Annotated in this window: 46 protein-coding genes (2 of these 46 only partly in view); 24 read left to right on the top strand and 22 right to left on the bottom strand. The window is 67.0% G+C overall.

Going from position 1 to position 57,671, the window contains the following annotated elements; genetic code table 11:
- Positions 1-569, top strand: the 3' portion of a protein-coding gene (locus MJ605_RS11400; protein ID WP_243041634.1) for a YggS family pyridoxal phosphate-dependent enzyme. It extends 127 nt beyond the left edge of the window; only the last 569 of its 696 coding nucleotides appear in the window; the start codon falls outside the window, past its left edge; it ends in the stop codon at positions 567-569.
- Positions 570-819: 250 nt separating this feature from the next.
- Here the strand turns inward: MJ605_RS11400 and MJ605_RS11395 are convergent, their stop codons facing one another.
- Both MJ605_RS11395 and MJ605_RS11390 read right to left on the bottom strand, forming a co-directional pair.
- Entirely contained in the window at positions 820-3,117 is a 2,298-nt protein-coding gene (locus tag MJ605_RS11395) for a transferrin receptor-like dimerization domain-containing protein (RefSeq protein WP_243041633.1), read from the bottom strand.
- Between the two features lie 18 nt (positions 3,118-3,135).
- Positions 3,136-5,736 carry a TonB-dependent receptor gene (locus MJ605_RS11390; protein ID WP_243041632.1) on the bottom strand — a complete coding sequence of 867 codons (2,601 nt, stop codon included), beginning with the start codon at positions 5,734-5,736 and terminating at the stop codon, positions 3,136-3,138.
- A gap of 678 nt (positions 5,737-6,414) precedes the next feature.
- On the opposite strand from MJ605_RS11390, the gene MJ605_RS11385 reads away from it, so the two are divergent.
- Positions 6,415-7,098, top strand: coding sequence for a C40 family peptidase (locus tag MJ605_RS11385; protein WP_243041631.1), 684 nt, complete (start codon positions 6,415-6,417; stop codon positions 7,096-7,098).
- 18 nt (positions 7,099-7,116) lie between these two features.
- Here the strand turns inward: MJ605_RS11385 and MJ605_RS11380 are convergent, their stop codons facing one another.
- Positions 7,117-7,797: a Rossmann-fold NAD(P)-binding domain-containing protein gene (locus MJ605_RS11380; RefSeq protein ID WP_243041630.1), complete on the bottom strand. Its 681-nt coding sequence runs from the start codon at positions 7,795-7,797 to the stop codon at positions 7,117-7,119.
- Positions 7,798-7,895: 98 nt separating this feature from the next.
- On the opposite strand from MJ605_RS11380, the gene gloA reads away from it, so the two are divergent.
- A complete protein-coding gene (gene gloA / locus MJ605_RS11375; protein WP_243041629.1) occupies positions 7,896-8,423 on the top strand; it encodes a lactoylglutathione lyase in 528 nt (175 codons plus the stop codon).
- Between the two features lie 49 nt (positions 8,424-8,472).
- Here gloA and MJ605_RS11370 read toward each other — a convergent pair whose 3' ends face one another.
- Positions 8,473-10,116, bottom strand: a complete 1,644-nt coding sequence (locus MJ605_RS11370) for a M28 family peptidase (RefSeq protein ID WP_243041628.1) — start codon at positions 10,114-10,116, stop codon at positions 8,473-8,475.
- A 318-nt stretch (positions 10,117-10,434) separates the two neighbouring features.
- On the opposite strand from MJ605_RS11370, the gene MJ605_RS11365 reads away from it, so the two are divergent.
- Together MJ605_RS11365 and MJ605_RS11360 are read left to right on the top strand one after the other, a co-directional pair.
- The gene (locus MJ605_RS11365; RefSeq protein ID WP_243041627.1) at positions 10,435-11,085 is read left to right on the top strand and encodes a rhomboid family intramembrane serine protease; all 651 of its coding nucleotides are present in this window, start codon (positions 10,435-10,437) and stop codon (positions 11,083-11,085) included.
- Positions 11,086-11,116: 31 nt separating this feature from the next.
- Positions 11,117-12,484 (top strand): amino acid permease, encoded by a 1,368-nt coding sequence (locus MJ605_RS11360; RefSeq protein WP_243041626.1) that lies wholly within the window; start codon positions 11,117-11,119, stop codon positions 12,482-12,484.
- Between the two features lie 63 nt (positions 12,485-12,547).
- On the opposite strand, the gene rapA is transcribed toward MJ605_RS11360, so the two are convergent.
- The 9 genes from rapA to MJ605_RS11310 form a co-directional block, all read right to left on the bottom strand.
- Entirely contained in the window at positions 12,548-15,388 is a 2,841-nt protein-coding gene (gene rapA / locus MJ605_RS11355; protein WP_243041625.1) for an RNA polymerase-associated protein RapA, read from the bottom strand.
- 123 nt (positions 15,389-15,511) lie between these two features.
- Positions 15,512-16,111 carry a GspH/FimT family pseudopilin gene (locus MJ605_RS11350; protein ID WP_243041624.1) on the bottom strand — a complete coding sequence of 200 codons (600 nt, stop codon included), beginning with the start codon at positions 16,109-16,111 and terminating at the stop codon, positions 15,512-15,514.
- Positions 16,112-16,115: 4 nt separating this feature from the next.
- On the bottom strand, positions 16,116-16,532 hold the full coding sequence (locus tag MJ605_RS11345; protein ID WP_279237538.1) for a type IV pilin protein: 417 nt from the start codon (positions 16,530-16,532) through the stop codon (positions 16,116-16,118).
- Positions 16,533-16,552: 20 nt separating this feature from the next.
- Positions 16,553-20,692, bottom strand: a complete 4,140-nt coding sequence (locus tag MJ605_RS11335) for a pilus assembly protein (protein ID WP_243041623.1) — start codon at positions 20,690-20,692, stop codon at positions 16,553-16,555.
- 17 nt (positions 20,693-20,709) lie between these two features.
- Positions 20,710-21,378, bottom strand: coding sequence for a pilus assembly PilX family protein (locus MJ605_RS11330; protein WP_243041622.1), 669 nt, complete (start codon positions 21,376-21,378; stop codon positions 20,710-20,712).
- 94 nt (positions 21,379-21,472) lie between these two features.
- Positions 21,473-22,837, bottom strand: coding sequence for a PilW family protein (locus MJ605_RS11325; RefSeq protein WP_243041621.1), 1,365 nt, complete (start codon positions 22,835-22,837; stop codon positions 21,473-21,475).
- The gene (gene pilV, locus MJ605_RS11320; protein WP_243041620.1) at positions 22,834-23,364 is read right to left on the bottom strand and encodes a type IV pilus modification protein PilV; all 531 of its coding nucleotides are present in this window, start codon (positions 23,362-23,364) and stop codon (positions 22,834-22,836) included. Before pilV ends, MJ605_RS11325 begins: the two co-directional genes overlap by 4 nt.
- A 279-nt stretch (positions 23,365-23,643) precedes the next feature.
- A complete protein-coding gene (locus MJ605_RS11315; RefSeq protein WP_243041619.1) occupies positions 23,644-24,321 on the bottom strand; it encodes a Fe2+-dependent dioxygenase in 678 nt (225 codons plus the stop codon).
- A gap of 85 nt (positions 24,322-24,406) precedes the next feature.
- Entirely contained in the window at positions 24,407-26,716 is a 2,310-nt protein-coding gene (locus MJ605_RS11310) for a catecholate siderophore receptor Fiu (protein ID WP_243041618.1), read from the bottom strand.
- A 256-nt stretch (positions 26,717-26,972) separates the two neighbouring features.
- On the opposite strand from MJ605_RS11310, the gene panE reads away from it, so the two are divergent.
- Positions 26,973-27,902 (top strand): 2-dehydropantoate 2-reductase, encoded by a 930-nt coding sequence (gene panE / locus MJ605_RS11305; RefSeq protein WP_243041617.1) that lies wholly within the window; start codon positions 26,973-26,975, stop codon positions 27,900-27,902.
- 6 nt (positions 27,903-27,908) lie between these two features.
- Here panE and MJ605_RS11300 read toward each other — a convergent pair whose 3' ends face one another.
- The 3 genes from MJ605_RS11300 to MJ605_RS11290 all read right to left on the bottom strand — a co-directional run bounded on the left by MJ605_RS11300 (position 27,909) and on the right by MJ605_RS11290 (position 32,422).
- On the bottom strand, positions 27,909-29,150 hold the full coding sequence (locus tag MJ605_RS11300) for a patatin-like phospholipase family protein (RefSeq protein ID WP_243041616.1): 1,242 nt from the start codon (positions 29,148-29,150) through the stop codon (positions 27,909-27,911).
- Between the two features lie 144 nt (positions 29,151-29,294).
- Positions 29,295-31,406 (bottom strand): M13 family metallopeptidase, encoded by a 2,112-nt coding sequence (locus MJ605_RS11295; protein WP_243041615.1) that lies wholly within the window; start codon positions 31,404-31,406, stop codon positions 29,295-29,297.
- Between the two features lie 131 nt (positions 31,407-31,537).
- A complete protein-coding gene (locus MJ605_RS11290; protein WP_243041614.1) occupies positions 31,538-32,422 on the bottom strand; it encodes a LysR family transcriptional regulator in 885 nt (294 codons plus the stop codon).
- 77 nt (positions 32,423-32,499) lie between these two features.
- Between MJ605_RS11290 and MJ605_RS11285 the strand changes: the two genes are divergently transcribed.
- The 4 genes from MJ605_RS11285 (at position 32,500) to MJ605_RS11270 (ending at position 37,112) form a co-directional block, all read left to right on the top strand.
- A complete protein-coding gene (locus MJ605_RS11285; RefSeq protein ID WP_243041613.1) occupies positions 32,500-32,910 on the top strand; it encodes a CidA/LrgA family protein in 411 nt (136 codons plus the stop codon).
- Entirely contained in the window at positions 32,900-33,589 is a 690-nt protein-coding gene (locus tag MJ605_RS11280; protein WP_243041612.1) for an LrgB family protein, read from the top strand. Before MJ605_RS11285 ends, MJ605_RS11280 begins: the two co-directional genes overlap by 11 nt.
- A gap of 200 nt (positions 33,590-33,789) precedes the next feature.
- On the top strand, positions 33,790-35,412 hold the full coding sequence (locus MJ605_RS11275) for a phospholipase C (RefSeq protein ID WP_425601005.1): 1,623 nt from the start codon (positions 33,790-33,792) through the stop codon (positions 35,410-35,412).
- Positions 35,413-35,510: 98 nt separating this feature from the next.
- Positions 35,511-37,112 (top strand): multicopper oxidase family protein, encoded by a 1,602-nt coding sequence (locus MJ605_RS11270; RefSeq protein WP_243041610.1) that lies wholly within the window; start codon positions 35,511-35,513, stop codon positions 37,110-37,112.
- A gap of 10 nt (positions 37,113-37,122) precedes the next feature.
- On the opposite strand, the gene MJ605_RS11265 is transcribed toward MJ605_RS11270, so the two are convergent.
- From MJ605_RS11265 to MJ605_RS11255, 3 genes are all read right to left on the bottom strand, one after another.
- Positions 37,123-38,910, bottom strand: a complete 1,788-nt coding sequence (locus MJ605_RS11265) for a M14 family metallopeptidase (RefSeq protein WP_243041609.1) — start codon at positions 38,908-38,910, stop codon at positions 37,123-37,125.
- Positions 38,907-39,581 carry a DUF502 domain-containing protein gene (locus MJ605_RS11260; RefSeq protein ID WP_243041608.1) on the bottom strand — a complete coding sequence of 225 codons (675 nt, stop codon included), beginning with the start codon at positions 39,579-39,581 and terminating at the stop codon, positions 38,907-38,909. Before MJ605_RS11260 ends, MJ605_RS11265 begins: the two co-directional genes overlap by 4 nt.
- 75 nt (positions 39,582-39,656) lie before the next feature.
- Positions 39,657-40,109, bottom strand: coding sequence for a DUF4442 domain-containing protein (locus MJ605_RS11255; RefSeq protein ID WP_243041607.1), 453 nt, complete (start codon positions 40,107-40,109; stop codon positions 39,657-39,659).
- A gap of 232 nt (positions 40,110-40,341) precedes the next feature.
- Between MJ605_RS11255 and MJ605_RS11250 the strand changes: the two genes are divergently transcribed.
- Complete coding sequence (locus MJ605_RS11250) at positions 40,342-42,273, top strand: alpha/beta hydrolase family protein (protein WP_243041606.1); 1,932 nt, start codon at positions 40,342-40,344, stop codon at positions 42,271-42,273.
- A gap of 380 nt (positions 42,274-42,653) precedes the next feature.
- On the opposite strand, the gene trxA is transcribed toward MJ605_RS11250, so the two are convergent.
- Positions 42,654-43,517, bottom strand: a complete 864-nt coding sequence (trxA, locus tag MJ605_RS11245) for a thioredoxin (RefSeq protein ID WP_243041605.1) — start codon at positions 43,515-43,517, stop codon at positions 42,654-42,656.
- A gap of 149 nt (positions 43,518-43,666) precedes the next feature.
- Between trxA and MJ605_RS11240 the strand changes: the two genes are divergently transcribed.
- The 8 genes from MJ605_RS11240 to nadD all read left to right on the top strand — a co-directional run bounded on the left by MJ605_RS11240 (position 43,667) and on the right by nadD (position 52,410).
- Positions 43,667-44,308 (top strand): paraquat-inducible protein A, encoded by a 642-nt coding sequence (locus tag MJ605_RS11240; protein WP_243041604.1) that lies wholly within the window; start codon positions 43,667-43,669, stop codon positions 44,306-44,308.
- Positions 44,305-44,928 (top strand): paraquat-inducible protein A, encoded by a 624-nt coding sequence (locus MJ605_RS11235; protein WP_243041603.1) that lies wholly within the window; start codon positions 44,305-44,307, stop codon positions 44,926-44,928. Before MJ605_RS11240 ends, MJ605_RS11235 begins: the two co-directional genes overlap by 4 nt.
- Positions 44,921-46,585: a PqiB family protein gene (locus tag MJ605_RS11230; RefSeq protein ID WP_243041602.1), complete on the top strand. Its 1,665-nt coding sequence runs from the start codon at positions 44,921-44,923 to the stop codon at positions 46,583-46,585. Before MJ605_RS11235 ends, MJ605_RS11230 begins: the two co-directional genes overlap by 8 nt.
- Positions 46,582-47,190, top strand: a complete 609-nt coding sequence (locus MJ605_RS11225; protein WP_243041601.1) for a PqiC family protein — start codon at positions 46,582-46,584, stop codon at positions 47,188-47,190. Before MJ605_RS11230 ends, MJ605_RS11225 begins: the two co-directional genes overlap by 4 nt.
- Before the next feature lie 180 nt (positions 47,191-47,370).
- Positions 47,371-50,127, top strand: coding sequence for a leucine--tRNA ligase (leuS, locus tag MJ605_RS11220; RefSeq protein ID WP_243041600.1), 2,757 nt, complete (start codon positions 47,371-47,373; stop codon positions 50,125-50,127).
- 5 nt (positions 50,128-50,132) lie between these two features.
- Positions 50,133-50,702, top strand: coding sequence for an LPS-assembly lipoprotein LptE (locus MJ605_RS11215; protein ID WP_243041599.1), 570 nt, complete (start codon positions 50,133-50,135; stop codon positions 50,700-50,702).
- A gap of 6 nt (positions 50,703-50,708) precedes the next feature.
- A complete protein-coding gene (gene holA, locus MJ605_RS11210) occupies positions 50,709-51,719 on the top strand; it encodes a DNA polymerase III subunit delta (RefSeq protein WP_243041598.1) in 1,011 nt (336 codons plus the stop codon).
- Positions 51,720-51,774: 55 nt separating this feature from the next.
- Positions 51,775-52,410, top strand: coding sequence for a nicotinate-nucleotide adenylyltransferase (nadD, locus tag MJ605_RS11205; protein WP_243041714.1), 636 nt, complete (start codon positions 51,775-51,777; stop codon positions 52,408-52,410).
- Between the two features lie 105 nt (positions 52,411-52,515).
- Here the strand turns inward: nadD and msrB are convergent, their stop codons facing one another.
- Together msrB and MJ605_RS11195 are read right to left on the bottom strand one after the other, a co-directional pair.
- Entirely contained in the window at positions 52,516-53,136 is a 621-nt protein-coding gene (msrB, locus tag MJ605_RS11200; RefSeq protein ID WP_243041597.1) for a peptide-methionine (R)-S-oxide reductase MsrB, read from the bottom strand.
- A 29-nt stretch (positions 53,137-53,165) separates the two neighbouring features.
- Complete coding sequence (locus MJ605_RS11195) at positions 53,166-54,890, bottom strand: cytochrome c biogenesis protein DipZ (RefSeq protein ID WP_243041596.1); 1,725 nt, start codon at positions 54,888-54,890, stop codon at positions 53,166-53,168.
- A gap of 272 nt (positions 54,891-55,162) precedes the next feature.
- Here MJ605_RS11195 and MJ605_RS11190 point away from each other — a divergent pair, with 272 nt between their 5' ends.
- From MJ605_RS11190 to MJ605_RS11170, 5 genes are all read left to right on the top strand, one after another.
- Positions 55,163-55,687: a sigma-70 family RNA polymerase sigma factor gene (locus tag MJ605_RS11190; RefSeq protein ID WP_243041713.1), complete on the top strand. Its 525-nt coding sequence runs from the start codon at positions 55,163-55,165 to the stop codon at positions 55,685-55,687.
- A 5-nt stretch (positions 55,688-55,692) separates the two neighbouring features.
- The gene (locus MJ605_RS11185; RefSeq protein WP_243041595.1) at positions 55,693-56,352 is read left to right on the top strand and encodes an NrsF family protein; all 660 of its coding nucleotides are present in this window, start codon (positions 55,693-55,695) and stop codon (positions 56,350-56,352) included.
- Positions 56,353-56,421: 69 nt separating this feature from the next.
- A complete protein-coding gene (locus MJ605_RS11180; RefSeq protein WP_243041594.1) occupies positions 56,422-56,703 on the top strand; it encodes a pentapeptide MXKDX repeat protein in 282 nt (93 codons plus the stop codon).
- A 370-nt stretch (positions 56,704-57,073) separates the two neighbouring features.
- Positions 57,074-57,352: a hypothetical protein gene (locus MJ605_RS11175; protein WP_243041593.1), complete on the top strand. Its 279-nt coding sequence runs from the start codon at positions 57,074-57,076 to the stop codon at positions 57,350-57,352.
- 93 nt (positions 57,353-57,445) lie between these two features.
- Positions 57,446-57,671, top strand: the 5' portion of a protein-coding gene (locus tag MJ605_RS11170; RefSeq protein WP_243041592.1) for an NAD(P)H-dependent flavin oxidoreductase. 842 nt of this gene lie beyond the right edge of the window; the window shows 226 of its 1,068 coding nt (coding positions 1-226); it begins with the start codon at positions 57,446-57,448; the stop codon falls past the right edge of the window.

The raw sequence follows: 57,671 nt of genomic DNA, 5'->3' as shown, positions 1-57,671 counted from the left end.
AGGTCGTGCGCGCGGCCATGGCCCTGGGGCTCAGGCGCTTCGGCGAGAACAAGGTGCAGGAAATCCGCGATAAGGCTGCCGTGCTGGCGGATAGCGGCATCGCGTGGGTGGTGATCGGCCACCTGCAGACCAACAAGGCCAAGGATGTGGCGCGGCTGGCCAGCGAGGTGCAGTCGCTGGACCGGCTCGAACTGGCCGAGGCGCTGGATCGCCGGCTCAGGCACGAGGGCCGGCAGTTGGACGTGCTCATCGAGGTCAAGACCTCGCCCGAGGAAAGCAAGCACGGCTTGCCGCCGGAACAACTGCCGGGTTTCCTGGATGCGCTGCGCGCGTATGACAGCCTGCGCGTGCGCGGACTGATGACGATGGCGGTGCATTCGGATGACGTCGGCGCGGTGCGGGCCTGCTTCCGCCGGCTGCGCGAACTGCGCGATGCGGCCCAGGCACGGGGCCACGCGCTGCCGCGGCTTTCCATGGGCATGAGCGGCGATTTTCCGCTAGCCGTCGCCGAGGGGGCGACCGAGGTGCGGATCGGCACCGCGATCTTCGGCAATCGGGCGCATTCCTAAGAGCCTGTTCACGATCTCCGCGTGCCTCCTAACCTCTCCCAGCCGACGCTAATCGTCCCCCCCGGATGCGTCGCTTGCCGGGGATGAGCTATGAGGCGAAAGGCGTCGCGCACAGGGTGCGCTCCTACAGGGGGGGCAAAACATGTGCGCTCTGCCCCCCTGCGCGTCCCGAAAAGGAACTCTCTACGGTCGCAGGGAGGGTGCTCTTATAGCCACGTGGAGAGCATGGACAGGTTCCAGGAAAGGCCCATCAAGATGCGAGTGCGAGCAGCTTCGTCGCCTTGTCGATCGCCTGTGCATACGCGCGGATGCGCTCGGCGGTGTAGCCGATGTAGCGGCGGGCTTCGTCCCAGCGTTCGCTCTCCACGGCTTCGGTAACGCCGGGCAGGGTCTTTACGCCATAGCCGGTGTAGAGTCCGTTGGCGTAGAACAGGTGCTTGTACCAGTCGCGGCCGTTGGGCAGGCCGGGCCGGTAGAGCGCGGTCTGTTCGATCGGTTGCAGCGCCTTGTTCAGGCGGGCGGCTTGCGCGTTGGGTAACGGTGTCTTGCGGGCGGCCAGGGCATCGTCATACGCCTTGGCTGATTGCTTCAGTTGATTCACCGCTTGCTGCAAGGGAGTGAAATCCAGTTCCGGCGCGGGCACGATGCGCTCGGGCAGGGCCAGTGGCTGGCGCGGATCGGCGACCAGGGCCAGCGAATGGTCGTCGAGCAGTTCGCTGCGCGTGGCGGCTTGCTTGCGTTGCGTTTCCAGAAGCTGGCGCAGGTCATCGACGTAGTCCTGCAGGGTGTCGGCAAGGTCGCCGTAGCGGTGGGGGAGCACGTCGGCGTTGGCGAAGCGCAGCACGCCATGGCCGTTGGTTTGCGCCAGCGTGACGCCGTACACCAGGCCAGGATCGGCGAAGCGGGTGTAGTGCGTGTAGCTGTCGTAGAGCGAGTGATAAACGCCACCTTCCCCTTCGCCGCCATAACTCAGCGCCAGCGTGGGCAGGCCGATGTGCTGGGTGAAGGCGGCGAAATCCGAGCCGGAGCCCAGGGCGTCGATGGGGAAGTCGTCGCCCTTGCGCAAGCGCCCGGCGGTGCGCTTGTCGGCCGGTTTGGCATTGGCCGCGCTGGCATCCACCAGGAGTTTCGCGCGGTGGCGTTGCGCCATGCTGGCCTGAGTCTCCGGATCGGTCACGTCAGCGGTCAATTGATTGACGAAGTGTTGCAGGCTGTGGCTGCCGCCTGCGCGCAGGAAACCACGGCTGTTGCCGTCTGAATTGAGGTACAGCACGGCTTTGCGCGAGAGTTCGTCGGCGTGGGCTTCCACCCATTCGGTGGAGCCGATCAGGTCGACCTCTTCCGAATCCCAGCTTGCATAAACCAGCGTGCGCCTGGGTTTCCAGCCGGTCTTTGCCAGTGCGCCAATGGCCTTGGCTTCAGCCAGCAGGGCCACCTGGCCAGATAGCGGGTCGGCCGCGCCAAATACCCAGCCATCGCGATGGTTGCCGCGCACCACCCATTCGTCCGGGTAGTCGCTGCCGCGCAGCGTGGCGATGACGTCGTACACGGGCTTGAGGCTCCAGTCCGATTTCACTCTCAAATGCACCTGCGCATCGCTGTCGCCCATGTGGTAAGTGATGGGCAGCGCACCGCGCCAACTAGCGGGGACCACCGGGCCATCCAGCGCCTTCAGCAACGGCGTGGCGTCGGCGTAGGAAATCGGGATCACCGGGATCTTCAGTTGCGGCGATGCCTGCTCGAACGGAATGCGCCGGGCCCCTTTGGTGGAGGCATAGCCGGGAGTCTGCGGATCGCCAGGGTAGTAGGCGAAAATGGCGCCGGTGCCACGCTGCACGGCGTCCTCCGGCCGATAGCCGCCCCTGGGGTATACATCGCCCCTGGCGTAGCCATCATCGGCGGGGTCGGAATAGATGATGGTGCCGATGGCCCCGTGGTCCTGCGCCAACTGGGGCTTGAGGCCGCGCCAGCCGCTACCGTAGCGGGCGATGACGATCTTGCCCTTCACGTCGATGCCGCGCCGAGCCAGTTCCTTGTAGTCATCCTGCAGGCCGTAATTGACATAGACCAGCGAGCCGCTCACGTCGCCATCGGCGCCGTAGGCGATGTAGGGCGCCAGTGCATCGGCATGCTGGCTGGAGTTGGGGTCCTCGGGAATCGCCGGTTCGTGCAGCCTGGCGATGTACGGGTGAGGGCCGAGCAATTGCAGCTGTACTTCCAGCGGCTGCGGAATGGCGGCCCAGAAAGTTTCGATATGGGCGTCCCAGCCCCAATCCTTGAATTGTCGCAGCACCCATTCGGCGTTGGCCTTGTTGTGCGGCGAACCGACGTGGTTGGGTTCGGACGATAGCTGCTTGAGCCATGCGTCCAGTTCCCTGGCATCGAGGCTGGCGTCGAAGCTTGCTTCCAACTGGCGCTGGGCGGTGCCGTGGTCGCCGAGAAAGCCGAGGATCGGCGGCTTGGCGGCATGCTGCTGGGCCAGGGCGACGGAGGAGGCCAGCAGGCCGGGTAACAGCAAGCCGAGGCGGCGGGGGAGTCGCGGAGTCATGTCGGGTTTCCTTAGCGCTTAGAAGTGGTAGTCGGCTTTGATCAGGGCCACGCGCCCGCGTGGATCCGCCAGGGAGGTGTCGTACCAGGTGGTGTTGGGGTTCCACGGCGGGCGGCGGTTTTGCAGGTTTTGCAGCGCCAGGGTCAGCGTGGTGTGGCCGATGCCGTGGTAGCCCACCGAAAGGTCGAACGTGGTCCAGCTTTTGACCTTGGCGGGAAAGGCCGGATTGCTCTGGATGTTGCTGGGGTTCTGCCGGTAGCCGCCGGTGTAGTACCAGGTGAGCGTGCTGTCGAAATCGCCGATGGCCCATTGCAGGTGAGTGGTGCCGCGCCAATGCGGCAGCGCGCCGAAGATGTTGCTGCCCGCGCCATTGACCTCGACCTGACCCGTCACCTGTTCGCGGGTGAATTCCAGCAGCCGGCTCCATGATCCATCGAGGGTGAGCCGGCCCCAGCCGTCGCCGTGCATGGTCTGGCGGAAATCCACGTCCACGCCGGAAACGGTACGGCCTTGCAGGTTCAGGTACTGGTTGTAGACGGTAATCAGCTGGCCGGCGCCGTTGCGCACGATGCGGTTACCGTAGATGTCCGGATGATTGATGATGTAGGTGACGTTGTCGGCGCCTATCAGGCCATCCTGCGTGATGTGGAAGTAATCCACGCCGAAGCTGGTGTCGGCGCTAGGCGACAGCACGAAGCCGGCGTTGTAGTTTTTCGAGCGTTCGGGCTTGAGCTTGGGATTGGCGGCGCCGATGCCGGTATAGCCGCGCGTGCCCGGGGTGATCGGGTCGTAGGGGTCGTATACCGAGCCGTAGCTGACCGAGGTGCTGTTGGTGATTTCCGGCAGCGAAGGGGCGCGGAAGCCACGCGAGAACGAGCCGCGCAGCAGCAGCCAATCCAGCGGTTGCCAGCGCAGGCTGGCCTTGGGCGCGAAGGCATTGCCGAAGTCGCTGTAGTGGTCGAGCCGCCCTGCCACGTTGGCTTCCAGGTGGGTAGCCAATGGCAGGTTGAACTCGGCATAGCCGGCGGCGACGTTGCGTGAGCCGTCGATGATGCCCAGTGCCGGCCGCAGCTCGGTACCCGACAGCACGGCCTCCGAGGTGTGCGAGTGCATTGTCTCATGGCGGAATTGCGCGCCTGCGGCAAACCCTGCCGTGCCGGCGGGCAAATCGAACACATCGCGGCTGGCGGTGACGTCTGCGACGGAGAGCGTGGATACTGCCGGTCGCAGGGTGGACAGGCGCAATGCGTCGACCAGCACGGCCGGGTTGTCGTTGGAAGCGAGGTTGTAGCTGCCATCGGCGAGCAGGCTTTCAAATGCATAGCGGTTGCCGAAGTTGGTGACCCGCTCGCTCAAGCGGCTTTGCGAATGCAGCAGCGACGCATCCCAGTCCCAGCTGGCCACCCGGCCGCGCGCTCCCAGCAGGATGCGATGGTAGATCTGGCGGTCGCGCTTGTTGCGCGCACCCAACTGCCACAGGGCGGTGTTGACCTGGGTCGCCTTGTTGTAGGGGTTGGCCGGGTTGCCGACAGGCAGGGCGGTGTCGATGTCGGTGAGCGACTGGGTGGCATCGTTCCATGCGCGCAGGCCCGATTCAATCGACAGTGGCCCGCCGAACAGGAAGCTGGTGACGCTGCGGCTGTTGATCCACTCGCCGTAAGCCTGCGTGTTGTCGCCTACCTGCACGGTGCCGCGCAGCACGCCGTGGTAGCGCTCCACGCGCGGCATCAGGGTGGTGAACTGCGCGGGGTTGTAGGCCCATACCTCGCCGGCCTTGCCGGGCTTGATCGCATCCCAGGGTTGCAGGTTCACCGGGCCCACCGCCTCGGCGAAGCGGTCGCTGGGATCGCCGTTGTAATAGTTGGTGGGCGTCCACTTGAGCAGGCCGCCGGGTTTGCCGCGGAAATCTGCCTCGCGCAGCCAGCTCACGTCGCCCTGGTCGATGCGGTCGCGCTGTTGTCCATCCAGTGCGAAATAGACGTTGTAGCGATCCTTGCGGATGTCGCCATAGCCGGCCTGGATGCGGAACGTGTGCTCGTGCTGCCCGGTGCCTTCGGTGCTTTGGCCGTAGCCCGTGCCCACATCGACGCCCTGGTAGTTCTGCTTGAGGATGATGTTGACCACGCCGGCGATGGCATCGGAGCCATACACTGCCGAGGCACCGTCCTTGAGCACCTCGATGCGTTCGATGGCCACCAGCGGCAGTGCGTTGAGATCGACGAAGGTATCCGTCAAGCCGTTGGCGGTGGCGTAGTTGGCGGTACGCTTGCCATCCACCAGCACCAGGGTGTTTTTCGCCCCCAGGCCGCGCAGCGAGACGCTGGCCGTGCCGGCGGAGAAGCTGCCGGTGGCCTGCTCGTTGAAGCTGTTGCCGCTGTTGGCCGAGATGGTGCGCAGCAGGTCGGGCAGATTGGTCTTGCCGCTGGCGTCGATGTCGGTCGCGCGGATCACCAGCACGGGGTTGGGGCCTTCGGTATCGGTGGTCTTGATGTTGGAGCCGGTCACGGTGACGGCTTCGAGCTGGATGGTTTTGCGCTTGCCGTCCGGCTCGTCGTCCTGTGCGTACAGGACGGGAGCGACGGTGGCGGCGGCGAGTGAAAGCAGGGACTTCCTCAACATGGTGGGGTTCCTTGACATGGATGCAGGGCAGCGCTCTGCCGGACTCCACGGGGAGTCGGCAAGGTGGTTTCAGCGAGGAGTGGCGCGGGGCGCCGGGGGATGCGTTAGCGCAGCGGCGCTGGCGGGGAGATCAGCAACGACAACAACAGCACGAATCCATACCCGGCAGGCATGCCATGCCGATGGAAGTCCGCAAAGGCTGTGGGTTGGCGTGGCGCATCGTCAGTCCTGGACGGTCATTGCGACGTCGGTAGGGCGAAACTCGCCGCGAACGGAGATGGTGTCAACCGCATTTCTACGGCTGCGCCGTATTCCTACATAAAAATAGCCTTGGCTTTCAATGAATTGGGGTTGTCGCCTACAAAATATGGCATCGGCGGTGCTGAGCCGGCGCACTGGATGGCGTTGGTGTCGGTCACAAAATTGCAAAACCGTATTTGATAAGAAGTTCATTAATTAAGTAGTGTCGTGGATGTTTTGTTGAAATTCTTTAATAAAAATAAATAGTTAAATATGAATTTGGGCGCGTGGTGCGAGCATGTGACATTTCAAAACGACAGGGTTCAGTTAACCTTGATCGAACAAACAATCCATGCGCCTTTGCTAAGTTCACGTCTCCATCACGGCCGCCAGCTCGAACGGCGGTGCAACTCACGAACTTCAGGGGACGTGCTCCACATGCCAACGAAGCGATTGATCGCCGCTGCTGCGCTTGCTGGTGCCTTGTTCCTCTCCGCTCCGCTTTTCGCCGAACCCCTCGCCGCCCAGGCCAACACTCCGGCCGTGGCCCCGAACCTGATGGGCCAGCTCGCGGTGTTCGCGCCGGCCGCTGGCCTGGCGCAGTCGGTGCTGCCGGCCCAGCTCGCCTCGGCCGCCAAGGGCGACGACGACGATGCGGACGCTGACGGCATGCCGAGCGCGGGTGTGGCCGATGTGGTCTCGCTGGCCAATGACACGTCCGACCTGCGCAAGACCCTGGTCAACCTCGCCATGCGCCTGCGCGACATCCGCTATGTGCGCGGCGGCCGCGATCCTTCCACCGGCTTCGATTGCAGCGGCTTCGTCCGCTACGTGTTCGCCCACGCCGTGGGCCTGGAACTGCCGACCAACTCGGCGTCGCAGTTCCTGGCCGGCCTGAAGGTCAACCGCGACGAGATGAAGCCCGGCGACCTGGTGTTCTTCCGCACCGCCGGCAAGCGTGGCCAGGGCCGCATTTCCCATGTGGGCATCTACATCGCCAACGGCCAGTTCATCCATTCGCCCTCGCGCGGCAAGACTGTGCGCGTGGACAGCCTGAACGAGTCGTACTGGGCCCAGCGCTTCGCCGGGGCCAAGCGCCCGGATGCGCTCGCCCGCAGCTGATCGAGGCGCTTTCGCCAGTCAAGGGCCGCCCTCGGGGCGGCTTTTTTTTGCCTGCGGCGCGGCGCCCCATTGCTGCAGTTCGCCCGATGCGACGATGCGCAGGCCGTCGCCCGGCGCCTCGGCCAGGCGCCACATGGCACGCGCCACCGTGGCCGCCTCGATGCCGCGCCAGCGTTCCGGCAGCAGCCGTGAGAAGGGTGCGGCCAGCAGCTCGCCCAGGCGAGGCTGGCGGCGCTCGCCGAGCAGCAGGGAGGGCCGCAGGATGGTCAGGCGGGGCCAGCCCTGCTTTTGCAGGGCGAGTTCCAGTTCGCCCTTGGTGCGGTTGTAGAACCATCGCGACGAGGGATCAGCGCCCAGGGCGCTGATTACCAGGTAATGGCTGGCGCCTTGGGCCAGCGCCTGGCGCCCAAGCAGCAGTGGCAGGTCGTAGTCGACCGTGCGGAAGGCCTCGCGTGAGCCGGCTTGGTGGATGGTGGTGCCCAGGCAGCAGAACACGGTGTCGACCGGACCCTGCAACTGGGTGAGCAGGTGGCTGATCATGCCCACCGGGTTTTCCAGCCTGGGCTGGGGCGGCAGGGCGTGGCGCGTGGGGGCGAGCACGCGCACGATGCGCCCGTCGCCGAGCAGCAGCGCAAGCAGTTCCCGGCCGGTGAGTCCGGTGGCGCCGGCGAGCAGCACATGGTGGGGTATCGCGCTCATGTGGGTCATTCTACGGCCGGCGGGCGTACCGCAACCGCCAGGGTTGCCTGACGGCCGATGACCCCCATGTCTGGCGACCATCGCCAAGGAAACCCCGTATGCCTCTTTCTCCCCTGCTCGCCATGCCAGGCGTCGCCACCCCGGAAGCCGCCACCCGGGGCTATGTGTTCAACCACACCATGATCCGCGTGAAGGACCTGGCCCGGTCGCTGGATTTCTACACGCGCGTGCTCGGCTTCACCCCGGTGCATCGCCAGGATTTCGACGAGGCGGCCTTCACCATCGTCTACCTGGTGCTGGCGCCGGACCGCGCGGCCATCCCCGAGGACGACGGCGAGCGCCTTCGATGGGTACTGGGCCAGCCGGGCGTGCTGGAGCTGACGCACAACCACGGCACCGAGCAGGATGCCGATTTCCACTACCACCACGGCAATGCCGAGCCGCGTGGCTTCGGCCACCTGTGCGTGTCGGTGCCCGACGTGGGCCAGGCCTGCGAGCGCTTCGAGGCGCTGGGCGTGCCGTTCCAGAAGCGCCTTGCCGATGGGCGCATGAAGCACATCGCCTTCATCCTCGATCCGGACGGCTACTGGATCGAGATCCTGCAGCCGGCGCCCTTCGTCGGATAAGCGCCGTCCGGCCCGCGGATCGTCAGAGCCTGTTCGCGATAACAGGCTCTCAGAGGCCCCGCATGCTGTCCGGGCGGTGGAAGTCGCTGCCCGGCTTCCATTGCGGATAGCTGTCCTCCACCGACAGCCGGCTGCCGACCATGAACAGCGCGCGGATGTCCTCTACCGCACCGCTCAGGTCGCCATGGGGATCGAACGCGTCGCTGGCCGGCGGCGTATCGCCGCCGCTCGGCTCCGCGTCGGCCCGGGTGGCGGCGGAACGCACGTACAGCACGGGCACGCCCGCGCGGGCGAAGCTGAGCTGGTCGGAGCGGAAGAAGAAGCCCTTTTCCGGGGCCAGGTCCGGCATGACGGCGCGATGCTGCACGTGCGCGGCATCCTTGACGTAGTCGTCCAACTGCGATTGTCCGAAGCCGATGACCGACAGCGCGCTGGCCGGGCCGTCCATGGGCAGCATGTCCAGGTTGATGTCGGCCACCGTGCGGGTCAGCGGCACCACCGGGTGCGCCACGTAGTAGCGCGAGCCGAGCAGCCCTGACTCATCGAGCGTGGACGCCAGGAACAGCACGGTGCGGTGCGGCTTGGGCGCACGGTGGGTGAAGGCCTCGGCGATTTCCAGCAGGCCCGCCACGCCGGTGGCGTTGTCGACCGTGCCGCGCGGCTCGCCGCCCGGGGCGAGATGGTCCCAGTGCGCCGAATAGACGATGGCCTCGCCGGCCTGTGTCTTGCCGTCCAGGCGTGCGACTACGTTGTGCGATTCGCCACGGGCGATGGCGCTGTCGAAAGCCGTGCTGAGCGAGGCATGCAGCGGCACCGCCGCGAAGCCGCGTTGCGCCGCCTGCCGCTTCAGGGTGTCGAAATCCGCGCCGGCCTGTGCGAACAGGCGACGCGCGGCCTCCGTGGTCAGCCAGCCGGCCACGGGCAGGCGCCGCACGCCTTCCTCGGTCTTGGGCAGGTCGAGGCGCGTGCCGCTCCAGCGGCGCCGCACCACCGCCCAGGGATAACCGGCGGCATCGGCGTCGTGCACGATGAAGGCGGCTGCCGCGCCTTCGCGGGCGGCTTCCTCGAACTTGTAGGTCCAGCGTCCGACGTAGGTGTATTCGCGGCCCTTGAACAGCTTCGGGTCCTGGTTGGCCCAGCCCGGGTCGTTGACCAGGATGACCACGGTCTTGCCGCGGAGGTCGAGGCCGGCGTAGTCGTTCCAGGATTCGCTTGGCGCGTCGATGCCGTAGCCGACGAAGACCAGCGGTGAATCCACGAGGGCCGCATGCGGCTCCTCGTCGAGCGTGCCGACCACCATGTCCTTGCCGAAGTCGAGAGCCGCGTGGCCGTCACGGCCATCGATGGCCAGCGCGACCTGTTCGGGATGCTGCACCGTCGCCGCGACGTACGGCACGGCCTGCAGCCAGTTGGCGCCGTTGCCGGGAACCAGCCCCATGCGCATGAACTGGTGGACCAGGTAATCGGTGGTGCGCCGCTCCGCCTCGCCGCCGGTAGTGCGTCCCAGCAATGCGTCGGAGGACAGCGCCTTCACGTGTTGTGCCACGTCGCTGGCCATGATGCCCGGCGAGAAGTCATGGTCGCCGAACACGGGGGCCGCCGCGATGCCGCCACCGGCATCGCTGCTGGCCTGGTGATGCTGGCACGCACAGAGCAGCAGGAACGGGGCGAGCAGCGGCCACAGGTGACGCATGACGGTTTCGTCGTGGAATCAGGCGCTCAATGTAGCGCGTCGCCGGCGCAAGGAAACCTGGCGGGCGGCCTGCGCCGCTGCGGTTTCTTCGCAAGAACCTGGCGCCTGGCCAGGGCCGCCGATCGATGCCCGGTGGCATCGGATGCGAGCGGATCGGCCGGGCGATGCCGGTGCAAGGCATCGCCGGATGCCGCATGGTGGTGCCGCGGCCTTGGCGCCGTCATGTCGCGGCGGTCTCCGCAAGCCAGGCGTAAGCATGGCTATGCCAGTCCGGTACGGTTAGGCTTGGACGGATCGCCTCCGGGAATTGCTTGCACGATGCCGTTCGATTTGCCTGTCGTCACCCGTAACTTGTTGATTGCCAACGTGGCGGTATTCCTGTTGCAGCAGTTCATGGGCGAGACCCTGCTGATGCACTTCGCGCTCTGGCCGTGGGGGCCTGACCAGATCGCGCAGAGTTCGCAGGGCTTGGTGGCGATCGGGTTCCGCCCGTGGCAGGTGGTCACCTACGCCTTCATGCATGGCAGCACGCTGCACCTGTTCTCGAACATGCTGGCGCTGTTCATGTTCGGCGGGCAGATCGAGCGCATCTTCGGCCCGCGCAATTTTGCGCTGTACTACTTCGTGTGCCTGGTGATGGCGGCCCTGGCCCAGTTGGCGGTGGTGCAGTGGTTCACCGGCGGCTTCTATCCCACGCTGGGCGCCTCGGGCGCGATCTTCGGCGTGCTGCTGGCCTTCGGCATGCTGTTCCCGCACGAGAAGATGATGCTCATCTTCCTGCCCATCCCGATCCCCGCCTGGCTGTTCGTCACGCTGTATGCGCTGTACGAGCTGGTGCTGGGCGTGACCGGCACGCAGTCCGGCATCGCCCATTTCGCCCACCTGGGCGGCATGCTGGGCGGCTTCATCCTGATCCAGTACTGGCGCGGCAAGCTGCCGGTCAAACCGCAGCGGCGCCTCTGGCGCTGAGCCTTCGTTTCTCCTCGTTTCCGGCAGTGCCATGACGCAGCATCTCCAGCGCAGGCTGACCCCGCGCCATATCACTTTCATGGCGCTGGGCATGGCCATCGGCGCCGGCCTGTTCCTCGGCTCGGCCGATGCGATCACGCTGGCCGGCCCGTCGGTGCTGTTTGCCTACCTGGTCGGCGGCGCGATGATCTTCATCATCATGCGCGCGCTGGGCGAGATGACCGTGCGCGATCCGGTGCCCGGTTCTTTCAGCGTGTACGCGCAGCGTTATCTCGGCCCCTTCGCCGGCTACGCGACGGGTTGGAACTACTGGCTGCTGATGGTGGGCGTAGGCATGGCGGAGGCCACCGCGGTGGGCGCCTACATGCACGAGTGGTTCCCCGACTGGCCGCGCTGGATCTGGGTGCTGGCCAGCGTGCTGATGATCGGCGGGCTCAACCTGCTCAACGTGAAGGTCTACGGCGAGATGGAATTCTGGTTCACCCTGGTCAAGGTGCTGACCGTGCTGGCGATGATCGCCGGCGGCCTGGCCATCATCTTCCTGGGCTGGGGCAACGGCGGCCGGCCCACCGGGCTATCGAACCTGTGGGCGCACGGCGGCTGGTTCCCGCACGGCTTCACCGGCATGGTGCTGGCCTTGCCGGTGGTGGTGTTCTCGTTCGGTGGCGTGGAAACCGTGGGCATCGCGGCGGGCGAGGCGGCGCAGCCGGAACGCACCATCCCGCGCGCGGTGAATTCGGTGCTATGGCGTATCCTGATCTTCTACGTGGGCGCGCTGTTCGTCATCATGGCGATTTATCCGTGGAGCGGGCTGGGCGAGCATGGCAGTCCGTTCGTCACCACCTTCGCCAGGCTGGGCATTCCGCGGGCGGCGGGCGTGATCAACTTCGTGGTGATCACGGCGGCGCTGTCGGGCTTCAACAGCACGACCTTCAGCGGCAGCCGCATGCTGTACAGCCTGGCCGACAAGGGACAGGCGCCGGCAGCGCTGGCCCGGGTGAATGCGCAGGGCGTGCCGATGCACGCCATCCTGGGGACGCTGGCGGTACTGCTGTTCGCCGTGCTGCTGAACTACCTGCTGCCGGCCCGGGTGTTCGGGGTGATGATGTCCATCCTGTCGTTCAACACGGTGTGGACGTGGACCATGGTGCTGCTGGCGCACTACGGCTTCCGCCGCCGCCTGCAGCGGGAAGGCAGGCCGCCCACGGGTTTCCGCCTGCGCTGGTGGCCGCTGAGCGGCGTCGTTTGCCTGGCCTTCCTGGGCTTCGTGGTGGTGATGCTGGGCATCAGCCCGGATACGCGCGTGGCGTTGTACGTGGGCGCGGCATGGATCGCGCTGCTCGCGTTGTCCTATCGATGGGGTGGATGGCGGCAGTCGGCGTTGGCCGTAGCGAATTGACGGGTTTCCCTGCCGCAAATCGCGCGGCGGCTCCAAGCGCCGTGCGCGCGAGGCGGAAGGACTTCAGCGCAGCGCCAGGAAGTCCGGGCTCACCACGAAGCGCACCGCGTCCAGCCGCAGGCGTGCCGCCGGCAGGGCCTTGAGCAGGGCGGTGCGCTCGTCGGTCACGGCGGCGATCTCGGCTTCGCTGATGGCCGGGTTCACCGCGCGCAACGCCAGCAGGCGCGAGAGCTCCGCATCCAGCGTGCCGGTGGCCTGGGCCACGGCCTCGTCGATGCCGGCCTGGGCACGCTCGCCCGCCAGGGCCTCGGCCTTTTCCAGCATCGGCGGCACCAGCTTGGCGAGGAACTTGCGGTAGCGCGGCACCTCGATGGTGCGATCGGCGGCCTTGCGCAGGGCGATGTCGCTGGGGCGGAAATCCGCGCGCTCGCTCAGGCGCGTGTCGATGGTGACCACGATGGGCTGGGTGGGCAGGAAGCGCTCGGCGTCCAGTTGGCGGTCGGCTACGCATTCGAGCAGGAACACCGCCTGCAGCAGGGCGCTGCGCGGCGGCAGGGCGTCGTCCACCAGGAAGGCGGCATTGCCCTGCTCGTTGGACAGCGCCAGGTCGAGGGCGCCCATCACCATCGGGTGGTCCAGCCGCAGCAGCGGCAGTTCCTCGCGGGCCAGCGCCACCTCGCGGGCGAAGGTGACCGCCTGCGGGCCTTCGGCGAAACCGGGCAGGGCGTCGGTGGAGAGGTACTGCGGGTCGAGCAGCAGCACCTTGCCGCCCAGTTCCTCGGCATGGATGCCGAAGCGCTCCAGCAGGGCCTGGATAAAGGCGTCGCGGCCGGGATCGTGGTCCTCGCGGGCGAAGGCCTGCTGCAGTTCGTCGGCGTGCAGGTCGCGGCTGGCGGCCAGTTCCAGCAGGTGGTCGCGGCCGTCGCGGATCAAGGCGGCCATTGCCTCGTGCGCGCCGCGCGTCTCGGCCAGCAGCACGTCCAGCTCCTGGTCGCGGTTGTCCACGCCGCGCGCATGCTCCTCGGCCAGCCGCGCCAGCGATTCGCCGAAGCGGCGCAGCAGCTCACGGCCGTCGGCGGGGCTGGTGCGGAACGCGTCCACGCCCTCGTCATACCAGCGGGCCAGCACGTGCTGCGCGCTGTCGGCCACGGCCAGGATGTGGATGCTGATGTCGTGCTTCTGGCCGATGCGGTCCAGGCGGCCGATGCGCTGTTCCAGCAGGTCCGGGTCGAGCGGCAGGTCCCACAGCACCAGCCGGTGGGCGAACTGGAAGTTGCGGCCTTCCGAGCCGATCTCCGAGCACAGCAGCAGGCGCGCGCCGTCTGGCTGGGCGAAGTAGGCCGCGTTGCGGTCGCGCTGCACGATGCCAAGGCCCTCGTGGAAGCGGGCCACGCCCACGCCGCTCTTGGTGCGCAGGGCGTCTTCCAGGGCCAGCACCTTGGCCTGGCTGCGGCAGATCAGCAGGAACTTGTCCTGCGGATGGGCCTCCAGCAGGGCGACCAGCGCGTCCAGGCGCGGGTCGTTGGCGTAGTCGAGTTCCAGCGCCGGTGGCGGCTGCTGGATGTCCGCGTGGAATTCGGCCAGCAGGGCCTGGCGGCCATCGTCGCTGAGCGTGTCCGCCTCCCGCAGGTGCCACACCGGGATGCGCTTGGGAAAGCCGCCGATGCTGGCGCGACGGTTGCGGAACATCACGCGGCCGGTGCCGTGGCGGTCGATCAGCGCGGCGAGGATCTCGCGCGCGTTGTCCGGCTTGGTCGTGTCGGCCAGGCGGGCTTGCAGCGCGTCGTCGCCGGTGAAGATGTCGCGCAGCGCGCCCTGCTGCGCGTTGTCGAGCGGCTCGCCGTCCAGCAGGCGGTCGGCGATGCGGGAGAGATTGTGGAAGCGGTCCGACTCGGCCAGGTAGGCATCCAGGTCGTGGTAGCGCTGCGGGTCGAGCAGGCGCAGGCGGGCAAAGTGGCCGCTGCGGCCCAACTGCTCCGGCGTGGCGGTGAGCAGGATCACGCCCGGCGTGGCCGCGGCCAGTTGTTCCACCAGGGTATAGCGGGGGCTGGCCGCCTCCGGCGTCCAGGCCAGGTGATGCGCCTCGTCCACCACCAGCAGGTCCCAGCGCGCATCCAGCAGTTGCTGCGCGCGCCGGGGCGACTGCTCGAGGAAGCCGAAGTCGGCGATCACCAACTGCTCGTCCTCGAACGGATTGCGGCCGTCGCCGGTCTGCTCCAGCGCCTCGCAGCGCTCCTCGTCGTAGATGGCGAAGCTCAGGTTGAAGCGGCGCAGCAGCTCCACGAACCATTGGTAGACCAGGGTGTCCGGCAGCAGCAGCAGTACCCGCCCGGCGCGGCCGGTGGCGAGCTGGCGGGCGATGATCATGCCCGCCTCGATGGTCTTGCCCAGGCCCACCTCGTCCGCCAGCAGTACCCGGGGCGGGCGCCGCGAGGCGGCGATGCCGGCCACGCGCAGTTGGTGCGGCACCAGGCCGATGCGGGCCGCGCCCAGGCCCCAGGCGGGCGAGCGGCGGGCCTCGGCGCGGCGGCGCAGGCCCTCCAGGCGCTGCTCGAAATGGAGCACGGGATCGGTGCGGCCGCCGATCAGCCGGTCATCGGCCTGGCTGACGGCCTGCTCGTCGTCGAGCTGGCCTTCCTCCAGCTCGCGGCCCTCGCCGCGGTAGACCAGCAGGTCCTCGCGCACCTCCACCCGCTCGACCAGGAAGGCGATGCCCTTGCCGGCCACGCGCTGGCCGGGACGGAACTCCGCCCGCACCAGGGGGGCCGAGTCGATCGCGTAAGGGCGCAGCACACCCGCCTTGGCGAACAGCACCTGCACCCCGCGTCCCTCGACGCGAAGCACGGTGCCAAGGCCGAGCTCGGGCTCGGCGGTGGAGATCCAACGTTGACCGGGGACAAACATCAGCGGTACCGCAAGTTGCTAGGGCCGCCGATTATCCGCTCAGTGGTTGTGGATGCCTAGAGAACGCGGACTTCTGCGTGCCACCAGGGCGTTTGGCGGATGCAGAAGCCCGGTGGATGTCGCTCAACCCGGCGTGCAGGTCGCTCCAGCTGTCAGCGTCGCGGTGCTGACGCTGCCAGCGGTGCTCAGATTCAGCTGGGTGCCCGGCACCGATGAGGTATTCGCTCCGGCACCCGTGCCGCTGTCCCGGTAGCAGATGACAAAGCTCTGTGCGGTAGCGCTGGCGCTGGGCATCTGCTGCCCTTGGGCATCGAAGCTGAGAATCAGGCCGCCCGTACCCGCCTGTATCGAAACGCCCTGCCGTTGTTGGGTATAGCGCAGCAATAGGTTGGTGCCATCCGCGGCATCGTAGGCCGTATTGGGTTTCGCATTGCCGGGGGTATAGGCATAAATGATCCAGCCCGTATCGAATGCCGTGCCGGCATTGCAGCTGGTGCCGTCCGTGCTGGGACAGACGGAAACCGCCTGGCCGCGGTTCACCGCTTCGGTGCGCGCATAGCTGAGATCGGCCAAAAGCGCATTGCTTGCGCTGCTTACTGCACTGCGATGAATGGCATCCCGGAAATTGGGGACGGCGATGATGGCGAGCACCGCAACCACTGCCAGCGTGACCATCAGCTCGATCAGCGTGAAACCTCTTGGTTTGTGCGATATCCGGTTCATGGGATCACCAGCATGAGCCGTTGGAATTGCTGGCCGAGTCGCTCGGGTCCGGCATTTTCTTGCCTGCGGCATTGAGAGTCAGCGTCTGGCAGGCATCGCTCGCCTGCACTCCTTGCGGAACGGCTTCCACGGTGAACGACTGGCTTGAGGTTGATGCGCTCGCAGGGATGTCCGCAAGGTAATAGCCGTTGGGCGATGCCGTGTTGTTGAAGCCGACCTCGGCCAGCGAGCCATAGCGATTGTTGGTCGAGTAGAAGCGCTCTTCCGCCATCGCGATGTTCTGCAGCAATTGCTGGCCTTCCGAACGCCTGGCGCGATAGGCGTAGCGGGTGTAGGAGGGCACGGCAATGGCGGCGAGTATCGCCACGATCGCCACCGTAACCATCAGTTCGATCAAGGTGAAGCCTCGGACTCGGCTCATGGTATGGCACCTTTTCGCGGTCATGGGTTCAGGATGCTCCAGGAGCGGCGGCGCCACAACGGCGCATCGCCCGATAAGGGCTGGGTGGCGTTGTTGGCCTTGCCTGTCAGCGTGAGTCCGGGGAACAGGGTCTTGCCGCCGCCTACCGTGGTCGTTACCGGAACGGTACCGCTGGTCCGAACATTGTTGACGCGCGCGCCCACATAGGGAATGCCGCCCAGCGACGACACACCCATGCCGGCGCCGCCGCTGGTGGCGTCGACCAGCATGACGGCGCCCAGCACGGCGGGATTGCATGGGTCGCTGCTGCCGGGAATGAGCGTGCTGATGACTGCCGTATTGGTATTGAATACCGCACCGGGCGTCACGACCACGCGTTCGCCCGCATCGGTGACATTCGAGCCGTTCGAGGTCTGGAGATCGAAATACCAGCCACCCTGGCTCGCGCTGAGCGTGTTGGAGGTGAGGCTTCGCACGGTCGCGCCATAGTTGGGATCCGCCGTGTCGGTAATAGTCGTTTCTGTCAGCGTTTGCGCTTGCAGCGTCGCATGGGTGATGGTGATCGGGTTGCCGTCCGAATCCAGGGTGTCGCGGATGCCGTAGACCGACTGGACCGCGGCACTGTTACTGGTGTTGTCCACGGCGCCCAGGTATTTGCCCGTGCCGAACACCACCATGAAGCGATTGGTGGCGGGGTCAGGGAAAAGTCGGGGCATCACGGTAATCGGCTGGGCTCCTTGCGTCTGTGGCTTATAGGCCAAGGCCACGCTCCAGTTGGCTGGAGTCGGGTCGCTCAGGTCGAAGCGCCATAGGTTGCCTGCCAGGTCGCCCGCATAGGCGACGTCATCGATCTGGTCATTGTTGTAATCGCCGAGGACGGGCGAGGAGAGGCCGTAGCTGCTGACGCCGGTAATATTGGTCGGGGTTTTCAGTTCCTGGATGATGGCGCCGGTCTGGGCATCCAGCACGAAAAGCGAGCTATATCCATTGGATGCAGCCGCGATAACTTTGCAGTTGGCAGGCATGTCGGGCTGGCTGCAGTCCGGAAAATAGCCGCCTGGAACCAATACCACCCACTTGCCATTGGCAAGGCGGCCGATGTTCGGCTGGCCATAGGTGAACCCAAGGTTCGCCGGATTGCCGGCCGTGGTAGCGGCCTCGTCCGCATCGAATTCCCAAAGCACCTTCGTGGTGGCTGTTTCGGTAACGGCGGTCGGGTCGGTAACGTCAAGGGCGTAGATGCCGCGGCCGCCTAGGCGCAGGCCGCCCACCAGGATGGTGTGCCACTTGTTGTCGGTAAAGAACACGTCGCGAACGACCGGTGTGCTGTCGACCGTCGGGGCGAACTTGAAGCTCGACTTGCTGGTGAGATTGCCAAGGTTGGCATAGACCGCGCGTGGAACGTAGGCCCAGCGTTCCTTTCCGCACAGGTCGTTGGCGTTCGTGTTGGTGCAGGTCGTCGAGGCATTGAAGGCATGAAGCATGCCGTCATTGGCTGCCATATAGAGGGTGCCTGGGCGATTGGCATTGGCGGTGATGAAGTCGTCGTAGGTCTGTGCCGAGGTGCCTGCCTCCGGTGCGCCGGCCGGCCAGCTGTTGGTGTAGCCACTGCTCGGATAGCTTACGTAGACCGGTTGGGCATTGATGATCGCACCCAGCAGATTGTTGCGTACGCGCATGACGCCGGCGGTTTCCTCGGTACGGTCACCGCGCAGGTAGTTTACCCGGTTGATCAGGGTGTCGTTGGTGTCGGTGGCGGTAGGTGCGTTCAGTCCCGATACCTCGGTGCTATCGAACGCAGCGTTGCTGTCGAACGCCATGCCGACGATGGCGCCCGAGCTGTTCATGCTTGCCGTGAGGATCTGCCGGTTTGTCGGCGATGTCGCGGTCGCGTCGTTCAAGACCGCGCCGGCATCCCAGAGCGTCGCTCCGGCCGTGCCATCTGTATTGAGCGTCACCGCCTGCAATACGCCGCTCCAGTCGATCGAGCTGTAACCTGTGTTGAATGTCAGCGCGCCGAGCGTCAGCACGCTCGCATTGACCGCACTGACCGTCGGCTGCGCTATGCGCGCCGTGATCTTGCTGAGCACATTGGTCAATTGATCGACCAGGTCCTGGGGGTTGCCGGCACTGAAGAACTGGCCGCGACCGGCGAGCGCCGCATGCCAGGTATCGTCGATGTTCGCTGCGATGCCATTGCCCGAGCCGTTGGGCAACGGCCACCCGGTGCTTCCGCTGGAATTGGTGGTGCCCTTTCTCAGGTTGCAGGCATCCGTATCGGAGCCCGCGGTGCTCGTGCAATCCGTGTTCGTGGAGATATTGAGCACGCCGCTGACGCCCAGACCGATCAGGTATTCGGACATATGCGGCCAGGTCGCCGGATCGTTGGCAGGATTGAAATAGATTTCCTGGTTGATATTGGTGCTTGCGACGTTCGAGCCCGACAGCGTGCTGAGATTGAACACGCTGGTGCTGGTATCAGGCAGATAGGGGGCGACGAATTCGCCCGCTTCTGGCTTGTAAAGGTCGGGGCGCAGGTCGGTCGCCCAATAATGGAAGGCGAGATCCGACAGCGAGGCGTAGCCCGAATCGCCGTTGTCGTGGACAGGGGCGTAGATGGAAGTGACGCCCGCGCTCGAGGTGCCTGGGAACGAGACGTTGTCGGGCAGGCGGCTCACGTTGCTGGGAAGAGTGAGGCTGGCGGATTTCGGGCCATCGCCATTGCCGTTCCACAAGCCATCCGTCACCAGCATATGGAAGTTCTGCCGGCAGCTCAGCTCATTGCCATCGCCGGTGCCGCTGACCGGCGGCTGCCAGTAGGGGTCCTCGAGATTTCCCGTGCCTCCGGTATTGTTTTGGCCACGCATGAAGAATGTGCCTGCCCTGTCGAGGGCGCTGCGGGTAGGCGTGCCGCCGTTGGCGCCCACCTGGAAGATCCAGTTGAAGAACGCGCTGCGATAGCAGTCCGGCGGGGTCTTTACCGGGCCTTGCTGTTGTGTCGAGAGGGGATCGGCGCTTTGCTTTTGGGACGCGCTGCAATTGGACGAGTCGACCAGGTCACTGATGATGGCGCCCAGCACGGCAGGGGAGCCACCGGAGCAGCCTCCAAACCTGCTCGGCGTGCAAGGGATGGCGGCGGCATCGCCGGTGAGCATGTAGGAACTGTCGTTGAGGTTTTGCCATGCAACACGGATGGAGCTGCCGAATCCGCCACTTGAAGTCGTGCTTGCCAGGCTGCTGTTGCCAAATACGCGTGAAAGCGAGGTTCGCGCCATAAGGTTTCGGGTGTGGTAATACGCCCACCAGTTGGCCCAGTTCTGATATTGGCTCACCGTGGTGCCACTGGCGTCGGTAATCGTGGTGCCGTTGATGACCAATGCGGCATTGGTGACTTGCACGGCGGTCCAGTTATTGGCGTTGTATAGGTTGGCCAACGCTGCTGAAGTTGGAATGCCGTAACTGTTCACGGCCAGGGTTGGGCCGGTGTATTTGTAGTAATACGGCCCGCCTCCGGCTCCTGATACCGGACTGGAAGAGTGGCCGCCGCCTGCCGAGCCGCCTCCATCATAAGGACAGTTCCAGTAGGTAGTGGTCTTGTGGGTACCCGAACCCGAGGTGCCGTTGAGGAATGAACTGCTGCCCGATGATTGTGGGTTGAGCGGCCGGTGCGCGGTCACGCCATCATTATCCACCGCTGCCAATGTGGCGTCGGCTTGCGGAAAGCTTGTGCCATCGGAGTTGATGGGTGGTTGGTAGTAGATGTTAGGGTTGTAGTACACGCCATTCATCACGTGCGTGCCGATACCCGTCGTGGCGGTCGGATCGATCACTCCCGCGCAATACCACGGGCCGTTGCCCCACGTTTCCGCCTTAGTGGTCGTTCCGCCATGGTTGTTGCTCGTCGTATAGCTGTAATTGAATGGCGGATTGTCGCTCATGTAGTCCCATGCCATGGAGCCCGAATCGTCGAAAGTGACGGCAATATTCGGGGGAACGGCCTGGGTTTCGTTGGGCGGCGTCGGGCTGAGGTCCACCGTGCCGGTCGTCGTAGTCGCCGCGTACGCGGTCGGTGCCAGCGGTGCCATAAGGCCTCCCGCCAGGGTCAGCAATAGGGCTGCAACGCCGAGGCCAAAGCCACGGGAATGAGGGCGGGTCAGCATGGGTGGGTGGCTCCGGCTCAATTGGTTGCCTGGGCGTCGAAGGTGCTTTGCACGACACGGAGGGCATCGGGGTTGCCGCCTGTGGCGCGTGCCGTGATGCGGTAGATATGAGTGTTGACTTGGCCAGGACCGTTATTGTTGGGTCCTGTATCACCGGATTCGTGTTGTACGCCCGACCCGGGAGGTAGTTCAGGCCCCATGTCCTCGATAAGGTAGAGAGGGTTCTGCGCCAATTGGCCCACGGTGCCCATCGTGCTGCTGGACGTGTAGTCCATGGAGCCGCCCGGTCCCTTGTAGACCATGCCGGTACCGTTAAGCCAACTCTGTTGGGAGCGGAACTTGGTCACTAGACCGGCGGCTCCATAAAGATTGGTGTCCGAGGGGTTGTAGACCACGCAGCCGTCGTCGCTGGAAATGGCGCCGCTTTGGCAGTCCAGGTGGCCTCCCACTTGGCTGGTGCTCTTCCACAGCTTCCATTCGGCGCCGCGCAGTGCGTTCTCGGCGCTCATCTGTGCCTGCTGGGCGTTGCGCAGGCCCCCCGCCATGCGTTCCTGCAATAGGGAGCGACTCGATGCCGCCACGGAAAGAATGGTGAGCAACAGCAGAAAGATCAGGGCCACGACCAACACGGCGCCTTTTTCGGTGCGTGGCGCCTTCGACGGTATGGCTCGGGGTGCGTGGATCATATTGAACTCCGCTATGCGCTCCATGGCGACATCGGGTTGAAATTCATCGAACTCCGCGCAAGTCCATGCCGGGCATGCGTGGGTTGGGAATGCATCAAGGATTGAAATTGCGTAGCGAGACGAGAGCCGTGAATTCGCGGCGCAACAGCGGGTTGACGAAACCCTGCTGCGCAGGTGTGACCTTTCGAGCGGCGTCACCAGGGGCGCTTGGCGTAGTCAATCCGTCGGTGGCATAGGTGTATTCCAGCTCGCCAGGGGTGAGGGTATAGAGAGGTACCTGGCCATCCATGAGAAGGTCCACTTCTATGCTTTTCACCGCGCGCCAGAGGCATCCTTTGTCAATGGTGTCCGCAGGGTTGGGTACCTGCGAAGTGCAGCCGGGCGTGCCGCTGGTGCTGGCGTCCACATCGGCGGCGGAAAGGAAGCGGGTGGTGCCGTCCGGATATTCGACGCCATACTTGAAATCGAGGCGCTCGATGCCACGCACCAGTTCGTCCTCACGGCCGCCTTCACTCGCATTGTTGCCGTTGACGCGGCGCATGAGTGCGCCTGTCGTGGTGATGCCATCGCCGCTGGGAACGACCTCCAGGTAGTAGGTAACCGTCTGGTAGTCACGGTTGAGGTCGAACAGCATTGGGGCCGCCGTTCCTTGCTGGCCGGTCGGCAGGGCGAAGTTGTAGCCGGCAGTGGTGCCAACGCCCATGGGAACAAGCGTGCCGCTGCCTTGTCCTGTGATGGCGAATACCTGGGCGCTGGAGCAGTTGGCCAGAAGGGCCAGGTCGCCAGGTTGAAAGTTCGTTACTGGTGGCTCGGTACTGGTGGGGGCCAGATTAATCTGCGCGAGCGAACTGTCGGCCGCGTTGGTGGTCAGGGTGCTTCCGGAGGCACTGCCGCTGGGATAAATGGTCCAGCCACTGCCGGGCTTCAGATAACGCAGTGTGATGACCGATGAACCGAGTACACGCTTGCCTGCGGTGGTGCCCTGCGCCGGTATGCCCACATATGAGGGATCGACCGGCGTACAGGCGGTGGTCGTGCAGTCATAGCCGCGCATGGAAAGGAAAGAGGGTAGCGAATAGGCGGTGGTTGGCTCGGAGGGATAGGTGCCGCCGGCCGATGCTCCCCAGGGCGTGGTGAGGTCATACATCGCATTCATCAGCTTGCCGACGGCATAGATCGTCGGCGCGCGCAGCCCATCGATGTAGACGCCCCCGGTACCCAGGTGGGCATTACCGCCCGTATTGGTGCAGTACTGGCTGTTCGCCGCAGCGAGATCGCTGCTGATGCGCGTGATGGCGAAACGGCCCTCTTCCTGCAGACGCGCCAATTGGGTCTGGGCGCGGTTACTGGATGAGGTAGAGAGAAAGATCGAAACGATACCGGCAGCGACAAGTACGCCGAGCACCATGGCGATCATGAGTTCGATCAGCGAGAAGCCGAATTGGCGTCGATGGCTCATGGCTGGAAATCCCAGGTAAAGGTCTGCGCGGCATTCCCATCGCCGACGTTGTTCGAGTCCCCCGTCTGGTGCTCCGACCAGGAGACGGTCATATGACAATTGCCGCCATAGGGAGGACCCATCGACTGCTGGTCCAACGATGGCGTGAATCCGGCGCCGGTCTGGTCGCAATTGATGGAGGCTGTCGATGCGGGCAGGAAGGAAGCCAGTTGGCTATTCCAGACCTGAATGTCATAGTTTGCCAACTGGTCGGGCGTGCAGCCGGTTGTCTTGTCGCACGTTTGGGTGGTCGTATTAGGGAACGACACGTTGTACTTGCCATGCCACACGCCTACGGGATTGGCATGCATGCGGTCGGCCATGTTCTGGGCTAGGAAGGTGACCTGGGTACGGATGTAGGCGGCCTGGTTGGAACGGGTGGCCATCAACAACAGTCCTGCCATCCCAACCAGGCCTATGCTGAAAATCAGCACCGCTACCAGGACTTCGATCAGCGAGAGGCCTCGCTGACGCGATTTCACTTGCATCGTATTTCCCCCGTATCCCCAATGCCCTGTATCGAAGGCCTTCAGTCATGCTCTGGCGTGACACGTGTCGTGCGATTACGCCATGGACATCACGCTCCCGTCGAAGGGAAGCGTTGGGAAAATTGTCTATCGGACTACGTAGGATTTCGACTGCCGCTTATCGGAGAAAAACTGCCTTCCATCGCGGACAAGTGATTGAGTTCAAAGAATGAATCGCAATTTATCGCGGTCAATGTCGATAATTCTTGCGGCTGACCGTGCCGATAGCATCGGTAGCGATCAACTCTCCGCCCACTGCCTCAGCAGGTTGTGGTACACGCCGGTCAGTTGCAGTACGGCTTGCGCGTCGGCGTTGGAGTGGGTCAGGGTCTGGATGGCGGTGTCCATCTCGAGCAGCAGGCGGCGCCTGGTGTCGTCGCGGATCAGGCTCTGCACCCAGAAGAAAGCGGCGATGCGGGCGCCGCGGGTGACCGGGGCGACGCGGTGCAGGCTGCTCGAGGGATAGACGATGATGTCGCCGGCGGGCAGCTTCACTTCGTGCTCGCCGTAGGTGTCGCTGACGATCAGTTCGCCGCCGTCGTATTCCTCCGGTTCGGCGAGGAACAGGGTGCACGAGACGTCGCTGCGCAACTGGCTGCCATCGGGCAGCGCCATCACGGCGCCGTCGACATGGAAGCCGTACTGGCCGCCGCCTTCGTAGCGGTTGAAGCGCGGCAGGAGGGTGCGCAGCGGCAGGGTGGCGGCGTGGTAGAGCGGGTGTCGGGCGAGCGCCTGCAGGATCTCGCGTCCCAGTTCCTCGCGCAGCGGCGAGGCGTCGGGCAATTGCAGGTTGCGCTTGACCTTGGCGCCCTGCGGGCCGACGGTCTCGCGGCCGTCGGTCCAGCCGGCCTGGTCCAGTGCCTGGCGGAAGCGCGCGACCTGTGCACGATCGAGGATGTTGGGGATATGCAGCAGCATGGTGATTCCCTCCGGTGGATCGCGGCCTCGTCGTCGTCCTGGCGAGGCCGTCACCCCGGCAGGCCGGGGTGACGTCGTCGTGCGGTCAGAAGCGGATGTTCGCCGTAATCATGGCCGAGCGTGGTGTGCCCGGAGTGTAGCGGTAGCCGCTCTTGTTGATGGCGGCGACGTAGTCCTTGTCGAACAGGTTGTAGACGTTCAGGCGCAGGTCGAAGTGCTTGTTGATCGGGTACGAGGCCATGGCGTCGAACACCCAGTAGGCCTCGGTGTAGGCCGGGGTGCCGATGGCGCCGTCGGTGCCGCGCTTCATTTCGCCGTTGTAGCGCGCGCCGCCGCCGATGGTCAGGCCGAAGGGCAACAGGTAGCTGGTCCAACTGGTGAAGGCTTTCTTGGGTGTGTAGGCCAGGTCGGAGGATCCGTCCTCGGAGACCGCGGTGCCGGTGACCACGCTGGCGTTCATGGTGGTGAAGCCGGCGCTCACCGCCCAGTTGTCGGTGATCTTGCCCACGGCGCTGAGCTCCACGCCCTGCACGCGCTTCTTGCCGATCTGGTAGTAGAGCTGGGTGACCGGGTCCTGCACGAGGTCGTTGGTCACCGTGGTCTGGTACAGCGCGCCGGTCAGCAGCAGGCGGCCATCGCTCAGCTCCCACTTGGTGCCCACTTCGTAGGTGCGGGCGCGTTCCGGCTCCAGGTCGGGGTTGTCCAGGCTGTTGGTGGAACTGCTCAGGGCGAGCGTGCTGCCGCCCGGCGGCTCGGCCGATACCGCGTAGTTGGCGTAGAGGGTGCCATTGGGCGCCAGCTTGTACAGCACGCCGAGCTTCCAGTTGGCCAGGTTGTCGCCCGTCTTGGCGGCGACGCCTGGCACGATGCTGCCGTTGGGCAGGCTGCCGCACACCGGGTTGCCTCGCGCGCCGCACTGCACGCTGCTGTAGTAATCGGTGTCGTAGTGGTCGAGGCGGAAGCCGGCATTCACCTGCCAGCGCTCGGCGAACTTCAGCGTGTCGAACACGTAGGCGGAGGCGGTGTTGGTCTTGGCGTTGCTGTAGGCGCCGGTCGGGCCATAGATAAGGCCGGTGACGTCCCAGTTGGGATCGTACAGGTTGGCGGCGGGCCAGGCGGAACCGTTGAGCGCGGCGATGCCGGCCGTGGTGGCCTTTTCCTGGGTCAGCTCGATGCCGGTGCTGAGGTTGTGGGTGATCGCGCCGGTGTCGAAATTGGCGGTGAGGTTGGCCTGGTCGGTGATGATGCGGTTGACCTGGTGCTTGAAGGTCGGGTTGCTGCGCGCGATGGTCCAGGTCGACGGGTCGCTCGGGTCCGGCGTGAGCAGGTTCGCCGCGCTGCCCATGAACGAGGTCAGCAGGTAATCCTCCGCGGTGCGGCCCCAGCGCAGCGTATTGTGCAGCGCCAGGTTGTCGCTGAAGTCATGCTCAAGGCGCACGGTGAACATGTCGGCCTTGACGTGGTCATGGTCGGCGGTGGTGCCGTAGAAGTTGGAGGAATCCACTTCCGGTGCATTGTTGAGGAACGGGCGCGCCGGGTCCGGGCTGCTGTAGCCGGGCAGGCCGATGGTGGGCACGCCGCCATCGGGCACGTTGTCCTGCTTCACGTGCAAGTAGTCGACATAGACGCGGGTGGCGGTGCCCAGGCCGAAGGCCAGGCTGGGCGCCACGCCCCAGCGGTTGTTCTCCACCTGGTCGCGGCCGGGTACGCCGCTGTCCTGGCCCATCACGTTGAGGCGGAAGGCCGAGGTGCCGCCGATGGTCTGGTTCCAGTCGGCGGTGGTGCGGCGCTGGTCGGCGCTGCCGTAGGAGAACGAGGCGGTCACGCCGTTGTTCAGTTCCGGCTGCTTGCTGACCATGTTGATCGCGCCGGTCGGCGCGGTACGGCCGTTGTCGGTGCTGGCCGGGCCCTTGATCACTTCCACCTGCTCGGTGTTGAAGATGTCGCGCGAGATGCTGCCCAGGTCGCGCACGCCATCGACGAAGATGCTGTTGGACGTGTCGAAGCCGCGCATGTACACCGCGTCGCCGGTGGAGGTGCTGCCGTTCTCGCCCACGTAGAAGGTACCCACGCCGGGGCTGTTGCGCAGGGCGTCGGTCAGCGTGGTGGCGCCCTGTTCGAGGAACAGGTCCTTGCCGATCACGGTGACGGTCTGCGTGGTGTCCAGGATGGGCTGGGTGAACTTGGGCGAGGCGATCTTATCGATCTTGTAGTCGCTGACGGTGTCGGCCTCGACCTGCACGCCGGGCAGGTTCTTGGTCGTGGTGGGCGTGACGGCGTCCGTGGGGGTGTCGGCGGACAGCGCGGGCTGCGTCATGGCCAGCCCCGTCATCAGGGTGGCGGCGCTCAGTGCGCTGCGGGTGACCGGGTGCTTGCGACTTTTGATATGGGCCATGGATAGATGGTCGTCAGGTAGATGGGGCCGATACGGCGCCATGCCGGGCAAGCGGCATGGACGATGGCGTTGGCGGATCGTTGGGTGATGCGGACGGCTGGCCCGTCGGGGGCGGCGGCCGTTGGTTCAATGAATGTTATTTTTAATGAGAATGATTTGCAATATTTATCGTCAGGCAAGTGCGACCCGGCTCGGGGAGGGCAAGGCCGCGCGATTGGGTTAGCCTGGGCAGCCAGGCAGGCTTGGAGAACGGAACATGCGGATTCTGGTGGTGGGTGCGGGGGCGACCGGGGGGTATTTCGGCGGCCGCCTGCTGGAGAGTGGCAGTGACGTCACTTTCCTGGTGCGGGCGACGCGTGCGGCCCAGTTGGCGCAGCACGGCCTGGTGATCCGCAGTGCCCTGGGCGACGCCGAGTTGCCCGCTCCGCCCACGGTGCAGGCCGATGCGCTGCGCGGGTCATTCGACCTGGTGCTGCTGAGCTGCAAGGCCTATCACCTGCCGCAGGTGATCGAGGACATGGCCTCGGCGGTGGGACCGCAGACGATGGTGCTGCCGCTGCTCAATGGCATGCGCCACCTGGACCTGCTGGACGCCCGCTTCGGCGCTGACCGGGTGCTTGGCGGCCAATGCGTGATCGCCGCCACGCTGGATGCCCAGGGCGAGGTCCGCCATCTCAACCAGTCGCACGGCCTGACCTTCGGTGAGCGCGACGGCAGCCGTTCGCCGCGCGTGGAGCGCGTGCTGGCGGCGATGTCGACGGCACGCTTCGATGCGCGGCTGAGCACCACCATCGTGCAGGACATGTGGGACAAGTGGGTATTCCTGGCCTCGCTGGCCGGTATCACCTGCCTGATGCGCGCGCCGGTCGGCGACATCATGGCGGCGCCGGGTGGCGAGGCGGCCACGCTGCAACTGCTGGACGATTGCCGTCGCGTGGCCGCGCTTCAGGGCCATGCCCCCGCGGACGCCGTGCTGGCGCGGGCGCGCGGCGTGCTGACCGAGGCCGGCTCGTCGCTCAGCGCATCGATGATGCGCGACCTCGAGCAGGGCGGGGCCATCGAGGCCGACCATGTGGTGGGCGACCTGCTGGCGCGTGCCGGCGGCGAGGCGGAAAGCCTGGCGATGCTGCGCACCGCCTATGCCCACCTCAAGGCTTACGAGGTGCGGCGCGCGCGAGGCGGCTGAGCCCTCTCAAGGTTTGCGCGGCACGATGGCGGGGTCCTCGGTGGGGCAGGATGGCGGCCCGGAGGGCGGCGTGCTGTGTGCCGTCAGGTTGCGTCGCAGGCCCTGTTCCGGGGTGACCCACAGCTTGCCCTGTTCGGCGCAGGACTCGGCGTAGTTGTACAGGGCAAGCGTGCTTCTCGGATCGAAGTCGACGAAGCTGTTCTGCGGGTAGTCCACGGGAATCGAGGTCATCACGAAACGGATGTCCAGCTGCCGGCTGAGCGCGATGGTCTCGGTGATCGCCTCGCGGGTCTTGTAGGTGAGCCCGGCGGCAAAGCTGGCGGTGAGCACGGGCAACGTCTGCACCGGCGTGGTCCGGGGAAAGCGGTGGACCTGGCCGTTGACGATCATGTAAAGGTGGGCGCCGCGCAGCATCGACAACGACTCGGGATGCAGCTCGGCGATCAGCGGCGCGGCGAACACCGGCGCGGTGACGCTGCCGTCGACGTGCATCTCGTCGTAATGGTGCTCGCCGTCCTGCACGTGCATCAGCACCGGCGGGAACATGCCCGGCACGCTGGCCGAGGCGATCAGCACGTCGCGGAAGGTTTCGCGCGCGGTCTCGCCGCCGCGTGCGGCGATGGCGCCCATGTCCCACAGCACCGTCTCGTCCTTGTCCAGGTCGGTGGTGGCGATCACCAGCCGGCGCCCCTTGGCGTTCTCGCGCGCCACCGCCTCGATCATCGTGGGCGTCACGAAGCCGTCGACCAGGCGGAACAAGGCGCCATGCCGGTTACCCAGCGGAAACACCAGGCGCGCCAGCAAAGTGCGGGCGGGCGAGCCCAGCAGGTGCGCGGTATGGTCGCCGCCGAAGGCCCGCACCATGGCGTCGTCCCAGTCCGGTCCCAGGTAGGCGAACGGTGCCAGTAGCCCGCCCACGCTCACGCCGGTCACCAACTCGTACTGGGGACGCTGGTGGGCGCGGCTGAGCCCGGTCAGCGCGCCGATGCCGAACGCTCCGCTGGCGCCGCCGCCGGAGAGCGCGAGGATGTCGATGGTGCCGTCGGAGGCCGAGTCGCGGATGCCCTGGAAGAATTCCGGCGAGCGCTTGGCGAACTGCTCCATGTCCGCGGCCAGCAGGCGGACCTTGGCGGTATAGCCTTCCGGCACCGCGCCGGAGATCAGCCGTGGCGGGGCCGGGCGGCGGGCCGTGGTGCCGCAGCCGGCGAGCATTGCGAGGACCAGCAACAGGAGCGCGGTTCGGCGCATCGTTCTCTCCCCCCGGGAGCGTGGATCCAAGGCGCGGATTGGGCCATGCCGCGCGTGTATCGACCGTGTGCGGATCAGCGAAAAGCAAAAGGCGCCGCGCTTGCGCGCGGCGCCTTTATGCCGGTCACGCGGACCGGCGGCGGCTTACCAGATCTTCACCTGCTTGTCGCCCGAACGGACCATCGGGTCGGTGGGCTTGCACTGGAACGCGGTGGCGAACGCCTCCATGTTGGACGGTGCGCCGATGGCGCGCAGCGAGGCAGGGGCGTGCGGGTCGGTGTTCAGGCGCAGCAGCGCCTCCTTCTCGCGGATGTTGCCGCGCCACACGCGTGCCCAGTTGAGGAAGAAGCGCTGGTCCTCGGTATAGCCGTCGATCTTCTCGCCGGCTTCCTGCGGGTTCTTCTTCAACGCTTCCTGCAGGGCGTCGTAGGCCACGTTCAGGCCGCCCAGGTCGGCGATGTTCTCGCCCAGGGTCAGCTTGCCGTTGACGTGCGCATCCGGCTTGTCCTTGACCGGCGTGTAGTCGTTGAACTGCTGCACCAGCTTGTCGGTGCGCGCCTCGAACTTGGTCCGGTCGTCCTTGGTCCACCAGTTGGCGTTGTTGCCGTCGCCGTCGAACTGGCTGCCCTCGTCGTCGAAGCCGTGGCTGGCCTCGTGGCCGATCACCGCGCCGATGCCGCCGTAGTTGATCGCGTCGTCGCCGTTGGCATAGAAGAACGGCGGCTGCAGGATCGCGGCCGGGAAGTTGATGGTGTTGTCGGTCGGGTTGTAGTACGCGTTGACCGTCTGCGGGGTCATGCCCCATTCCAGGCGGTCGGTCGGCTTGCCGATCTTGGCCAGGTCGTACTGGTAGTTGAACTTGGCCGCGGCCATGACGTTGCCGTAGTAGTCGCCCTGCTTGATCTCCAGGCCCGACCAGTCACGCCACTTGTCCGGGTAGCCGATCTTCGGCAGGAAGGTGTTCCACTTGGCGATGGCCTTGGCCTTGGTCTCGTCGCTCATCCAGTCGAGGTTCTGGATGCGCGCCTTCAGCGCGTTGCGCACGTTGTCCACCAGGTCCTTGGCACGCGCCTTGGCTTCCGGGGTGAACATCTTGGCCACGTACAGCTGGCCCAGCGCCTCGCCCATCGACTCGTTCACGCCACCCAGCACGCGTTTCCAGCGCGGCTTCTGCTCGGGCTGGCCGGACAGGGTCTTGCCATAGAAGTCGAACCGGTTGTCCTGGAAGGCCTGGCTGAGGTACGGCGAGGCATCGCTGATGACGTGGTAGCGCAGGTAGGCCTGCCACTGGTCGACCGGCGCGCTGGCCAGCAGCTTGTCGAACTCGGCGAAGAACTTCGGCTGCGACAGCGAGAAGCCCTTGTCGACGGTCACGCCCTGGGCCTTGAAGAAGGCTTCCCAGCTGAAGTGCGGGGTGATCTTGTCCGCTTCCTTGACGGTGACGAAGTGGTACTGGTTTTCCGGGGTGCGCAGTTCCACCGGGGCCAGCGAGGCCTTGGCCAGCTCGGTCTCGAAGGCGAGCACCTGGCCGGCCTGCTTCTTGGCGTCGGCCTCGGACACGCCGGTCAGCTCGAGCTCCTTGGCGACGTGGTCGACGTAGGCGTCGCGGATGTCCTTGTACTTGTCGTCCAGGTAGTAGTCGCGCGTGGGCAGGCCCAGGCCCGACTGGAAGGTGTAGCCGATCTGCATCTTGGCTTCCTTGAAGTCGGCGCCGGCGCCGAACTGGAACACCTGCGCATCGCCCTGGGCGAAGCCCTGGGTGATGTAGTCAGCCACGTCCTTGCTGTTCTTCAGCGCGGCGATGGCGTCGAGCTTGGGCTTGATCGGTTCGAAGCCGGCCTTCTCGATGGCCGCCTCGTCCATGCCCGAGGCGTACAGGTAGCCGATCTTCTGCTCGATCGAGCCGGCCTTGGCGTTGGCGGCGTCCTTGGCGGCCGCATCGACGATGTCGTGCTGGGTGTTGAGGCTGTCCTCGGCGAGCTTGTCGAACGCGCCCCAGCGGGTGCGGTCGTTCGGGATCGGGTTGGCGGCGACCCACTTGGCGTTGACGAAACCGTTGAAGTCCTGGCAGACCTGGCCCGCGTCGCCCAGTTCGCTCACGTCGAACACCTTCGGCGCGGGCGCGGCGGCCGGGACGGTGGAGGCGGGCGCGGGGGCCTGGGCGGTCTGCTCGGCCTGCTCGTGCTTGCCGCAGGCGCTGAGCGACAAGGCCAGGCTGACGGCCAGTGCGATGGGCTTCAAATACGGTTTGGTCATGGATTTCCCTCTGAGGTTCGGATGGCCGCCGGGGCGGCCGATGATGGCGGCGATCGCATGGGTCACTGTGGCCGCCCCATATCGCCCGGCTGACTTTTCAGGCTAGGCCGCAAGTCACGGTGCAGACAGTGTCAAAGGTCAGGGGGCCGCCCCGCAACCAGGGCCAGCCAGGCCCGCGCGGCCGGCGACAGCGCGGTGCCCTGGCGCCAGGCCAGCACCATCTTCCAGCGCAGGTCGTTGGAGGCCAGCGGCAGGGCGACCAGGCCGCTGAGCGAGCGGTCCTCCACCACCAGGCGCGGCAGCAGGGCCACGCCGCCGCCGGCGGCCACCAGGGCCAGGATGAAGTCGACCTGGGCGCTGCGCACGGCTTCCCGCGGTGCCACGCCATGGCGCGCGCAGGCCTCGCGGATCAGGCGGTTCAGCGCGAAGCCTTCCTCGAACAGGACCAGCGGCGTGTCGCCGAGCCATTCCAGCCGGAAACGCTTCGCCGCGGCGCGCGGGTGCGCCTGGGGCAGCAGGGCGAGCATCGGCTCGTCGCGCACCGGCTGGTGCGCCAGGCCCTCGCCGACCGGCAGCAGGGTGGCGGTGATCTCCAGCTCGCCGGCCAATACCGCCTGTTCGAGGCGACGGCTGCCGTGTTCCAGCAGCCGGATCTCGATCTGCGGGTGCTGATGGCGGAAACGCGCCAGCAGCGGGGCGAACAACACGTTGCTGCCCAGCGGCGGCAGGCCCAGCCGCAGCTCGCCGCGGCGCAGGCCGCGCAGGGCGTCCAGTTCCTCGCGCAGGCGGGACGACTCGGCCAGCATGGCCAAGGCATGGCGATGCACCACCTCGCCGGCAGCGGTCAGGCGCACGCCGCCGCGTCCGCGTTCCAGCAGGCGGTCGCCCAGCTCGTCCTCCAACTGGGCGATCGCCTTGCTCAAGGTGGGCTGCGTGGCGTGTGCGTATTCCGCTGCGCGGGCGAAGCCGCCGTGACGCACCACTTCCACCAGGTAGCGCAGGCCGCGCAGGTCCATGGTCTATTCCTCTTTGGCATGGAAAGCATGGAAACAATTCATTTCCATCATAGACCCGGCGACGCTAGCCTGCGCGCATGAATTCCCTCCATGTCCGTATGCGCTGGCTGGGCTGGCGGCGTCCCCGGGTGGCGCGCTGGGCGCAGGTGGCGCTGATCGTCCTGTTCTGGTTCGCCTGCGACCTGACCAGCCGGCGCCTGCATCTGCCGCTGCCCGGCAGCGTGCTGGCGATGGCCCTGTTGCTGGTGCTGCTATTGGCTGGCGCGGTGCCGGCCGCCAGCCTGCGCCGTGGCGCGGACTGGCTGCTGGCCGAGATGCTGCTGTTCTTCATTCCCGCCGTGATGGCGGTGTGGCAACACCTGCCGCTGCTGCGCGCGGAAGGCGTGCGCATCCTGGCGGTGATCCTGGTCGGCACCGTGTTGGTGATGGGCACCACCGCGCTGCTGGTGGACCTGGTGTTCCGCTGGAGGCAGCGCCGTGCGGGATGAACTGCTGTCGCTGCTGTGGCTGGTCATCACGCTGGCCGGCTATTACGTGCTCAAGCCGCTCTATCGCCGCCTGCCGCGCTGGTGGACCTCGCCGTTGCTGACCGTGCCGCTGCTGTTGGCCGCGCTGGGCCTGCTGCTGGGCATGGACTATCCCGCCTATATCCGCGACACGCACTGGCTGGTGCTGATGCTGGGGCCGGCGACGGCGGCGTTCGCGCTGCCGATCTTCCGCTACCGCCAGCTGATCCGAGCGCACTGGCCCGCCCTGCTGGCGGGCGTGCTCGGCGGCAGCGCGATGGCCATCGCCAGCGCCTGGGAACTGGCCACATGGTGCGGGCTGGACGACAGCGTCCGGCGCAGCCTGCTGGCGCGCTCGATCACCACGCCGCTGGCGATGCTGGTGTCGTCGGACATCGGCGGCGTGCCGGAGTTGACCGCCCTGTTCGTGGTGATTACCGGCGTGGCCGGCATCGCGCTGGGCGAGTTGCTGCTGCGCCACCTGCCGTTGCGTTCGGCGCTGGCGCGCGGCGCCCTGTTCGGCGTCGGCGCGCATGGCGCGGGCACCGCAAGGGCCTATGACGTCGGCACCGAGGAGGGCAGCGTGGCGAGCCTGGCGATGGTGCTGGCGGGACTGCTCAACGTACTGCTCGCGCCCTGCCTGTCGCACCTGCTGCGCTGAACCTGAAAGCATGGGAAATCGCAGGAAAATGCGTCCTGTAGTTGTTATTCGGCTGTCACCTTGGACGCCTATCGTCCGGGCCTCCAGCGCTTGAGGGGGAGCGCACCACCCGCGACCGTAGGGAGCCTTCCATGCGACACCATCTCGCTGCTTGCATTGCCGCGTGCGTCTTGAGCCTTTCCGCAGTTTCGCTTGCGCAAATCCCTGTTCACGCCGAGACGGCGAACAACGTTGGCTGGCCTCCTGGGAAAGACGTCCGGACGGCCACGCCGATCAAGCATCTGGTCGTGATCTTCCAGGAGAACGTCTCCTTCGACCATTACTTCGGCACCTATCCGGATGCGGCCAATCCCCACGGCGAGCCGGCGTTCTATGCGCGGCCCTTCACGCCCAAGGTCAATGGCCTGAGCCGCGCGCTGCTCACGCACAATCCCAACCAGGCCAACAGCGCCAACGGCAGCGGCGCGATCAACCCCTTCCGCCTCGACCGCACACAGGCAGCCACCGCCGACCAGGACCATTCCTACGGACCCGAGCAGAAGGCGTTCGACGGCGGCAGGATGGACCTGTTCCCCGAGTTCACCGGCGCCGGCGAAACGCTGCCGGGCGCACCGGCCGACGAGGAGGGCAACGGCCAGGTAATGGGTTACTACGACGGCAACACGGTGACCGCGTTGTGGAACTACGCGCAGTGGTTCGCGCTGAACGACAACAGCTATGGCACCACCTTCGGCCCGTCCACGCCGGGCGCGATCAACCTCGTCTCCGGCCAGACCAATGGCGTGACGCAGACGCTCAACGGCACCGGCAACGAGGTGGACGACGGGCAGGGCGGACTGACCCTGATCGGCGACGCCGACCCGATCGGCGATGTCTGTTCCTCGCCCACCGGCAACCAGGTGCAGTTCGGCGGCCGCAACGTCGGTGACCTGCTCAACGAGGCCGGCGTCACCTGGGGCTTCTTCGAGGGTGGCTTCGACCTCACCCAGACCAACGCGAACGGCACCACCGGCTGCAAGCGCAGCACGCTGTCCGCGGTGACCCAGGTCACGGAGAGCGACTACATCCCGCATCACCAGCCGTTCCAGTACTACCCGTCCACCGCCAACCCGACCCATGCGCGTCCCACCTCGGTGGCGAAGATCGGCCACCAGGGCGACGCGGCCAACCACCAGTACGACATCGACGACTTCTACGCGGCGGTGAGCGCCGGCAATTTCCCAGCGGTGAGTTTCCTCAAGGCGCCGGGCTACCAGGACGGCCATGCCGGCTACTCCGATCCGCTGGACGAGCAGGCTTTCGTCGTCCATGTGATCAACTTCCTGCAGCAGCAGCCGGACTGGCGCGACACCGCCGTGGTGATCGCCTATGACGACTCCGATGGTTGGTACGATCACCAGGCCGCGCCGCGCGAGAACGCATCCAGCACCAGTTCCGACGCCCTGGACGGCGCCGGCGAGTGCAAGGCGCATGGCACGCTGCCGGGCGTCAACAGCAAGGGCAAGCCGGTGCAGGGCCGCTGCGGCTTCGGTCCGCGCCTGCCGCTGCTGGTGATCTCGCCGTGGGCGCGCAGCAACTACGTGGACCACACGCAGACCGACCAGTCCTCGATCACCCGCTTCATCGAGGACAACTGGCTGCGTGGCCAGCGCCTCGGCGGCGGTTCGTTCGATGCGGTGTCGGGATCGCTGGAGTACATGTTCGATTTCTTCCAGCCGCTCCCCGACCAGCGCAAGCTGCTGCTCGACGAGCAGACCGGCCAGCCGGTGAAGCAGCCGCCGTCGTGGCCGTGGGCCAGCCTGCCGCATTCGCCGCGCGGCTGATCCGGCAGTAGCGATGATCGCGCCCTGGCCATCGTGCCGGGGCGTCCCTGGCCATCGTGCCGGGGCGTTTCGCTTGTCCATGCATGGAGATTGCCACCTTGCATCCTTCGCGTCGTCGTTTCCTCGAGGGCCTGGGATGGCTGGCCGGCGCGGCCAGCCTGAGGGCATGGAGCATGCCCATGGCCATGCCGGCCAAGCACGGTGGAGCGCTGTGCCGGCATCCGGTCGCCGACCAGACCCAGGTGCCGCGCCTGCTCGATCCGAACCGGCTCGCGCCCTTCGTCGATCCATTGCCGGTGCCCGAGGTGCTGCGTGCGTCCTCACGTCCATTGCAACTGGTGATGCGCGAGAGCGAACAGCGCCTGCACCGCGACCTGCCGCCGACACGGCTGTGGACCTATGGCGGCAGCCTGCCGGGACCGACCATCGAGGCGCGCAGCGGTGAGGCGCTGGCGGTGAAATGGAGCAACCAGTTGCCACTCAAGCACTTCCTGCCGATCGACCATCACGTGTGCGGCGCCGAGCCGGACCAGCCGGAAGTACGCGCGGTGGTGCACGTGCATGGCGCGCGCGTGCCGGCGACGGACGACGGCTATCCCACCGACTGGTTCGTGCCCGGCCAGTCGCGGCGGCAGACCTATCCCAACCGGCAGGATGCCGCCACGCTGTGGTACCACGACCACACCATGGGCATCGAGCGGCTCAACCTCTACGCGGGCCTGTTCGGCATGTACCTGCTGCGCGACGAGCACGAGCTTTCGCTGGGGCTGCCCAGCGGCGAGCACGAACTGCCGCTGGTGCTGAGCGACCGTCTGCTGACCGAGGATGGCCAGTTGTACTACCCGGTGTCGGGCGTCAGCGACGCGCCGTGGGTACCGGAAGTGTTCGGCAATGCGATGCTGGTGAACGGCGCGCTGCTGCCCAGGCTCGACGTGCGCGCGCGCCGCTATCGTTTCCGTGTGCTCAATGCCGCGAACGGACGCTTCTTCCGGCTGAGCCTGCGTGGCCAGCGGCCGTTCCTGCAGATCGGCAGCGACCAGGGCTTGCTGGCGGCGCCGGTGTCGCAGACCAGCCTGTTCCTCGCGCCGGGCGAGCGCGCCGACCTGGTGATCGATTTCGCCGGGCTCGGCGGCGGTGGCATCGAGCTGATGAACGATGCGGTGTCGCTGATGCGCTTCAACGTGGCCGCTGGCCAGGAGAGCGATGCTAGCCGGGTGCCGGCCGTCTTGCGCGAGGTGGTGCGCGTGCCGGAGTCGAAGGCCACCCATGCGCGCGTGCTGACCATCGACGAGTACGCCGACTGCGTGGCCGCGCCGATGCTGATGCTGCTGGACGGCAAGCACTGGCACGAGCCGGTGAGCGAGAAGCCGCGCCTGGGCGATACCGAGATCTGGAGCCTGGTGAACCTCACCGAGGACACCCACCCGATCCACCTGCATCTGGTGCGCTTCCAGATCCTGGACCGCCGCCCGTTCGACGTGGATGAATACCTGGCCTCCCGGACGCTGCGCTACACCGGCCCGGCGCAACCGCCGCCGCCGCACGAGGCGGGCTGGAAGGACACGGCGCAGGTCTATCCCGGCATGGTGACGCGCTACATCATCACCTTCGAAGGCTATGCCGGCCGCTACGTATGGCACTGTCACCTGCTGGAGCACGCCTCCAACGAGATGATGCGACCGTTCGAAGTGGTGGCGTGACGCGGGAGCGTTATTCCTGGGTCTGTTTCAAGGTCGCCGCATCCAGCTTCAGCACCGGATATGCGCCCACGTCCTGCGTGGCGTACCACGGCGAACGCTCGAAGAAGAAGGACAGGCGCGCCTCGGGACTGGCGGCGAAGGCCGCGTCGTCGCGCAGCTTCCGCTCGAACTCGGCCTTGAGCGACGGGTCCTTGGCCAGCATGTCGCGCGCCAGCTTTTCCAGCACGCGCGGCTCGCCGTATTCCTTCGGCTCGAAGATGGCATTGAGATAGCCCCAGCGCAGCAGCGAGTCCGGCGCCTGCGGTTCGAGCAACTGGATCGCCACGTTGGCGCCGCGCTGGTCCATCGGCACGATCGCCGAGCCGGCCGGCAGCTCCACCTCGCGCGTGGTGTCGGTGAGCTGGACATCGCGCAGCATCAGGTGGCCCTCGAACGGTTTGGAGGCCCACTGCGGCTGGTCCAACTGGTAGGCCGCGGCCTTCACCTTCATGGGCCGGGACAGGCGCCGGTAGGCGATGCCGTGCGCGTCGAGCCGGTCGATGATCGCCGTCCATGGCGCCGGGATGGCGTAGGCGGCCGGGGGCGTGATCGATACGTCGGGCAGCAGGCCGTTCCAGTTGGGAATGGTGTAGCTCTGCCTGTGGCTGGGGTCGTACTGGATCCAGTCGCTGTTGGAGATGTCGCTATGGGTGATGCTGAAGCGATAGCCCTTGAACTCGAACGGCGTGGACGTGGGATCGGGCTTGAAGGTGAGCGGCACGCGCGCCTGCGCATCGCCGGCGCGGGCGATCACGTCGGCGTCGGCCTGGCGATTGGCCGCCAGCAGGGCGCCGGTGTCCTTCGCCACCTGCTCCAGGGTCAGCTCGACCAGGTCGTAGGTGCCGCGCACGCGCACCTCGTAGGGCTTGAGCATATGGGTTTCCACCAGCAGGGCCGGGCGGTTCCGCAGGGCCACGTAGCCGGTGGAGAAGCGCGGGCCGGAGCCGAAGTTCTCGATGCCCTTGCGCGGGTCGCGGCCATCCTTCATCTCCAGGTAGATCGAGGACAGGTGGCCGCGCTTCTCGTAGGCCGGCATCACCTTGTGCACGAACAGGTCCTGCTGCCAGGCGCTGACGGCGGGATCGAGCTTGTGCGGGTCTTCCAGGTACCAGGTCAGGTCGTACTGGTAGTCCGCGCCGTCGGTGGTGTGGATGTCCATGAACAGGTCGGGCTGCCAGCGCTGCCACAGCTTCAGCCAGCTGCGCATCTCCGGCGCGTCGGCCTTGACGTAGTCGCGGTTGAGGTTGAGGTACTGCGCCTGGCCGCGGAAGCCCATGCTTTCCGGCCCGTCCTGGTTGATGCGGTGGTAGGGCGAGCTGTTCTCGTGGCCATCCACGCTGAACACCGGGATGTAGACCAGCACCACCTTGTCCAGCAGGTGCGGCAGCTTGCCGGTGACGGCAAAGTCGCGCAGCAGCATCAGGCCGGCGTCCTTGCCCTCGATCTCGCCCGGGTGGATGCCCGCCTGCACCAGCACCACCGGCTTGCCTTGCGCGTGGACGGCGGCCGGATCGAAGGTGCCGTCGCCACTGGCGATCACCACGACCATCGGGCGGCCCTGGGGCGAGGTGCCGTAGGTGTCCAGCTTCAGCTTGCCGGGCGCGGCACGGGCCAGGCGCTCAAGGTACGACAGCGTATCGGCGTAGCTCGGCGTGGTGCGGAAGTGCGAGGCCTCGGCGGGCGTGGTCCAGTCGGCGGCCCGCGTGTTCATCGCGGCCAATCCCAGCAGTGTGGCGGCGAACAGCGGCGTCGGTTTCATGCGTTGTCCTGGGTGTGGTCGCGCGGGGCGGCCGGCGAGGCGGGCAGGGTATCCGGGGCGACGGCGCCGCCGGAGATGATGAAGGCCATGGCCTGGTCCATGGTCCAGTCGGTCGGCGTCAGCTCGTCCACCGGCACCACCTCAAGGTAGCCGCCGGTCGGGTTCGGTGTGGTGGGGATATAGACGGCCGCCATCTCGCGGCCGGTGCCTTCCTCGGTCATCACGCGGGTGACGAAGCCCACCACCTTCATGCCGCGGCGGGGGAAGTCGATCAGTACCACGCGCTGCACGCCCGAGGGCTTTTGCTGCAGCACCGCCATCAGCTTCTTGGTGCCGCCGTAGATGGTCTGCACCAGCGGGATGCGCGCCAGCACGGCGTCGAAGCCGTCGATCAGCCGTTGGCCGATCATGCGGTTGGCCAGCCAGCCGATGGCGTACAGCGCGACCAGGGTCAGCAGCAAGGCCAGCATGAACAGGATCACCGCGCTGTTGCGCGCGGCCTCGGCCTGGGGCGAGGTGGTGGACAGCGAGGCGAGCAGGGCCGACACCAGCGGCGCGCCGATGCCGGCCAGCATGCCGAGCACGAACTTGAACACCACCCAGGTCACCCACAGCGGGATGACCGTGAGCAGGCCGGTAAGGAGATAACGCTTCAGGCGCAGGCGCGGCATGGGGAGACCTGGGATGGGGAGAGCGGCATTGTAGGGTAGCCGCCATGCCAGGCATGGTCCGGACGGCACGGTGGCTCAGCGCGCCTTGGGCTTGAGCCGCACGTACAACTGCTTGCGTACCATGGCGACGACTTCGCCGCTACGCGTCGTCACGGGCACCTCGAACCAGCGCAGTACCTTGTCGCCGCTCGCGGCGGCGGCGCGCAGTTCGTCGACGGTGGCCCCATCCAGCCGGAAATGGGCGTAGACGTCCTCACGGCCGGGCGCGACGAAGTCGATCGTGCCAGCCTTGTCCCACACGTAGTAATCACTGCCCAACTGGTGCATGGCCAGCAGCATCCAGAACGGATCGGTCATGGCGAACAGGTTGCCGCCGAACTGGGTGCGCACGTAGTTGCGGTTCCATGGCCGCAGGCGCAGCACCACCCGCACCTCCGACCAGTCCTCGGCCACGTGCTGTACGCGAATGCTGTTGCACAGGAAGGGCGGCCACAGGTTCATCAGGCGGCGGAAGGTCGAGGCGCGCATGGGGGGTCCGGCATGGAGAGGCGCCAAGCATAACCCAGGCATACTGGTTCGTATGGTCGTTTCCGGGGCCTGTGCGGACCCGTTCCTGCGCGTGGGGACGCATGCCTATACTGCGTCGCCAGCGACGGCGCGAGGGGCGCCGCGCACAAAGGGGGAATCCATGGAAAGGTGGTTCAGGCGCGTGCTCGGGTGCGCGTTGTGCGTTGTGGCATTTCAGGGATGGGCGGGTACGGTGGGCTTCACTGACCTGGCCCGCCATGTGCAGTACGACAAGGTGAAGATTTCCGGCGATGGGCGCTATCTCGCCGCTACCACGGTGGTGGGCGACAAGCCGATGCTGGCGCTGCTCGACCTGGCCTCGCTTGGAGAGGGCAAGAAGCCCAAGGGCGTGATGATCAGGCCGCGCGAGGGCAACCAGGTCGTCGATTTCTGGTGGGTCAACGACCATCGCGTGCTCTATACCGAGGGCACCAAGGTGTCCGGTTTCGACAAGCCGTTCGCCACCGGCGAGATCTTCGGGGTGAATGCCGACGGCTCCGGCGCCGAACTGCTGTTCGGCTACCGGGCCGGCAGTTCCTATGGCGATACGCGCGTTCAGCATCGCGAGCCCGAGCGCGCCAACGGCGAGCTGATCAGCCTCTTGCGGGGCGACGACAACCATGTGCTGATCGGCGTCAATCCTTGGGACAGCGGTCCGGATGGGGCCTATACCCAGGTATTCATGATAGACGTGCGTGACGGCAACAAGCATCCGGTGGTGACCGCGCCGCTGCTCAATGCCCAGTTCCTGGTCGACCACCACGGCGTGGTGCGCTTTGCCTTCGGCAGGGACAGCCACAGTTATCCGCAGGTGTATTACCGCGAGAGCGATGGCAAGCCGTGGTCGCTGCTGTTCCAGGGCAGCGCGGAAAAGAGCATCCCCTTCCCATTGGCCTTCAGCGGCGACGACGGCCATGTCTACATGTCCTGCAGCGCGCCGGGCAAGGTCGGGGCGCTATGCCCGTGGGAGGTGGCGACCCGCACGATGCAGGCGCCGGTATGGAGCAGCGACGTGGCCAGCCTGAGCGGGCTGATAGGCAGCCTGGACCAGCGCGACGTGGTGGGCGTGTACTCGATGCCGGGCACGCCGACCGCCGAGGCCATCGTGCCCGGCGCGGATACCATCAAGGCGATCGGCCTGCTTTCCCGCGCGCTGCCGGGCGAGAGCGTGCAGATCGTCTCCAGCACGGCCGATGGCGGCAAGGCGGTGGCGCTGGCGTCCTCGGACATGGACCCGGGCACCTTCTACCTGCTGGACGTGGCCACCGGCAAGGCGCAGCCGCTGCTGCAGCGCGCCGGCTGGATCAAGCCGGACCTGATGGCGGCCAAGCAGCCGGTCGAGTTCAAGGCACGCGATGGCCTGACCCTGCACGGCTACCTCAGCACGCCGCCCGGCAAGGAACAGGCCAAGCACCAGCCGCTGGTGATGTTCATCCACGGCGGCCCCTTCGGCATCCGCGACGATTGGGGCTACGACCCTTACGTGCAGATGCTGGCCACCCATGGCTACGCGGTGCTGCAGGTGAACTACCGCGGCTCGGGCGGCTATGGCCACGCGTTCGAGGCCGCCGGCTACCGCCAGTGGGGCGGCACCATGCAGGACGACGTCACCGACGCCACCCGCTGGGCGATCCAGCAGGGCATCGCCGATCCCGGCCGCATCTGCATCTTCGGCGGCAGCTACGGCGGCTATGCGGCGTTGGAGGGCGTGGTGAAGGAGCCGGACCTGTACCGCTGCGCCATCGGCTACGTGGGCGTGTACGACCTGGCCAAGATGTATACGGACGGCGACATTTCCGACCGCGTCGCGGGCAAGGCCTACCTGCGCAGCACGCTGGGCACCGATCCGGCGGAACTGGCCGCGCATTCGCCGATCAACCAACTGGACCGGCTCAAGGCCAACGTGATGCTGGTGGTGGGTGGCCAGGACCAGCGCGTGCCGCCGGTGCAGGGCGAGAGCCTGCACGCCGCCCTGCTCAAGCGCGGCGTGGCGCACGAATGGCTGTACAAGCCCGACGAGGGCCACGGCTTCTATGACGAGAGGAACGCCGCCGAGTTGTTCGAGCGGGTAACCCGCTTCCTCGATGGACAGATCGGCGGTGGGGCGGCGGCCGGGGCGCCATGATTTCTACAGACTCCCCTCCCTGCCGACGCTAATCGGTCCCCTCTGTAGGAGCGCACCCTGTGCGCGACCGCCTTTTGCCTCGGTCTCCATGTCCGTCATCCTGGCCCTTGCCTCCTTTTGCGGGATGCGCCGGGACGACCAGCCATGAGGCGAAAGGCGTCGCGCACAGGGTGCGCTCCCACAGGGGCAGGCAGCGTGTCCCGAAAAGGGACTCCCTACGGTCGCGGGGGGGTAGGAGGGCACACCGAGCACCCCTCCCCAGCCCTCCCCTGCATGCAGGGGAGGGGGCCAGAGCGCACACGTTTTGGCTCCTCCCCCTGCACGCAGGGGGAGGATGGGAGGGGGGGAGCTTGGATGACACCGAGATTTTGAACAGGCTCTTAGAACAACAGCGAAGCCATCCGCCGCCGATAGCGGCCCACCAGTTCGGCATCGTCCAGGGTGGCGAACGCGGCCAGCAGCCGCTTCTTGGCCTGGCCGTCGTTCCAGTCGCGGGCCTTTTCCAGGATGACCAGGAATTGCTCCAGGCCTGCCGCGGCATCGTCCTCCAGCAGCAGGCGCACGCCCAGCAGATCGCGGGCCGCCCAGTCGGTGGCGTCGGCCTGCACGCGCTGCTGCAGTTCCGGCAGGGACGGTGCGCCCTTCAGCGCGCGGGCCAGTTCCAGTTGGTTGCGCAGGCGCACCGCCTTGGCGTCGGTGGCCAGGTTGGCCGGCAGCGAAGCGAGCTCCGCCTCGGCGGCGTCGGCCTGGCCGGCGCGCATCAGCGCCAGGGCGAGATCGAGCTTCAGCTCGGTCCGCTCCGGTTCGGCGGCGATGGCTTGCTGCAGGCGGTTGATCGCTTCCTCGGGGGATTCGGGCGCCGCCTCGGCGGGGGGCGCGGCATCGCCGTCCAGCGGCTGCACGTGGCGCAGCAGGAATTCCCGCAGCTGGCCTTCCGGCAGCGCGCCGGCGAAGCCGTCGGCGATCTGGCCGTCCTTCACCAGCATCACCGTGGGGATGCTGCGGATGCCGAACATCGCCGCCAGTTGCTGGGACTGGTCCACGTCGACCTTGGCCAGCCGGAAGGCGCCGTTGAACTCGGCGGCGAGCTTTTCAAGCATGGGGCCCAGGGTCTTGCAGGGACCGCACCAGGTGGCCCAGAAATCCACCAGGATCGGCGTGGTCAGCGAGGCTTGCAGCACCTCGGCTTCGAAATTGTCCTCGCGCACGTCGAAAACATGCGTATCGGCGGTCGTGGCACTCACTGGGGACTCCCGTTGGCAATGGCACCCACATCTGGGCGGCATGCAGGATATCAAGGCCGCGCGGGCCCGGGCCCTTGCCCGAACGCGCCCCGAACGGGAGACTTCGCGGCCTGCCGGCGCTGGCCGGCGATATTTGCGAAAATCCCCGGATGACCATGCCAGCGCAAGGCGCCCAACCTGAAATCGCCCCGCCCACGCTGTGGATCTGCGAGCACTGCGATACGGTGTACCGCCGCCGCGTGCTGGCGTGCGGCGAGGTGGCGCGCTGCGCGCGCTGCGACGCCATCCTGGCGCGGCACCACGGGATGGGCGTGCGCGGCATGCTGGCGCTGGTGGTGACGGCGATGATCGTCTTCGTGCAGGCCAATGTCTGGCCCATCGTAACGCTGGGCCTCAACGGCCAGAACATCAGCACCACCCTGTGGGGCTGCATCACGATGATGTGGCGCGAGCATTCGCAGGTGGTGGCGGTGATCGCCGCATGCACGCTGTTCTTCTTTCCCATCGGCAAGATGCTGCTGCTGGGCTGGGTGCTGCTGTACGCCCGCAAGGGCGCGCGCGCGCCGGGCTTCCGGCTGGTCATGGTGACCCTGTACCGCATCGGGCCGTGGACCATGAGCGAGGTGTTCGTGCTCGGCTCCCTGGTGGCCATCGTCAAGGCGCACATGTATTTCGACGTGATCCCCAACGCGGGCGTGTTCGCCTACGGCGTGCTGATGCTGCTCATCACCGCCTTCGCCAGCATCGACGTGCGCCACCTGTGGGACATCACCCGGGAGCGGCGCACATGAGCCGCCTGCCGCGCGCGGGCGAACTGGGGCTGATCGGCTGCCACGTGTGCCAGCTGGTATGCCGCGACAGCGATGTGCCGGACGCGGCCTGCCCGCGCTGCGGCTCGCCGCTGCACCGGCGCAAGTCGGCCAGCTACAGCCGGACCTGGGCACTGCTGATCGCGGCGTTCTTCTTCTATATTCCCGCCAACGTGCTGCCGATCATGCGCACGGTGAGCGTGGGCGACGTGGACGACAACACCATCCTCAGCGGCGTGATCGAGCTGTGGGTCAAGGGGTCGCCGGACCTGGCCATCATCGTGTTCACGGCCAGCATCGTGGTGCCCGTGCTGAAGTTCTTCGCGCTGGGGCTGCTGCTGATCAGCTCGCAGCGCGGCAGCGCCTGGGCCCAGCGCCAGCGTGGCAAGCTGTACCGGCTGGTCGAGTTCATCGGCTACTGGTCGATGCTGGACGTGTTCGTGGTGGCGCTGCTGACGGCACTGGTGCAATTCGGTTTTTTCAGCCAGGTGGAGCCGTTGCCTGGCGTGGTGTTCTTCGGTCTCACGGTGATCATTACCATGTTCGCCTCGATGACGTTCGATCCGCGACTGATCTGGGATGGCAGGGACTTCGATGACTGACAAGCCGCTTGACGACGACCTGCCCGAACCCGTGGTGCAGCGGCCGCGCATCAGCGCCTCGCTGGTGTGGCTGGTGCCGATCATCGCCGCGCTGGTGGGCCTCTCGCTGGTGATCCACGCCTGGGTCCAGGCCGGCCCCACCATCACCATCGGCTTCCAGAGCGCCGAGGGGCTGGAGCCCGGCAAGACCCCGGTGAAGTACAAGAGCGTGGTGATCGGCAAGGTGACCGCCGTGCGCCTCAGCGAGGACCGCACGCACGTCGTCGCCAAGGTGGCGCTGGAGAAGAGCGCGCAGAGCTTCGCCACCGCCGACTCGCGCTTCTGGGTGGTGCGCCCGCGCATCGGCCTGGGCGGGGTGTCGGGCATCGATACGCTGCTGTCCGGCTCCTTCATCGGGGCGGACGTGGGCCAGTCGCAGGAGCCCAAGACCGATTTCACCGGACTGGAAACGCCGCCCACGGTCACCCATGGCTCGCCGGGCAAGGCCTTCGACCTGCATGCCGACGACCTCGGCTCGCTCGACATCGGCTCGCCGGTCTATTTCCGCCGCATCCAGGTCGGGCGCGTGTCGTCCTATCGCCTGAACCCGGACGGCAAGGGTGTCACCCTGCAGATCTTCGTCGATGCGCCCAACGACCAGTTCGTCACCAAGTCCTCGCGCTTCTGGAACGCCAGCGGCATCGACGTGTCGCTGGGCGCGGACGGCCTGAAGGTCAACACGCAGTCGCTGGCCACCGTGCTGGCCGGCGGCGTCGCCTTCCAGGACCCGCCTGGCCCGCACGACAGCACGGCCGCGGAGGAGGGCGCCGTCTACACGCTGTTCAACGACCGCACCACCGCCATGGCGCCGCCGGACGGCGAGCCGAAGTACATCCGCATGCGCTTCAACCAGTCCCTGCGTGGGCTGGCGGTGGATGCGCCGGTGGAGTTCCTGGGCGTGACGTTCGGCCGGGTGGTGTCGGTGAACCTCGATTTCGACGAGAAGACCCAGACCTTCCCCACCGTGGTCGGCGCGGTGGTGTACCCGGCTCGCCTGGGCAAGGCGCACGACAAGCTGGTCGCGCTGGCCAAGGCGCATGGCGACGACGAGCAGATGTCCCAAATGATGGGCCGCCTGGTGGAGCACGGCCTGCGCGCGCAGGCGCGCACTGGCAACCTGCTGACCGGGCAGATCTACATCGCGCTGGACTTCCTGCCCAAGGCGCCCAAGGTGGCCTTCGACGGCGCCACCAGGCCGCTGGAGATTCCCACTGCGCCGGGCGACTTCGACAAGATCCAGCAGCAGGTGGCGGACATCGTGGGCAAGCTGCAGAAGGTGCCGTTCGACAGCATCGGCAAGAACCTCGACGCCTCGCTGGCCGAGCTGGACCGCACGCTCAAGCAGGTCAATACCGGCGTGCTGCCGGAGATGACGCACACCCTCAGGGGGGCGCAGCAGACGCTGGGCAACGCCAACAATGCCTTCGCGCCGGATTCGCCGTTGCAGCAGAACCTCGGCGGCACCCTGCAGGAACTGCAGCGCGCCGCGCGCTCGCTGCGCGTACTCACCGACTACCTGGGCGACCACCCGGATGCGCTGCTGCGCGGCCGCCGTGCCGACGACAAGTTGCCGCCGCCGCCGGCCACGCCGTCACAAGGACAAGGGAGCAAGCCATGATGCGTATGGGATACCTGGGCCTGGCCGTGGCCGCGCTTGCCGTGGCCGCCTGCGGTTCGGTGCCGCCGACGCGTTACTACACCCTGGTGCCGCCGGCCGGCGAAGGCGGCACGCTGGCGCCGGGGGGCTCGCCCTTCCAGTTCGAGCTGCTGCCGGTCGCGGTGCCGGCCCAGGTGGACCAGCCGCAGCTGGTGGTGCGCCAGGGCGCCCAGGGCGTGGCCGTGCTGCAGGGCGAGCGCTGGATCGCGCCGCTGGGCGAGGAACTGCGCGGCGCGCTGTCGGCCGACCTCGGGCGCGATTTCCACGCGCAGGACGTCAGCGGCCTGCCCGCCCAGGGCGCCTCCACCGTGCGCATCAAGCTCGACGTGCGACGCTTCGACTCGGTGCCGGGCAGCTACGCCTATCTCGATGCCGCCTGGAGCGTGCGCCCGCTCAAGGGCGGGGAGCCGCTGGCCTGCACCAGCCGCATCAGCGTCACGGTGGGCGAGGGCTACGACGCCCTGGTGCAGGGCCACCAGCAGGCCATCGCCCGCCTGGCCGGGCAGGTCGGCGCCGTGGCCGGCGCCGTGGCCAACGGCCAGCCCGCCCATTGCCCCGCAAGTTGAGATACCGCAGTGGGAGCGCACCCTGTGCGCGACTGGGAATCGCGACATGCCGGTCGCGCACAGGGTGCGCTCCCACCGCGAGGAAACGGCTATGTAGGGCGGCTTGGCGCCAATTCTGCTAGTCTGCCGCGTTCACCGTCAGTCAGTGCTGACTGGGCAAAACATCACGGCGCCGGACACATGCAGGACATTCAGGATCAGGGTACCCACGAGGGCAGCGAACAAGGCTACCAGCCGCAGGCGGTGGAGACCGCCGCGCAGGCGTATTGGCGCGAGCGGCGCGCCTATGAGGTGAAGGAAGACGCCTCGCGCCCCAAGTTCTACTGCCTCTCCATGCTGCCGTACCCGTCCGGCGCGCTGCACATGGGCCATGTGCGCAACTACACCATCGGCGACGTCATCAGCCGCTACCAGCGCATGAACGGCAGGAACGTGCTGCAGCCGATGGGCTGGGACGCGTTCGGCCTGCCGGCCGAGAACGCCGCGATCAAGAACAACACCGCGCCGGCCAAGTGGACCTACGCCAACATCGAGCACATGCGCGGCCAGCTGCAGCGCATGGGCTTCGCCTACGACTGGACGCGCGAGTTCGCCACTTGCCGCCCGGAGTACTACCGCTGGGAACAGCTGATGTTCACGCGGTTGATGAAGAAGGGCCTGGCCTACCGCAAGAACGCGGTGGTGAACTGGGACCCGGTCGACCAGACCGTGCTGGCCAACGAGCAGGTGGTCGACGGCCGTGGCTGGCGCTCCGGCGCGCTGGTGGAGAAGCGCGAGATCCCGCAGTGGTTCCTCAAGATCACCGACTACGCGCAGGAACTGCTGGACGGCCTGGACACGCTGCCGGGCTGGCCGGACGCGGTCAAGACCATGCAGCGCAACTGGATCGGCCGCAGCGAAGGCCTGGAAATCCACTTTGCGGTGGAGGGCGAGGCCGAGCCGCTGACCGTGTTCACCACGCGTCCCGACACGCTGATGGGCGTCACCTTCGTCTCCATCGCCGGCGAGCATCCGCTGGCGCTGAAGGCCGCCCAGGACAACCCGAAGCTCGCGGCATTCCTGGAAGAACTCAAGCACGGCGGCGTGTCCGAAGCGGAGCTTGAGACGCAGGAAAAGCGCGGCATGGACACCGGCATCGAAGCCATCCATCCGCTCACTGGCGAGAAGATCCCGGTATTCGTGGCCAACTTCGTGCTGATGGGCTACGGTACCGGCGCGGTGATGGCCGTGCCCGGCCATGACCAGCGCGACTGGGAGTTCGCCCAGAAATACAGCTTGCCGATCAAGATGGTGGTGGTCGACCGCGCCGTGCTCGACGCGGTGGCCGAGATCGGGCACGACCTGGCCAAGGGCGTGGGCGCCGATCCGCTGCGCGCCGCGCTGGGCGGCGGCCGCGTCGATGCCTATGAAACCTCGGCGGCGGTGCAACTGATCGCAGACTTCGAAAAGAGCATCCAGCAGGACAGCGCCTACACCGAGCGTGGCTACCTGGTGAACTCCGGCGAATTCGACGGCATGGACTACAGCCAGGCCTTCGAGGCCATGGCCGCGCGCTTCGAGCGCGAAGGCAAGGGCGCGCGCCGCGTGAACTGGCGCCTGCGCGACTGGGGCGTGAGCCGCCAGCGCTACTGGGGCTGCCCGATCCCGGTGATCTATTGCCCCATCTGCGACGCCGTGCCGGTGCCGGAAGACCAACTGCCGGTGGTGCTGCCCGAGGACGTGGCGTTCTCCGGCGTGCAGTCACCGATCAAGGCCGATCCCGCGTGGCGCAAGACCACCTGCCCGCAGTGCGGCGGCCCGGCCGAGCGCGAGACCGACACCTTCGACACCTTCATGGAGTCGAGCTGGTACTACGCGCGCTACACCAGCCCCGGCGCCAACGACCAGGTCGACGGACGCGCCAACTACTGGCTGCCGGTGGACCAGTACATCGGCGGCATTGAGCACGCCATCCTGCACCTCTTGTACTTCCGCTTCTACCACAAGCTGATGCGCGACGCGGGCCTGGTGCGCTCGGACGAGCCGGCCACCAACCTGCTGTGCCAGGGCATGGTGATCGCCGAGACGTTCTACCGCGACAACGCCGACGGCTCGAAGGACTGGATCAATCCGGCCGACGTCGAGATCGAGCGCGACGATAAGGCACGTGTGATCGGTGCACGCTCGAAATCGGACGGCCAGCCAGTGAAGATCGGCGGCACCGAGAAGATGTCCAAGTCCAAGAACAACGGCATCGATCCGCAGGCGATGGTGGACAAGTACGGCGCCGACACGGTGCGCCTGTTTTCCATGTTCGCCGCGCCGCCGGAACAGTCGCTGGAATGGAGCGAGGCCGGCGTGGAAGGCATGGCGCGCTTCCTGCGCCGCTTCTGGCGCGAGGTCACCACGCATGCCGCGCAGCCGGACCATCCGGTGGTCGATCCGTCCAGGCTGGACGCCGGCCAGAAGACGCTGCGCCGCCAGCTGCACGAAACCATCCAGAAGGTCAGTGATGATTTCGGTCGCCGCCATTCCTTCAACACCGCCATCGCCGCGCTGATGGAGCTGCTCAACGCGCTCAACAAGTTCAACGACATGAGCGATCAGGGACGCGCCGTGCGCCACGAGGCGCTGGAAGCCATGGTGCTGCTGCTCAACCCGGTGGTGCCGCACGTCAGCCACGCGTTGTGGCAGGTGCTGGGCCATCCCGAGTCGGTGCTCGAAAACCAGCCGTGGCCGCAGGTCGATAGCGCCGCGCTGGTGCGCGATTCGCTTACCCTGGCGGTTCAGGTCAACGGCAAGCTGCGCGCTACCATCGAGGTCGCCGCGAATGCATCGAAGGAAGAGGCCGAGGCGCTCGCCCTGGCCCAGCCGAACGTGGTGGCCTTCCTGGAAGGCCAGAGCGTGCGCAAGGTGATCGTGGTGCCTGGCAAGATCGTCAACATCGTCGCGGGATGAGATCCATGAGCCGAATGTTCAAAGCTTCGCTGCTGTCGATGGCCACGCTCATCCTGGCCGGATGCGGCTTCCACCTGCGCCAGAACGTGGCCCTGCCGCCGGGCATGGAGCGCGTGCACATCAGCGTGCCTTCCAACATCGACCTGGAACGCCGCCTGGCGCGCACGCTGGAAGCCTCCGGCGTGAACGTGGAGGAGCATGCCGGTACCGGCATCGCCGAGCTGAAGGTGCCGGTCGCGGCCTTCAGTACCGACACGCTGTCGGTGAGCAGCCAGGCGGAAGTGACCGAGTACACCGTGCGCTACCACGTGCAGTTCGAGGTGCACGACGGCACCGGCCAACCCCTGGTGCCCAACCAGCGCATCGACATGCAGCGCGAATTCAGCTACGACGCCACCAACACCATCGGCACGCAGGCCCAGGTGGACGCCATCCACGCCAGCCTCAACGACGACGTGGTGCAGGCGATCCTGTTCCGCCTGCAGGCCGCAGGTCGACATCCCGCCAAGACGGCCGCCGCCGCCGCCGCGCAGGAAGCCGGGGCGGCGCCGGCACCGGCCACCAGCACGCACTGAGCCGCCATGCCGCTCAATGCCGTCCAATGGCAGAAGTCGCTGGCGGCGGACCACCTGCGGCCGGCCTATCTGCTGGCCGGCGAGGAACTGCTGGTATTGGAAGCCGCCGATGCGCTGCGCGCCCAGGCGCGCCGCCTCGGCTATGCCGAGCGCGAGGTGCTCGACGTCGGCAACCATTTCGACTGGGACGACCTGGCGCGTTCGGCCGCCGGCATGTCGCTGTTCGCCACCCGCCGCCTGCTGGACCTGCGCCTACCGACCGGGCGGCCCGGCACCGAGGGCGCCAAGGCCATCAACGAGTTCTGCGCCAACCCGCCGCCGGACGTCACCTTGCTGATTACCGCCACCGAGTGGAGCAGCAAGCACGAGGGTGCCTGGACCCGCAACCTCGACGTGGCCGGCGCCGTGGTGGTATTCACTGCCCCGCGCCCCAACGAATGGGCCGCATGGATCGGCGCGCGGCTGGCCTCGCGCGGGCTGTCGGCGACGCCGGACGCCGCCGCGCTGCTGGCCGAGCGCGTGGAAGGCAACCTGCTTGCCGCCGCGCAGGAGATCGACAAGCTGGTGGTGCTGCGCGGCGAAGGCCGCATCGATGCCCAGGAAATGGAAAACCTGGTGGCGGACAGCGCGCGCTACGACGCCTTCAAGCTTACCGACGCGGCCTTCGGGGGCGAGGGCGGGCGCGCCTTGCGCATCCTGCATGGCCTGCATGCCGAGGGCGATGAATTGATCGCCCTGATGGGCTGGCTGGTCAACCAGCTGCAGCTCGCCTTGCGCCTGGCCAATGCGCGCGACTTCGCCGCCCAGGCCCGCGCCGAACGGCTATGGCCGGCGCGCGAGCAACTGTTCCGCAAGGCGCTGCGCCGCGCGCCACGCGAGCACTGGCTGCAATGCCTGGCGCGCGCCGCGCGCATCGATCGCATGGCCAAGGGACGCGAGCAGGGCGATCCGTGGCTGGAAGCCGAACGCCTGGTCGCCGCCATCGCCGAGCCGCGGGCGGCACAGGCGTTGTCATGAACCGCCGTTCGCATCCCTCCCTCTCCCCGCAGGGGAAAGGAAGCTGTTCGCCATGATGCGCCCCCTCGCCATTTTCGGCGGCACCTTCGATCCCGTGCACCTGGGCCATCTCAGCGTGGCCTGGGAAGCGGCCGAGCTGCTGGATGCCGAAGTGCGCCTGATGCCGGCCAGCGTGCCGCCGCACCGGCCGGCGCCGATCGCCAACGCGCGACAGCGCGTGGCGATGCTGCGCGCCGCCCTGCAGAAGCAGTCGCGGCTCAGCCTCGATACGCGCGAACTGGAACGCGGCGGGCCGTCCTACACCATCGACACGCTGGCCGAGCTGCGTGCCGAGCAGGGCGATCGTCCACTGGTACTGCTGATCGGCGCCGACGCCTATGCCGGCTTGCCGGCCTGGCATCGCTGGCGCGAACTGTTCGAGGTGGCGCATATCGGCGTGTTGAGCCGTCCGGGCGTGGAAGCGCTGCCGTCCGCTGGGCTGCGTGCCGAGACCGCTGCCCGTCGCGTGGAGGATGCCGCTGCGCTGCGGCTGTCGCCGGCCGGCAAGGTGATCGAGCTGGCGGTCACGCCGCTGGAGATTTCCGCCACCCGCATCCGCGAGCTGCTGGCGGCAGGGCGCGACCCGCGTTACCTGCTGCCGTGCGGATTGTTCGACGATCCCTCGGTGCTGGCGCCTTACCGTAGCGCCTGACACCCACCTTAGCTTGTGGGAGCGCACCCTGTGCGCGACGCGAGCCTGCTACTGCGTAGGCTTGTCGCGCACAGGGTGCGCTCCCACAGGCGAGGTGACCGCTGCCTACGAGGTGCGTGGCACGAAGCGCAGCGCCACCGAGTTCATGCAGTAGCGCAGGCCGGTGGGCGGCGGGCCGTCGTCGAACACGTGGCCGAGGTGGCTGTCGCAACCGGCGCAGCTTACCGCCGTGCGTTCCCAGCCGAAGCTGGTGTCGCGTTTCTCGATCACGTTCTCCTTGGCGATGGGGCGCCAGAAGCTGGGCCAGCCAGTGCCGGAGTCGAATTGTGTGGCTGCATCGAACAGCGCGGTATCGCAGGCAGGGCAGCGGTACAGGCCCGGCACCGGCGGCTTCTCGTGCGCCCCACTGAAGGCGCGTTCGGTACCTTCGCGGCGCATCACGAAGTAAGCGTCGTCGGTCAGCCGTTCGTGCCATTGCGCGTCGTTCAGCACCAGCTTGCGCACATGGCAGGTGCCCAGGCGATGCCCGTCGTCGCCGAAGCACACCAGCAGCACCTCGGCGCCCGGTGCCGGTGGCGTGGCGGCCATGGCGACGCCGCCGGCACCGGCGCGGCCCAGCAGGCCGGGCAGGGCCATCCAGCCCACGGCGGCGGCCGCACCGCCGGCGAGCGCGGCGCGCAGGAAGCGGCGCCGCTCCAGTTTCACGATGTCCTGGGTACGGGACATGGCAACCTCCATCGCGCCTTGCGCGCGGATCAGCCGAAGGTGAAGGCGTAGGCTTCGACGCCCGGGTCGAGGAAAGTGATCTCGAAGGTGCGCTCGCCGGTGCCGTTGGCCTGGCGCACCAGCTGGTACAGGCGCTGCGAGGTCACGGTGCCGTTGCCGTCGGCGTCGATGTCCATGCCGTGGTCGGCGCCGGGCGTCTTGCCGTCGATGGTGACGCGGAAGCGCACCGGCTTGCCGTCGCTGCCCGGACCCAGTACCAGGTGCAGGTCGCGCCCGCGGAAGCGGTAGACGATGCGGCCGTTCGCACGGTCGAGCTGCGCGTATTCCTCGCCCACGGTCCAGTGGCCGTCCAGTGCCCACTGGTTGGCCATCAGCGTGGCTGGCGCGCGATAGCTCCACGCGTCGTCGTGTGCGACGGGGCCGCCGGCGAAGTTCTCCGCGCGGGCGTAGCCCACGTAGGTTTCCGGCGAGCGTGTCATGTCGTTCGAACTGGCGGCCTCGGCGCCGCGCGCGCCGGGCTGCACGTAGCCGCCGGGCAGATCCTTCTGGCCCGCCTCGGTGAGCAGCTGGCGGATCACGTCCTCGCTCTGCGCGTAGTCGCCTTCGCCGAAATGGTGGTGGCGGATGCGGCCCTGCGCGTCGATGAAGTAATGCGCCGGCCAGTACTCATTGTCGAAGCCCTTCCAGATCGCATAGTCGTTGTCGAGCGCGACGGGATAATCCACGCCCAGGTCCTTCACCGCCTTGACGACGTTCTGCGGCTCCTTCTCGAAGGCGAACTCCGGCGCGTGCACGCCGATCACCACCAGGCCGTGGTCCTTGTACTTGTCGGCCCAGCCGCGCACGTAGGGCAGCGAGCGGATGCAGTTGATGCAGGAGTAGGTCCAGAAGTCGACCAGCACCACCTTGCCGCGCAACGACTGCGCGCTCAGCGGTGGGGTGTTGAGCCATTGCGTGGCGCCCGCCAGCGAAGGCAACTGGCCTTCCACCGGCAGCGGCTCGCCGGCCTTCGCCGGTGCCGGCGCCGGCGAAGGCGCCGGCCGCGTGGCGTCGATCAGCTTCTGCTCGATGCCGCCGGTACTGGCCAGCGAGACGCGGGTCAGCAGTCCGGTATCCAGACCCAGCGCGATGGCCGCCACACCGGCGAGCACCAGCACGCCCAGCGCGCGGCGGATCCATTCGCCCGCGCCCAGCGAGCGCTTCATCAGCGCGAACACGCGCCCGCCGATCACGAGCGCCAGCGCCAGCGAAGTGGCGGCGCCCGCGGCATAGGTGAGCAGCAGCAAGGTGGTCTGCACGCTGGCGCCGTTCAAGGCCGCGCCGGTCAACAGCAGGCCGAGGATGGGGCCCGCGCACGGCGCCCACAGCAGGCCGGTGGCGACGCCCAGGCCGGCGGCGGACCACGCCGACTCGCCTTCCGTGTCGCTGCGCTGCGTGAGCCGGTTGCCCAGCGCCACGAACGGGCGGCTGATCCATTCGGCCAGGTGGCTGGACAACAGGGTCAGGCCCAGCACCGCTAGCACCACCATGGCCACGATGCGGCCGTACTGGTTGGCGCGGATGGCCCAGCCGCCACCCACCGCCGCCAGCGTCGCCACCAGGGCGAAGGTGAGCGCCATGCCCAGCAGCATGGGCAGGCCGTTGCGCGCGAAGGGCCGGTCGGCACGGGCGAATACGAAGGGCAGCACCGGCAGGATGCAGGGGCTAAGAATGGTCAGCACACCGCCGAGATAGGCAAGGATCAGCACGAGCATGGCGCAGCGTCCGTTGGGATTCCCAGGCTTATTCGGTGGCGGGGCGGCGGCGGTTACCTGTTCCCGGGAAGTAACGTACGGCCCGTTCCGTCCGAATACCAGGGAGACCGGGAACGCGGTTGATGCCCTGCCACTTGATGCGACCGAACTTGACCACTGCTGGCACGATGGTTCTAGATAGCGCCTTTCCCGCCTGGGCAAGGACCGATCCCGCCGTGACTGACGCCGACGCCCAAGCCAGCGATTCGCCGGAGCGGCGTCGTGCGGCCTGGATGGCGGCGGCCCAGGCGGGCGACCGCATCGCCTACGAGCGCGTGCTGGCCGATTCGGTGCCCTTGATCCGCATGGCGGCGCGGCGGCAGGGCGTGGCCGTCGACCAGCTCGACGACGTGGTGCAGGAGACCCTACTTACCGTGCACCGGGTACGCCATACCTACGACCCGGCGCGTTCCTACGATGCGTGGCTGGCCGCGCTCGCGGCGCGGCGGGCGATCGATGCATTGCGCAGTCAGGGGCGACGGGGGCGGCACGAGCTGCATGACGACCATGCCTATGACGCGTATCCGGACGCGCACGACGCCACCGCCGCCACCGAGCGCGAGCAGGAGGCACGGCACCTACGCAAGGCCATCGCCGCGCTGCCGCCGGGACAGCGCGAGGCGGTGGAGCAATTGGGTTTGAAGGAACGCTCGCTGGCGGAGGCGGCGGCGCATACGGGGCGGCAGACCGGTGCGTTGAAGGTCAACCTGCACCGCGCCATCAAGGCGCTGCGTGCGCGTTTCCACGGAGAATCCTGAGCACCATGGCCGAGCCGCGACTCACCGAGTCACTGATCCAGTCGCTGGGCGCCGAGCTCACCCCGGTGCGGCGCCTGCCGCCGCCGTGGCTGCGCACGGCCGGCTGGCTGCTGGCGGTGGCGGTGTTCGCGGCGGTCCTGCTGTGGCACTACGGCGCCGATCACATGGTCCGCCGCTGGATCGCCGAACCGGACATCGCGCTGGCCGGCGCTGGCGCGGTCATCACCGCCGCCTGCGCCGCCTGGGTGGCCTTTTCGCTGGGTGTGCCTGGACGTTCCGCGCGCTGGGCATGGCTGCCGCTGCCCGGGTTGCTGCTATGGGTGGGGGCCAGCGGGCTCGGCTGCCTGCGCGACTGGGTGTTGCCGGGCACGCAGGTGGCCGGCGTGCACCAGTCCGCCGATTGCCTGGTGTTCATCATCGGGTTCTCCGTGCCGCTGTCGGCACTGCTGGTCTGGCTGCTGCGGCGGGCCTGTCCGCTGCGCCCGGTGCTGACCGCGCTGATGATCGGCCTGGCCAGCGCGGCGGCGTCCGCGGCCCTGCTGGAGATCTGCCATGCGTTCGCCGTGGCCGCCACCGACCTGCTGACCCATGCGGCGGCGGTCGCCATCGTGGTGCTGGCCAATGCCGCCATGGGCGGCCGCCTGCTGCAGTCGGCGCTGAAGTAACCATCGCGCCACGGCGGACGAAGGAAGTTCTGCGGCATCGGCCGCCTACCTTTCTTTCAGGAGATTCCCATGAAGACCATGACTTCGCTGGCGCTGGCCGCCTCGCTGATGTGCGCATCCGTATCCGCCGCCTTCGCCCAGGATGCGACGCCGCCCGAGGCCGCCGGCGCCATGAAGCAGGATGCGATGAAGAGCGGCGACGCGATGATGAAGAAGGACGGCATGAAGCACGATGCCATGAAGCATGACGCCATGAAGAAGCAGGACGGCATGAAGAAGGATGCCGCGATGCAGCATGACGACATGATGAAGAAGGACAGCGACGACGCGATGAAATCCGGCCATCCCTGAGATGGCGGCGCGTTGACGGCCACGGTGCGTCACGCGCCTTTCCGGTGAGCACCGCAGCAAGGGCATGCGGACGGCTGCGTCTTGTCGATATCGGTGCTGAACGGCCGCCGCGCGCTGCCACATACCCTCGCTACGCGAGGGTATAGGCTTGCCCCGGCAGGGGGCACGGGCGTCATGCCCGGCGACGTGGATTCCGGACCCAGGCATCGGGCCGTTCGCATCGGCAGGATCACCGATGCGGCATGGCCGGCGCCGACCGAAAGGCCGGCGCCGGATCGTCGTGACCGTCCGGGAAGGGCGTTCATGGCCGTTCCATGGAAGTGCGGCGACGCCGCACGGTTTCCCCCACCGCTTCAGGAGACATGCACCCATGAAAGCTTCCCGTTACGCCGTACTCGCCTTCGCTACTGCCACCGTCTTCGGCCTGGCCATGTCGCCGGTCATGGCGCAGAGCACGAGCCCGACGCAGTCGGCCCAGGACACCAGCAAGGACGCGATGAAGTCGGATGCGATGAAGTCGAGCTCCGACGCCATGAAGTCCGGCAGCGATGCGACGAGCAGCGATGCCGCCAAGGGCGCCATGCACCACAAGGGCAAGCACGGCAGCAAGAAGACCGAGCCGGCCGCCGCCTCGAGCAGCGGCCACTGAGCCTTGCATGATCGCCAAGGCTCTCCTGCGGGAGAGCCTTGGCCCCGGGGCATGGTCTAATGCGCAACGGTGCGTTGTTGCGGAGCCGATGCCATGTCCTCGCGATTCCTCGGGCGCCTGGGCGTATCCCAGCCGCTGGTGCTGGCGCCCATGTCCGGCGCCTCCACGCCCGCGCTGGTCGCGGCGGTATGCGGCGCCGGCGGCCTGGGCTCGCATGGGGTGGGTTACCTGGCGCCGCAGGCGATCCTCGACGATGCGGCGAGGATCCGCGCGCTCACCGACCGGCCGTTCGCGCTGAATCTGTTCGTATTGCCCGATA

Source organism: Dyella sedimenti (genome assembly GCF_022760995.1).
GTDB lineage: Bacteria > Pseudomonadota > Gammaproteobacteria > Xanthomonadales > Rhodanobacteraceae > Dyella > Dyella sedimenti.
Note: the sequence above shows the minus strand (reverse complement) of the source record. Positions and strands in the feature narration are given on the sequence as shown.

Coding starts and splice junctions, on each gene's coding strand:
- MJ605_RS11395 (WP_243041633.1), bottom strand. CDS start 3,117: ATGACTCCGCGACTCCCCCGCCGCCTCGGCTTGCTGTTACCCGGCCTG.
- MJ605_RS11390 (WP_243041632.1), bottom strand. CDS start 5,736: ATGTTGAGGAAGTCCCTGCTTTCACTCGCCGCCGCCACCGTCGCTCCC.
- MJ605_RS11385 (WP_243041631.1), top strand. CDS start 6,415: ATGCCAACGAAGCGATTGATCGCCGCTGCTGCGCTTGCTGGTGCCTTG.
- MJ605_RS11380 (WP_243041630.1), bottom strand. CDS start 7,797: ATGAGCGCGATACCCCACCATGTGCTGCTCGCCGGCGCCACCGGACTC.
- gloA (WP_243041629.1), top strand. CDS start 7,896: ATGCCTCTTTCTCCCCTGCTCGCCATGCCAGGCGTCGCCACCCCGGAA.
- MJ605_RS11370 (WP_243041628.1), bottom strand. CDS start 10,116: ATGCGTCACCTGTGGCCGCTGCTCGCCCCGTTCCTGCTGCTCTGTGCG.
- MJ605_RS11365 (WP_243041627.1), top strand. CDS start 10,435: ATGCCGTTCGATTTGCCTGTCGTCACCCGTAACTTGTTGATTGCCAAC.
- MJ605_RS11360 (WP_243041626.1), top strand. CDS start 11,117: ATGACGCAGCATCTCCAGCGCAGGCTGACCCCGCGCCATATCACTTTC.
- rapA (WP_243041625.1), bottom strand. CDS start 15,388: ATGTTTGTCCCCGGTCAACGTTGGATCTCCACCGCCGAGCCCGAGCTC.
- MJ605_RS11350 (WP_243041624.1), bottom strand. CDS start 16,111: ATGAACCGGATATCGCACAAACCAAGAGGTTTCACGCTGATCGAGCTG.
- MJ605_RS11345 (WP_279237538.1), bottom strand. CDS start 16,532: ATGAGCCGAGTCCGAGGCTTCACCTTGATCGAACTGATGGTTACGGTG.
- MJ605_RS11335 (WP_243041623.1), bottom strand. CDS start 20,692: ATGCTGACCCGCCCTCATTCCCGTGGCTTTGGCCTCGGCGTTGCAGCC.
- MJ605_RS11330 (WP_243041622.1), bottom strand. CDS start 21,378: ATGATCCACGCACCCCGAGCCATACCGTCGAAGGCGCCACGCACCGAA.
- MJ605_RS11325 (WP_243041621.1), bottom strand. CDS start 22,837: ATGAGCCATCGACGCCAATTCGGCTTCTCGCTGATCGAACTCATGATC.
- pilV (WP_243041620.1), bottom strand. CDS start 23,364: ATGCAAGTGAAATCGCGTCAGCGAGGCCTCTCGCTGATCGAAGTCCTG.
- MJ605_RS11315 (WP_243041619.1), bottom strand. CDS start 24,321: ATGCTGCTGCATATCCCCAACATCCTCGATCGTGCACAGGTCGCGCGC.
- MJ605_RS11310 (WP_243041618.1), bottom strand. CDS start 26,716: ATGGCCCATATCAAAAGTCGCAAGCACCCGGTCACCCGCAGCGCACTG.
- panE (WP_243041617.1), top strand. CDS start 26,973: ATGCGGATTCTGGTGGTGGGTGCGGGGGCGACCGGGGGGTATTTCGGC.
- MJ605_RS11300 (WP_243041616.1), bottom strand. CDS start 29,150: ATGCGCCGAACCGCGCTCCTGTTGCTGGTCCTCGCAATGCTCGCCGGC.
- MJ605_RS11295 (WP_243041615.1), bottom strand. CDS start 31,406: ATGACCAAACCGTATTTGAAGCCCATCGCACTGGCCGTCAGCCTGGCC.
- MJ605_RS11290 (WP_243041614.1), bottom strand. CDS start 32,422: ATGGACCTGCGCGGCCTGCGCTACCTGGTGGAAGTGGTGCGTCACGGC.
- MJ605_RS11285 (WP_243041613.1), top strand. CDS start 32,500: ATGAATTCCCTCCATGTCCGTATGCGCTGGCTGGGCTGGCGGCGTCCC.
- MJ605_RS11265 (WP_243041609.1), bottom strand. CDS start 38,910: ATGAAACCGACGCCGCTGTTCGCCGCCACACTGCTGGGATTGGCCGCG.
- MJ605_RS11260 (WP_243041608.1), bottom strand. CDS start 39,581: ATGCCGCGCCTGCGCCTGAAGCGTTATCTCCTTACCGGCCTGCTCACG.
- MJ605_RS11255 (WP_243041607.1), bottom strand. CDS start 40,109: ATGCGCGCCTCGACCTTCCGCCGCCTGATGAACCTGTGGCCGCCCTTC.
- MJ605_RS11240 (WP_243041604.1), top strand. CDS start 43,667: ATGACCATGCCAGCGCAAGGCGCCCAACCTGAAATCGCCCCGCCCACG.
- MJ605_RS11235 (WP_243041603.1), top strand. CDS start 44,305: ATGAGCCGCCTGCCGCGCGCGGGCGAACTGGGGCTGATCGGCTGCCAC.
- MJ605_RS11230 (WP_243041602.1), top strand. CDS start 44,921: ATGACTGACAAGCCGCTTGACGACGACCTGCCCGAACCCGTGGTGCAG.
- MJ605_RS11225 (WP_243041601.1), top strand. CDS start 46,582: ATGATGCGTATGGGATACCTGGGCCTGGCCGTGGCCGCGCTTGCCGTG.
- leuS (WP_243041600.1), top strand. CDS start 47,371: ATGCAGGACATTCAGGATCAGGGTACCCACGAGGGCAGCGAACAAGGC.
- MJ605_RS11215 (WP_243041599.1), top strand. CDS start 50,133: ATGAGCCGAATGTTCAAAGCTTCGCTGCTGTCGATGGCCACGCTCATC.
- holA (WP_243041598.1), top strand. CDS start 50,709: ATGCCGCTCAATGCCGTCCAATGGCAGAAGTCGCTGGCGGCGGACCAC.
- nadD (WP_243041714.1), top strand. CDS start 51,775: ATGCGCCCCCTCGCCATTTTCGGCGGCACCTTCGATCCCGTGCACCTG.
- msrB (WP_243041597.1), bottom strand. CDS start 53,136: ATGTCCCGTACCCAGGACATCGTGAAACTGGAGCGGCGCCGCTTCCTG.
- MJ605_RS11195 (WP_243041596.1), bottom strand. CDS start 54,890: ATGCTCGTGCTGATCCTTGCCTATCTCGGCGGTGTGCTGACCATTCTT.
- MJ605_RS11190 (WP_243041713.1), top strand. CDS start 55,163: ATGGCGGCGGCCCAGGCGGGCGACCGCATCGCCTACGAGCGCGTGCTG.
- MJ605_RS11185 (WP_243041595.1), top strand. CDS start 55,693: ATGGCCGAGCCGCGACTCACCGAGTCACTGATCCAGTCGCTGGGCGCC.
- MJ605_RS11180 (WP_243041594.1), top strand. CDS start 56,422: ATGAAGACCATGACTTCGCTGGCGCTGGCCGCCTCGCTGATGTGCGCA.
- MJ605_RS11175 (WP_243041593.1), top strand. CDS start 57,074: ATGAAAGCTTCCCGTTACGCCGTACTCGCCTTCGCTACTGCCACCGTC.